Raw genomic sequence first — 55,811 nt, forward strand, 5'->3', positions numbered from 1 at the left:
GGGGCGAGGAGCACGGTCTGGCTGTTGTTGCCGGGGTTCTCGTCCTCGGTGCCCTCGTCGGGTGTCACCGTGAACGTGAGGTGGGTGTCGGCCAGCACCTTCATCGCGGTCAGGTCGAACGTCGCCGCGTTCGCGTCCTCGATGCGGCAGGTGAGGACTCCCAGCGCGAGCCGGCTGCAACGCCGCTCCAACAGGTCGAGTACGACGACCGGGTTGTCACTGGTGATCTTCAGCGTGGACGGTCCGTGACTGACCGTCGTGGTGACCTTCCAGATCGTCGACATGGCCACGCGTGTGGGGGTGACCGAAACGGTGAGGTCTGCGACCGGCGGCGGGTCGACGGGCGGCGTGGTGGGCGGTTCGGTGGGTTCTGGTGCCGGCTTCGTCGGCTCGGGCTGTGGCTTGGGCGGGCCGCTCGGCTCGGGAGCGGGGCTCGTGCTGGGCGGGGCAGTGGTGGGGACCGGTGGAGTCGTCGAGGGGACCGGGTCGGTCGGTGGGGTCGTGGGTGCCGTCGTGGGCGCCGGCGGAGTGACCACGGGCGGAGCAACCGTGCGTTGCTTCGGTGGGGCGCTGCGACGGGGAGCGGGCGAGGAGGGTGCCGGGGCGTCCGTGGTGGCCGGTGCGGCGATGTTCGGCGGCCTATCGGCCGGATCCGTGGCCGGCCCGCCCTGGTTGACCGCGACCGCGATGGAGACACCGGCAACGGCGGCGACCGCGGCCACCCCGCTCACCGCGGCGACCTGGGTGTTGGCCGCGACGAAGTCCTTGGTCCGGTCGAGGAACAGCAGCAGGAAGCCCTTGGCCGCCAGCGAGCCGGCGCCGGCGAGGTAGGCCGCGCCGGCGGTGGTGCCGAGGAGGAGTGGCGCGAGCAGTGCCCCGAGGTTGGAGTTGACCTCGGTCAGCTCGAGGTAGATCGCCATGCAGCCGCGACACTCGTCGAGATGCTTCTCGATCTTGGTGGCGTCGCGCTTGGACACACCCTGCCGGACATAGGCACCGAGGTGGTCGTGGGTCCAGCGGCACTCCGGGGCGTCGAGCTCTTCGGCGTGCGAGTTCAAGAACGCCTGGCGCAGTCCCTCGCGGGCACGGTAGGCGAGTGCCGAGACGGAGTTGGGGCTCATCCCGAGCAGCGCCGCGACGTCGGCCGGCTTCTGACCCTCGACCTCGGTGTGCCACAGCACCAGCTGCCAACGCTCCGGCAGAGACGCGAAGGCCTTCGCCGCAGCGGCGTTCTCGAAGCCCTCGACGGCGGTGTCGCGGAACGGCACCCCCGGGTCGAACGCCTCGAGGTCGTCGGTCGTGTGCAGTCGTGACCCGGCGCGAATCCGGTCGACGTGCAGTCGTCGTACGGCAGTGAGCAGGTAGGCCCGGAAGGCGACGTCGGGACCGCCTCCACCCTGGAGCACCTTGAGCACCTTGGTGAACGCGTCGGAGACGAGGTCGTCGGCGTCGCCGTGACTGGTCAGTTGGCGGGCCAGACGGCGGGCCGCCCCCACGTGACGCTCGAACAGGTGCCCGTAGGCGGACACGTCACCACCCCGGACGGCCGAGATCAGCTCGGCGTCGCCCAGCTCCTCGAGTTCGGAAAGTGTGGTGCTCACAGTGTTCCAACGATCCAGTCGGCGATTGATGACGCCATTCAGCCTAGTGCCATGTGCGCCCGGTGCCATGTGCGCGGAAAAATGGGCCGGCGGAGAAAGTTCTGGGAAAAGTTCCCGCAATTCGCGTCATGGAGCGATCTCCGGCCCGTTTCCCAGTCAGAGAACGTCGAGCATGACGAACCGAGGGGAGCTGGGCCGTGGGTTTCTTCGACACCTTGGTGCGACGAAGCAGCACGGCCGGTCCCGAGGCGAAGGGTCCACTGGACGACGGCGTGCGGCTGGGGTTGCCGCCGCAGTTCGAAGCAGTGGGGGAGGCCCTTGCCTCGGGATCAGGCTCCGCCCAGGCCTGCGAGGTGGCGGGGCGCATGCTGGCCCGCGACGGGGCGTCGCTCGACGAGGCGCTCGACCGACTGGGTCGCACCAGCATTGCCGTCACCGGCGAAGAACCGTGCTTCGACGATGTTCGCGCGTTGTCGATGGCGTGGAGCGAGTCGACCCTCGCCTATCTGCACCAACTGTCGTGCGAGGACCCGCTCACGGGTCTGGCCAGTCTGGCGCACATCCGCAGCCGCTTGTCCGAGCTGTACAGGGGACAGCTCGGACGGGGGGCGGCGGGCCTCGACGAGACACACGCACTCGTCGTGATGCAGCTGCCGGAGGGCGGATCGGGCTCCGATGCCGACCAGTTCACCGGGGCGATGAGGCTCTCCCGCCTCGGGGAGACCGCGCGGACTGTGTTCAACGGCACCGAGACGATCGGCCGCTCCGGCACCAACCGGGTCGTGGTGATCGTCGAACGGGACGCGCGGCTGGGCCGACGGGTGGCACTGGTGCGCACGTTGCTGGGGACCGCCGACCACCCGACCCGGATCTGGATCGAAGGGCTGCCGTCCACCGATGATGCGGCGGCGTCGCTGCTCGACGAGCTCTGCCGCACCTGAGGCTCGCACGCCGTCCTGTTGACGAGCGGCGAGCGGGCTCCCGCGGGTGTCTAGGCTGGTCCCCATGTGCGGTCGATATGCCTCCTCCAGAAAGCCCGAAGACCTCATCGAGGAGTTCGAGGTCGAGGAGTCGCTGGTGCCCGAGCCGCTGGAGGCCGACTACAACGTCGCGCCCACCAAAGAGGTGTACGCCGTCCTCGAGCGCCCCGCCAAGCAGGAGCGGCCCCAGCAGCGCCAGCTCCGGGTGCTCACCTGGGGGCTGATCCCCTCGTGGGCCAAGGAGCCGTCGATCGGCAACCGGATGATCAACGCCCGCATGGAGACCGTCGCCGAGAAGCCGGCGTACCGTCGTGCCTTCGCCGCGCGCCGCTGCCTGCTCCCCGCCGACGGCTACTTCGAGTGGTACCCCACGGAGCAGATGACGAAGGCGGGCAAGCCGAAGAAGCAGCCCTTCTTCATCCGCCCGCAGGACGGCGGGGTCCTGGCCATGGCGGGCCTCTACGAGATCTGGCGGGACCCGACCAAGGCGGACGACGACCCGTCCCCGTTCCGCTGGACCTGCACGGTGATCACCACCGACGCCGAGGACTCTCTGGGCCGCATCCACGACCGCATGCCCCTGATGGTGCCCGCCGACCGCTGGACCGACTGGCTCGACCCGACCAGCCGCTCGACCGACGACCTGCTCACCCTGCTCGAGCCTGCGGCGCCCGGTCGGCTCGAGGCCTACCCGGTCTCGACCCTGGTCGGCAACGTCGCCAACAACGGACCCGAGCTGATCACGCCACTGCCCGTCGAGGGCCAGTCCACCGAGGAGGGCCACTGATGGTCAACGTCGAGAAGATCCTGACCACGCCGTACGGCGACGCACGGCTGGTGTCCTCGCGCTCTCGCCATCCGGTCGCCACACTGCTGCTCAGCCATGGTGCCGGAGCCGGCATCGACACTCCCGACCTCGAGGCCCTCGCGAAGTCCCTGCCGGGCCAGGGCATCACCGTCCATCGGCTCGAGCAGCCGTGGAAGGTGGCAGGCAAGAAGGTGGCCACCGCCCCGTCCACCCTCGACGTGGCCCTTCGGGTCGCCGCCGACCACCTGCGGCTGCGAACCCCGTTGGTGCTGGGTGGGCGTTCGGCCGGGGCGCGCTCGGCGGCCCGCTCGGCCCGCGACCTCGGTGCCTCCGCGGTCCTGGCACTGTCGTTCCCGCTGCACCCGCCGGGGCGCCCCGAGAAGACCCGCGTCCACGAGCTGCAGGGCACCGGCGTTCCCACGCTGGTGATCCAGGGCGCCCGGGACCCGATGGGCAGACCGGAGGAGTTCCCGAGCGGCACCAACGTGCTCGAGGTGCCGTACGCCGACCACTCGTTGCGGGTGCCGAAGTCGGCGCCGTTGAGCGACAAGGAGGTCACCGCGATGATCGTCGAGGCCACGCTGGAGTGGATCGTGCGCGAGGTCTCCGGCCGCTGAACGACCCGGCCCGGGAATGATCGGACGGTGGGGGCTGTTGAGAAGAACGTGCTCGCCGAACTCGACCGTCCCACCTCCCCGCTAGTCTGGGAGGCGATGACTGAATCCCTGACAACGGATGTCGACATGACCGAGGTCGACATTGCGAACGAGACCGACGTCGAACGCTCGATGCGCTTCGAACGCGACGCCATGCCCTTCCTCGACCAGCTCTACTCGGCCGCGATGCGGATGACCCGCAACCCGGCCGACGCCGAAGACCTGGTCCAGGAGACCTTCGCGAAGGCGTTCTCCGCCTTCCACCAGTACAAACCGGGCACCAATCTCAAGGCGTGGCTCTACCGCATCCTGACGAACACGTTCATCAACACCTATCGCAAGAAGCAGCGCCAGCCGCAGCAGTCGATGGCCGAGGACGTCGAGGACTGGCAGCTCGCCAGGGCCGAGTCGCACTCCTCGACCGGTCTGAAGTCGGCGGAGATGGAAGCCCTCGAACACCTCCCCGACTCGCAGGTCAAGGACGCTCTCCAGCGTCTGCCCGAGGAGTTCCGCCTGGCGGTCTACCTCGCCGATGTCGAGGGGTTCCCCTACAAGGAGATCGCCGAGATCATGGAAACTCCGATCGGCACCGTCATGTCGAGGCTGCACCGCGGCCGTCGTCAGCTGCGCGACATGCTCTCGGGCTACGTCCGCGACAACTACCTGATCAAGTCCGCCCCGGAAGGTGACGAGTGATGGCCGGGCAGAACAACGCAGAGGACTGCTCAGACTTCCTCGAACGCATCGTCTACCTCATCGACAACGAGCTCGACGAAGCCGACTGCTCCGTCGTACGCCAGCACCTCGACGAGTGCGGCCCCTGCCTGGAGAAGTACGACCTCGAGCGCACCGTCAAGGCGGTCGTGGCCCGTTCGTGCTCGGAGTCCGCGCCGAAGGGTCTGCGCGACCGGGTGCTGGTGCAGCTGCGCCAGGTTCAGGTGCGCATCACCGAGGAGTAGCCGCAGGTTGCCGGCCCGATTCGCGGGCCGGGCGGTTTTCCTGCGACAATGGCCGCCGCAGATCTCCAGGAGGAAACCATGGGCAAGACCGGACGCAAGCGCCGCTCGCGCAAGAAGAAGGGCGCGAACCACGGCAAGCGCCCCAACGCCTGACTCGTCAGGCCTGCTGAACCCCCGAGCCGATTCAGATCGGCGAGGGGGTTCTGTGTTCCCACGAGTCGTTGGTTCTCGTGCGCCGACTCGTGGGTTCTTGTGTCGCGAGTTGTTGATTCTGGTACGTCGAGTCGTGGGTTCTCGACCGGCACGCGAGAATCGGTCCATGCCGAACTCTGACCTCACCGCGACTCTCTCCTTCACCATCACCGAGGACGACACCGCCCTCGCGGTCGGCTCCGGCTCGCTGCCGGTGCTCGGCACACCGCGGCTGTTGGCGTGGTGCGAGGCGGTCACCTGCGCCGCGATCGAGCCCACGCTGACCGAGGGCAGGACCTCGGTCGGCACCCGGGTCTCGCTCGAGCACCTGGCGGCCAGCAAGGTCGGAGCGCAGGTCGAGGTGGCCGCGTCCTCCTCGTACGTCGACGGACGCCTGGTGCGTTTCACGGTCTCCGCACGCGAGGGCGGCAAGCTGGTCGGCAACGGTGAGGTGACCCGGGTCGTGGTCGACACGGAGAAGTTCCTCTCCCGCCTCTGAGATTGCTCGAGGCAGCACGGAACCCCGACGCCCTCCCACCGCGTCTGTCAGATTGAGGACACGACGAGAACGGGACGGTGACGTGGGCGCTCAGGAGGAGTTCTCCGAGTACGTCGGTTCACGCTGGCCGCGACTCGTGCGTTCGGCGGTGCTGCTCGGCTGCCCAGCACACGAGGCCGAGGACGTCGTACAGACAGCACTGACGCGGTGCCTGGTGCACTGGTCGAAGGTTCGACGAGCCGACGACCGCGACGCCTACGTGCACCGGGTGCTGGTCAACACGTTCACCTCGGCGAGGCGGCGCCGGTGGACCGGCGAGCGCCCTGTCGAAGACCTGCCGGAACTCGGTGGCGCCGACGAGACGGTTGCCGTCGACGTGGCCGACGCCGTGCAACGCAGCCTGGATCGCCTGAGCCAGGACCAGCGGATCGCGGTCGTGCTGCGCTACTACGCCCACCTCGACGAGCAGCAGATGGCGACCGTGCTCGGCGTGGCGCCGGGCACCGTGAAGAGCCGGCTGTCCCGGGCGTTGAAGGTCCTGGCCGACGACCCCGACCTGAGTGAACTGCGAGGCACCTCATGAGCGAACACGACCTTCCCGACCTGCTCGACCGGGTCGCTGACCGGGTGGCACCGGGGCCGCCCCCGCTGGACGCGATGCTGGCAGGTGCGCGACACACGCGACGCCGGCGTACGACGACTGTGCTCGCCGCGGCGGCGGTGATGGCCGTCGTGGTCGGAGGCAGTGCGCTGGTGTTCAACGGCGTGGGGGAGGGTGCCAGGCCCACGCCCGGAACTGGCGCGCCGACTCCCGCCTCGATCGTCCCTGACGGCTACCGGCTGGTCGGTGCCGGCACGGCCGCGATCGCGGTGCCGGAGGAGTGGGGCACCAACCGCACGCAGTGCGGCGTACCGAAGCGCAACACGGTCGTTGTCGACCAGATCAGCATCCCGGCGTGCGGCACGACGCGGCCTCAGGACGTCCAGAGCGTCGAGATCACCGAAGGGAAACCACGGTTCGACTTCGCTCCCGACGAGACCACCGAGGTCGACGGCGAGACCGCCCAGCTGCAGACGACGCGTTGTGAGAACCAGTCCTTGGGAGGCGATGACACCCCGCGGCTGCTGTGCTCGAGGACCACGCGCTTCCCGGACCTGGGTGTCTCGTTCCGGGCAGAGTCGTCGAGCCAGCCCGAAGCTCTCGCGCGCGAGCAGGTCGAGGAGATGCTTGCGCACGTGAGGGTGCTCGACGACAAGGTCGCCGTTCCCGGCCACGAGGCGATCAGCACCACCGTGTCAGAGGGCGCCGGCCCGCTGTACGTCGAGCGACTGCGTGAAGCAGGCCTGGCGGCAGTGGTCGTCACCGAACGGCGCCCACGCATCCAGTTCGGACACATCCTCCACATCAACCCCGCGCCGGGCACGATCCTGGATCCGGGGGACGTCGTCACCGTGACCTACGTCAGGTGAAGCGCAGGCCGAACGCGATCAGCTCCACGCCCGGCATCGGCGACCAGTCGCGCTCCGGCAGTCGGGTGAACCCGAGGCGCGCGTAGAGGCGGTGGGCGTTGGCCATCTCCGCCAGCGACGAGAGCACCATCGCCCGGTCGCCGGCGGCCCGGGAGAGGTCGACACAGTGGCGGGCGAGCGCCTCGCCGACTCCGCGGCCCCGCGCTTCGGGGGCGACCGACAGCATGCGGAACTCGCCCTCGTCGGGCTCGCTGATCTCGCGCCAGACAGACCCGGCGGGGCACCAGGTGACGCTGCCGAGCAGGGTTCGGTCGTCCTCGGCGACCCACAGCTCGGCCTCCGCATGGCGGGCGGCGGCGTCACGGAGTCGCGCGACGTAGGGATCCTCAGGCCCCAGCGTGAAGTCGGCGTACGCCGTCACGGTGATCTCGCCGATCGTCGGCAGGTCGGCCGGCGTGGCCCGGCGGAGCAGCATCAGATGCCGAAGGTGTTGCGCGGGTAGGCCGCGTTCACGTCGGTGATCACGTTGACCAGGTAGGGCACGCCCGAGGCGAAGGCCCGGTCGATCGCGGTCCCGATCTGACGCGGGTCGCTGACCGTCTCCCCGGCGCCGCCGAGGGCCTTGACCACCTCGTCGTACGGCGTCCGCGGGGCAAGGTCGGCCGCGACGTCGTAGCCGTAGAGCATCTGCATCGGGCCCTTCTCGAGACCCCAGGCAGAGTTGTTGCCGCAGATCATCACGACCGGCAGGTTCTGGCGGACGAGTGAGTCGACGTCCATCAGCGAGAACCCGGCCGCGCCATCGCCCAGGAGCAGCACGACTTGCGAGGAGGGCCGAGCGATCCGGGCCGCCATCGCGGAACCGAGACCGGCGCCGAGACAGCCGTAGGGGCCGGGATCCAGCCAGCACCCGGCCTGTCTCGGCTCGACGAACTTGCCCGCGAAGCTGACGAAGTCTCCGCCGTCACCGATCACCACGGCGTCGTCGGCCAGCCGGGGGACCAGCTCTCCGTAGATGCGGGCCGGGTGGATCGGGTCGGCCTCCGCGGTGAGCAGGGCGCTGTCGCGTTCCACCGCTGCGGCCACGCCCTGCTGGAGGGTGGAGACCCACGACGACCAGTCCGGCTTGCGGACGACTTGGTCGACCGCGTTGGCCAGGGCTTCGAAGACCAGGGTCAGGTCGCCGGCAGCCGATCCGGCCAGCGCGGCGTGCCCGGAGACCTGCGCCCGGGAGTCGGCGATGTGCACCACGTCGGCGACCGGAGCGCCGTCCTTGCCCCCGAAGACTCCGTAGCCCAGGCGGAAGTCGAGGGGCGTCCCGACCACCACGACCAGGTCACTGGTGCCGAGCGCCTGACCGCGAGCCTTGGTGGCCAGCAGCGGGTGACCGCCCGGCACCACGCCACGGCCCATGCCGTTCGTGATCGTGGGTATGCCGATGGCCTCGACGAACTCGCGGGCCGCGACCTCGGCGCCGTCGGCCCAGACGTCGGTGCCGAGGACCAGCACCGGGCGCTGGGCGCGGCCCAGCAGTTCTGCGATGGCGCTGATCGCCTCCGGGTCCGGGGCCACGGGCTCGGGAAGGGTGGCGTCGGTGAAGTCGGAGGTCGCGGAGTTGAAGAACTCGTCCATCGGGACGTCGACGAAGGTCGGACCTCGGTGGGGGGATCGCGCCACCGCAAAGGCGTCATCGATGCCCGCGGCGATGTCGGCCGCGGTGTGCAGGGTGCGGGCCTGCTTGGAGACCGGTGCGAGGATCGGCGGCTGGTCCAGCTCCTGCAGACTGCCGGTGCCCCACCGGTTCGCGGGGGCGCGACCGCCGACGACGACCATCGGGGACCCGGCGAACTGGGCCTGCGCGATCGCACTCACGCCGTTGGTGACTCCGGGTCCGGCGGTCAGCACCGCCAGCCCCGGAACCCGCGTCAGCTTGCCGGTGGCCTCGGCGGCGAACGCGGCGGTCTGCTCGTGGCGTACGTCGACGATGCGCATCGGCGGGTTCGCCTTCACGGCCCCGTCGTACATGGGAAACACGTGCGCCCCGGAGAGGGTGAACATGGTCTCGACCCCGTGGGCGCGGGCGACGTGGACGGCGAGCTCTCCGCCGTGCCCGGTCAGCGATCCGTTCTCGTCAGTCATACCCAGAGGTTAGCCATCACCCAGGTGTCGGGGGTTCGACTCGCGCAGGCCGTCGATCAGCACGAGCAGCAGGTCCGAGCGCACCTCGGGTGGATCGGGCGCGAACGCGAGCTTGAGGTAGAGCGCGCGCAGGAACGCCTGGGGATTGTGCGAGGACAGATGGGGACTGCCCTCGCTGGTGGCCGCCGCCGCGTTGACCAGCCGGCGCACCCACGGCCCCAACACGGTGAGCGGCACGAGGTTGCGTCGTAGGCAGGCGGCCGTGGCGTCGGCCATGCGATCGGGCTCACCGCACACCATCGGCTCGTCGGAGGGAAGCAGCAGCCGGTCGGCGATCAGGTCCAGCAACACGGTCAGCTCGTTGACCCCGAAGTGCGGCGACCTCGCGAGGACGCCGATGGCGTCGGCTCCGTGAGCGATCGCGTGGGCCCAGCCCTTGCCTTCGACGAAGCCGCGGTGGTCCTGCTCGCGGACGTACCAGCTGGCCACGCGATCGCCCCACTGAAAGACCTTCGTGGCGGGCAGGCCAACGGCGGTTCCGCGCTCCAGGCAGGCGGCCAGGACCCGGGTCGAGAAGCTCCGACGGAACACCGTGTCGGTGCCGGACTCACCGATGCCGACGTCGAGGCCCGCGGCCATCCCGTCGCCGAGCCCGACCAACAGGTCGTCGTACACGCCGCGGTCGATCCAGGTGGTCAGCACCTCGACGGCGATCTGGTCGCGTTCGACGGGGTCGGTGCTGCCCAGCATCTCGGTCAGCTCGGCGGTGAGGTCGGCCAGGGGACGATCGGTGGGAACCTCGAGATCGTTGGTGAGCACGTGGTCCCAGATCGTTGATGCCATGCGGCCAGTCTGCCAGCCGAGCGGGCGCCACGGCCGGGCGGGAGACCTGCCCGGGCAGCCACCGGCGGAGGTGCGTCGACGAACTTCCGGTGATGCGCACTAGTCTGGCGCGGTGCCCACTCTCGACGAACTGGCCAAGGCGCACACGGACCTCGATTCCGACGACCTGGCCTGGCTGCAGCGGTTGATGGCCGACTGGCAGATCATCGCCGACCTGTCCTTCGCGGACCTGGTGCTGTGGCTGCCCGACCACGAGGGCAAGGGTTTCTGGGCCGGGGGGCAGATGCGGCCGACGACCGGGCCGACCGCACTGCTCGACGACGTGATGGGCACCTTCGTCCCGGTGAACCGGCGCCCCATGCTGGACCAGGCGCTGGCCCAGGGCCGCGTGATCCGTGAGGGAGACCCCGAGTGGCGCGATGACGTGCCGGTGCGGGTGGAGACGATCCCGGTGCGCCGTGGGGAGCACGTGATCGCGGTGGTCGCGCGCAACACCAACCTGCTGGGCGTGCGTACGCCGAGCCGTCTCGAGCTGTCCTACCTGCAGACCGCGGCGGACCTGACCCAGATGATCAGCAAGGGCCTGTTCCCGTCGGCGGGCGAGCGCAGCGACCATGCCGACACCGCTCGGGTGGGCGACGGCTTCATCCGGGTCGGGCAGACCGGCATCGTCACCTATGCCTCGCCCAATGCGCTCAGTGTCTATCGGCGACTCGGGCACACCGGTGACCTGGCCGGTCACCTGCTCACCGACCTGACGCGTGAGCTGGTCCCACCGCGCAAGCGGCTCGACGAGGAGACCCTCAGCTCAGTGCTCGGTGGCCATCTCCACAAGGACGCGGAGATCACCGGTGACGGAGTCGCCGTGATCGCGCGCAGCATCCCGCTGCGCCCGCAAGGTGAGCACATCGGTGCGCTGATCCTGCTGCGCGACGTCACGGAGCTGCGTCGCCGTGACCGTGAGCTGGTCACCAAGGACGCGACGATCCGCGAGATCCACCACCGGGTGAAGAACAACCTGCAGACGGTGGCCGCCCTGCTCCGGCTCCAGGCCCGGCGCATGGACACCCCCGACGCGAAGGCCGCGCTCGAGGAGGCGGTACGCCGGGTCGGCACGATCGCCATCGTGCACGAGACCCTCAGCCAGGCCGTTGAGGAGCACGTCGACTTCGACGAGATCGCCGACCGGCTGGGGCGCATGGTCACCGACGTCAGCGCCGTGGGGGAGACCGTCCACGTGGTGCGCACCGGAAGGTTCGGAGTGCTCACCTCGGAGATGGCCACCGCACTGGCGATGGTCGTGACCGAGCTGCTGCAGAACGCGGTCGAGCACGCCTACGTCACGGGTGACACCGGGCGGATCACCCTCGACGCGCAACGGCTGGTGGGCCGGTTGCACGTGACGGTCGAGGACGACGGTCGCGGGCTGCCCGCGGGCTTCGACCTCGACGGGGCGGTCAACCTCGGCTTGTCGATCGTGCGCACCCTGGTGGAGTCAGAGATGGCCGGCGTCCTCGAGATGGGATCCGCGCACGCGCCGCTGGAGCACGGAACGCGGGTCCAGATCGACGTGCCTGTCGACTGAGGTTTGCTCTCGGGTCAGCAGGTCCCGACACGACGGTCGGCTGGTTCGACCACCATCAGCGGATCCGCCGGGGCGGCTCCGCTAGGCAGTGCGGACGCGGGCGCGGGCGTTGCGGCGCTTGAGGGCGCGACGCTCGTCCTCACCGAGTCCACCCCAGACGCCGTGGTCCTGCCCCGCCTCGAGGGCCCACGCGAGACATTGTTCGCGCACCTCGCAGCGTCGGCACACCTGCTTGGCTTCCTCGATCTGGAGGATGGCCGGACCGGTGTTGCCGATCGGGAAGAACAACTCCGGGTCCTCGTCGAGGCACGCGGAGCGATGGCGCCAATCCATGGCGGGGGACTCCCTCTTCATCTAGCGTCGTCAACGGCCTGTGGGTCGTTGCGTAAAAGTTCTTGTGCGCGCAGGGCCATGCAGACCCTGTTCAGGGCGCACGGAACAGATTCGCAAGAACTGGACCCCGTGACAACCCCTTACCGGCGTCGCTTTCGTCACAAGTATGGTTTTTCCTCGTGAGCAGCCCTACTGAGCGAGTGATTCCGCCGCCGACAACGGTCGCGGCCAGCCTGACCGCGCTCGAAGGGCTGGCCCTGATCGCGTTCGCCGTCCTCGAGCTCTTCAACGTCTCGACCGGTCGGCTGACCATGGGGCTCAGCACGTCGTTGTTCTTCGCGGCGTACGGCGGCGTGCTGGTCTGGGCTGCCTGGTCGTTGTGGCGGGGAGCCTCGTGGGCCCGGGGCGCGATCGTCTTCTCCCAGCTGATGGCACTCGGTCTCGCCTGGAGCTTCCGAGGTGGCGAGACCACGGGCGTGGCCATCGCCCTGACGGTCGTGGCGCTGCTGGTGCTGGCAGGCACCCTGCACCCGGCCAGCCTCGACTACCTCTCCGACGAGCCGGGCGAGGCCGCCGACCAGGGGCCGGGCGACGCCCCGGAGGAGCCCTGAACGGTCAGTGCGGGTCCGCCAACGCATCGCGCAGGTGATCCAAGGTCTTGGTCAGCAGGCGCGACACGTGCATCTGACTCACACCGACCTCTGCCGCGATCTGGGACTGCGTCATGTTCTTGAAGAACCGCAGCATCAGGATGTTCTTCTCGCGCGGTGGCAGCTGCTCGAGCAACGGCTTGAGTGACTCGCGCAGCTCGACGTGCTCGAGGCCCTCGTCGTCGACGCCCATGGTGTCGAGCATGCTCAGCGCGCCGTCCTCGCTGCTGTCGCTGCCGGCGTCCAGGGAGAGCGTCGAGTAGGCGTTGCTCGACTCGATCCCCTCGATGACCTCTTCGACGGAGCAGTCGATCGCCTGGGCGATCTCGGAGGGTGTGGGGGAGCGACCCAACGACTGGTTCAGCTCGGCGGTGGCGGCGCTGATCTGCATGCGGAGTTCCTGGAGGCGCCGAGGCACCCGGATCGCCCAGCCCTTGTCGCGGAAGTGGCGCTTGATCTCGCCGATGATGGTGGGTGTCGCGTACGTCGAGAACTCGACCCCGCGCTCGGTGTCGAACCGATCGACGGCCTTGATCAGACCGATCGTGCCCACCTGGACGAGGTCCTCGAACGGTTCGCCACGGTTGCGGAACCGACGGGCGCAGTGCTCGACGAGGGGGAGGTGCAGGCGCACCAGGTCATCGCGAGCCATCGACCGCGAAGCCTCGGTCAGGCCCTCGTCGGCGACGCGGTCGAACAGTGCGGCGCTGGCCGCCTTGATCTCGGTCAGTTGCATGCGTGGAGGCGATCCCCCGATCTCGGCGCTCATGTCAGGCGTCGACTGTCGAGTTCATCGTCATGGTCACGGCGAGTGTGCCGTCGCCGGAGATCAGCTCGGCGTGCGTGGTGAGGGCGCTGAGCACCTGCCACGCGAACCCGTCCTCCTCGGGGAGCTCGGTCGTGGCGCTCGGCACCGTGACGGTGATCGTGACCTCACCGGTCTTCATGAAGAACGCGCAGGTCAGGTCGGACCCCTCGGTCGCGGAGGGGAGCACCATCGCGCAGGCCTCGCCGACCGCCATCCGGAGGTCCTCGATGTCGTCGATGGTGAAGTCGAGCCGAGCGGCCAGACTGACGGTCGTGGCGCGCAGCACGGACACGTAGGCGCTGTCTACGGGAAGTCGGAGCTCGACGTCGGGTCGCATGCGGACAACATATCGTCTGCCCCGCCCGCACGCGCGGATCCCGGCTGGACGTCGTGGCCAGCCGGCCCTCGGGTGACCGATGAGCAGTCCCTCGTCGCCATGGTCGGCCGGGACGCTGCGTTCATCTCATCAGCCAGTTCGTCGTACGGGGCGACGCACGCTCGAACCGTGGCTCCCGGGTCTGAACTGCCTGTTCACGTGAACGCGGAGCTCGGATGTGATGTCTCAGGACATCGAGGACGACGCACCTACGGAAACGTAGGTCCGTCGTCCTTCTCCGGTGTTGGTCCGAGCTTGCGGACCGTGCGACAGGTAAGTCCCTGCGGTGGGACCGATCGCCCCGCCTGGGATGTGCGGTGCCTGTCCCACTTACCTGTCGCACGGTCCGGAACCTCGATGTCCTGGCAGGGCGAACACGGACCCAGGACTCGTCAAGCCCGCCCGTGGTGGCGAAATCAGGGAAGGGTGCCGCGCTGGCGCGCGACACCCTTCCTTGGGACGGCGAAGGCCTGGTGGCTCGACCCCGTCGAGACGTCAGGCCTTCTTGGTCTCCCAGAAGATCTCGGCGATCTCGTCGATCTTGGCGAGCAGCTGGTCGGCCACCTCGGCGTCCATGGAGCCCTTGGTGCCGGTCGCGCCGGCGAGCTTGGTCGCCTCGTTGACCAGGGTGTGCAGCTGCGGGTACTTCTCGAAGTGCGGGGGCTTGAAGTAGTCGGTCCACAGCACCCACAGGTGGTGCTTGACCAGCTCGCTGCGCTGCTCCTTGATCAGAACGGCGCGGGTCCGGAAGTCGGGGTCGTCGTTGTCGGCGAGCTTGCCGATGACGGCCTTGATCGACTCGGCCTCGATGCGGGCCTGGGCGGGGTCATAGACGCCGCAGGGCAGGTCGCAGTGGGCGTGGACCTCAACGGTGGGGGCGAACAGTCGCTCAAGCATGCTTGGCGTCCTCTCCTTCGACAGGGAACGTGGTCGGTATGACTCACTGCGACACTACTCCGCATGAGGAGTCGTCGTCAGCCGGGTGTCCGCAGTCGCCTCGTCGCCCGCGGAGCACGCGGTCGCATCGGCATCGCCGTCGTCCGTGGCCGGTCGATGGAACCCGGCCTGCGGGACGGCGACCGTCTGCTGGTGCGGTACGACGCCCGCGTGCGATCCGGCGACGTGGTGGTGGCCCGCTTCGTCGACGGCACGCTTGCCGTCAAGCGCGCGCACGAGAGGCGATCCACACGCACCGGCGCCCCGGGGTGGTGGTTGCTCAGCGACAACGCCGAGCAGGGAGTCGACTCCCGACACCGCGGGGTCGTCCCGGAAGAGGCCGTGCTCGCGGTCGTGCGCTGCCGGGTGTGGCCCCCGGTTCGATGGTGATGCGCGTCTCAATTCCGAGATCCCGACGGAACGAGCATTCTTCGCACGCACGCGTTGTGACAAGATGACGAGCAGGGAGACCCCCTGGTCCGACAAGTTCCGCGAACCACCTCTGACGCGTCGAGCTGGGCCCGCCCACACCGCACTCTCTCACGAAAGTCCGTCATGCCTTCCTCTGCGAACGACAACACGGAGCACCCGTTCGCGGGCGACCCCGTCTTCGACCTGCACGTCGGCGGGAAGATGGAGATCCGCTCCCAGGTCGAGCTGGCCGGGGCCGAGGAGCTGTCGCTCGCCTACACGCCCGGTGTGGCCCGTGTCTGTGAGGCGATCGCCGAGAACCCCGAGCTGACCCGCCACTTCACCTGGGTGCCGAACACGGTGGCCGTGGTCACCGACGGCACCGCGGTCCTGGGGCTGGGAGACATCGGCCCGGCTGCCGCGATGCCCGTCATGGAGGGCAAGGCGGTGCTGTTCAAGCAGTTCGGCAACGTCGACGCCATTCCGATCTGCCTGGCCACCACCGACGTCGACGAGATCGTCGAGACCGTGGTCCGGATGGCGCCCTCGTTCGGCGGCATCAATCTCGAGGACATCTCGGCTCCGCGCTGCTTCGAGATCGAGCAGCGACTCAAGGACCGCCTCGACATCCCTGTCTTCCACGACGACCAGCACGGCACCGCCGTCGTCGCACTGGCCGCACTGAAGAACGCGCTCAAGCTCACCGGGCGCCTGGCCGAGACAACGCGCGTCGTGATCTCCGGTGCCGGCGCCGCAGGCGTCGCGGTCACCCGCATCATGCTCGAGGCCGGCATCAAGGACATCGCAGTCATCGACCGTCGGGGCGTGCTCAACTCCGAGCGCTCCGACCTCACCCAGGTCAAGCAGGACCTCGCCCGCGACACCGCCGACAACTTCGGCCGCAAGGGCAGCCTGGCCGACGTGATGGAGGGCGCAGACGTCTACATCGGTGTCTCCGGCGGCAACGTGCCCGAGGAGATCGTGGCGAAGATGGCGCCCGACGCGATCATCTTCGGCCTGGCGAACCCCACGCCCGAGGTGCACCCCGACGTCGCCCACCGGCATGCGCGCGTGGTGGCCACCGGCCGGTCGGACTACCCCAACCAGATCAACAACGTGCTGGCCTTCCCCGGCATCTTCCGGGGCGCGTTCGACGTGCATGCCCGGGCGATCACTGAGGGCATGAAGCTGGCCGCTGCCGAGGCGCTGGCCGATCTCGTCGGCGACGACCTCACCGAGGACTGCATCATCCCCTCGCCGTTCGACCCCCGGGTCGGCCCGGCCGTCGCCACAGCGGTCGCCGAGGCGGCCCGCCGCGACGGCGTCGCCCGGCTCACCAGCGACTGACCGGCAACCGACCACCCGGCCGGCAGGACTTCGCAGGTCGGTAGGCTCGCATCATGTTTGCGGTCTATGCAGAGAAGTTCTCGTCGGACGATCCGCTGAGCGGCCTGGTGGTGGGGGAGCGCCCCGACCCGACAGCCCCTGAGGGGTGGACCACGGTCACCGTCAAGGCTGCCTCGCTCAACCACCACGACCTGTGGTCGCTGCGTGGGGTGGGCCTGCGCGAGGAGTCCCTGCCGATGATCCTCGGCTGCGACGCGGCCGGGCTCGACGAGGACGGCAACGAGGTGCTCGTCCACGCGGTCGTCAGCGACCCCGACTGGACCGGGGACGAGACCTTCGACCCCAAGCGGTCGCTGCTCTCCGAGCGCCACCAGGGCACGTTCGCCGACAAGGTGATCGTGCCGAGTCGCAACGTGATCGCCAAGCCCGCCTCGATGTCGTTCGCCGAGGCAGCCTGTCTGCCGACCGCCTGGCTCACGGCGTACCGCATGCTCTTCAGCCAGGGCGGCCTCAAGGCCGGTGACAGCGTCCTGGTGCAGGGCGCCGGTGGCGGGGTGGCCACCGCGCTGATCACCCTGGCCCGCGCCGGTGGCCTCAAGGTGTTGGCCACCAGTCGCGACGAGGTCAAGCGGGCCCGTGCGCTCGAGATCGGCGCCCACGAGGTCTTCGAGTCCAACGCCCGACTTCCGATGAAGGTCGACGCGGTCATGGAGACCGTCGGCCGCGCCACCTGGTCGCACTCGATCCGGTCACTGCGTCCCGGCGGCAAGATCGTGATCAGCGGCACGACGTCGGGCCCCCAGCTCGATGACGCCGAGCTGACCCGCATCTTCTTCCTGCAGCTGAGCGTGATCGGCTCGACGATGGGCACCCGCGGCGAGCTGGCAGCGCTGACCCAGATGCTCGATGCCACCGGAACCCGCCCCCTGATCGACCGCGAGATCCCGATGACCGAGGCCCGCGAAGGGTTCGCCGCGATGGCCCAAGGAGACGTCTTCGGCAAGATCGTCCTCACCCGATGACGGTGCGGCGCCGACACCTGATCACCGGCGCCGGCTCCGGCATCGGAGCCGCAGTGGCGTCAGCGCTCGCCGAACGCGGCGACGACCTGTGGCTCCTCGCTCGCACGGCGGAGCGGGCCGGCGACCTGGCCCGCGACTTCCCACGGGCGCACGTCATGGTGGCCGATCTGGCCGATCCCGAGACCCTCGCATCCGCGTTGGTCGAGCTGCCCGACTCCCTGGACTCGGTGCTGCACATCGCCGGAGTCGTCGAGCTCGGACCCGTGGCCGGGCTCGACCTCGCCGACGTGCGCGCGCAGCTCGACGTGAACCTGGTGGCCCCGATGCTGCTGACCAAGGCATGCCTCCCAGCGTTGCGTGCTGCGCGTGGACTGACGCTCGTCGTGAACTCCTCCGCGGGCCTCACGGCGAACGCACACTGGTCGGCGTACGCCGCGTCGAAGTTCGGGGTGCGTGCCTTCGCCGATGCCCTGCGGTCCGAGGAGCAGGCGAACGGCGTCCGCGTGACCACCGTCTATCCCTCCCGCACGGCGACAGCGATGCAGGAGAAGGTGCACGAGCAGGAAGGTGCGCCCTACGACGCCGACCGCTGGATCGACCCACGCACGGCGGCCCGGACGATCCTCCACGTGCTGGACCTGCCCGAGGACGCCACGATCCCCGAGGTGACGATTCGCCCGGCCCCACGACAGGGCTGAGCGCCGAGGCTCGACACACCACTTCTTCTCCGGCAGACGAAACGGCCGGCCACCTCCCTCGCGGGACGTGGCCGGCCGTTCGTCGTTGCTGGTCTCCGGCTCAGTCCTCCGGATCGTCGAGGCGGGCAAGCCAGGTGGCGAACCGCTCGACGGGGATCTCGAACTCGGGGAACGTGTCGGTGAACTCCTGGAGTCGGTCAGCGACCCACGCCAGGGTGACCTCCTCGTCACCCCGGCGCTTCTCCAGCTCTTCGATGCCGCGATCGGTGAAGTACATGCCGCTCAGCTCACTCGAACGCAGCGTCCATCAGGTTGCGCTGCTCTTCCTGGTGGCGCTTGGCGACACCGACGGAGGGCGCGGACGACGCCCGGCGCATGACGGGCTGCACGTCGAGGCCGAGGGCCTCCCACACGTTGAGCTTGTAGTGCGGCCACGGACCCATGTTGGCGGGCTCGTCCTGGACCCAGCGGATCGTCTTGAGGTTCGGGAACTTCTTCACCTCGGCGGCGATCTGCTCGTCGGGCGTCGGGTAGAGACGCTCGACCCGGGCGATCGCGAAGCGCTCGCCGTTCTCGCGCTTGCCGCGGTCGACCATGAGGTCCCAGGTGACCCGCCCCGAGCAGAGCAGCAACGTGTCGACCTTCGACGGGTCCGCCTGGTCGTCTCCGATGAGCGGCCTGAAGGAGCCCTCGGTGAAGTCAGCGGGCTGCGAGGCGGCTTCCTTGCGCTTGAGCATCGACTTCGGCGTGAAGACCACCAGCGGGCGGTGCTCCTCCCCGAGTGAGTGGCGACGCAGCAGGTGGAAGTACGACGCGGGCGTCGACGGCTGCGCGACGACCATGGCGTCCTCGGCGCACATCGTCAGGAACCGCTCGATGCGGGCCGAGGAGTGGTCGGGGCCCTGCCCCTCATAGCCGTGCGGCAGGAGGAGTACGACGCCCGACTGCTGGCGCCACTTGGCGGCACCAGCGCTGATGAACTCGTCGATGACGGTCTGGGCGCCGTTGACGAAGTCACCGAACTGGGCCTCCCACAGCACCAGGGCATCGGGGCGGGCCACGGAGTAGCCGTACTCGAAGCCGAGCGCGGCGTACTCGGAGAGCAGCGAGTCGTAGACGTGGAAGCGCGCCTGGTCCTCGGTGAGCGTGCTCAGCGGGGTCCACTCGTCGGCGTTGGTGCGGTCGATGATGGTCGCGAACCGCTGCACGAACGTGCCGCGTCGCGAGTCCTGGCCGGCCAGGCGGACCGGGCGGCCCTCCATGAGCAACGAGCCGAACGCGAGGATCTCGCCGGTGCCCCAGTCGATGGGGCCGTCGGTGATCGCGGTGGCCCGGCGCTGCAGCTGCGGCATCACCTTCGGGTGGACGGTGAAGCCCTCCGGCGGAGTGACGTAGGCGTCGGAGATGCGCTTGAGGACGTCGGGGCTGATCTTCGTGATCGCCTCGCCGGCCGGCTTCTCCGGATAGTCGGGGACCGTGGTCCATTCCTCGGGGGCGCTCTTGGCCTCGCGCACCTCGGTGAAGACCCGCTCCAGCTGCTGCTGGTAGTCGCGCAGCACCGTCTCGGCCTCCTCGATCGTGATGTCGCCACGACCGATGAGGGACTCGGTGTAGAGCTTGCGGATCGACCGCTTCTGCTCGATCAGGTCGTACATCAACGGCTGGGTGTAGGACGGGTCGTCGCCCTCGTTGTGACCGCGACGGCGGTAGCACACCAGGTCGATGACGACGTCCTTGCGGAACGCCTGGCGGTATTCGAACGCCAGGCGCGCGACGCGGATGCAGGCCTCGGGGTCGTCGCCGTTCACGTGGAAGATCGGTGCCTGCACCATGCGGGCGACGTCGGTGCAGTAGAGCGACGACCGCGAGGAGCCGGGGGAGGTGGTGAACCCGACCTGGTTGTTGACGACCAGGTGGATCGTGCCGCCGGTGCGGTAGCCGCGCAGCTGCGACAGGTTGAGCGTCTCGGCGACCACACCCTGGCCGGCGAACGCGGCGTCACCGTGGACCAGCAACGGCAGCACGGGGTATTCGGCACCCTTGTCGAGCACGTCCTGCTTGGCGCGGGCGATGCCCTCGAGAACCGGGTCGACGGCCTCGAGGTGCGACGGGTTCGCGGCCACCGACACCTTGATCTGGTCGCCCTTGCCCGAGGTGAACTCGCCCTCGGCGCCGAGGTGGTACTTCACGTCGCCCGAGCCCTGAACCGTGCGCGGGTCGATGTTGCCTTCGAACTCACGGAAGATCTGGGAGTACTTCTTGCCGACGATGTTGGCCAGCACGTTGAGTCGGCCGCGGTGGGCCATGCCGATGCAGACCTCATCGAGTGCGGACTCGGCCGCGGCCTCGCAGACCTCGTCGATCACCGGGACGGTGGTCTCGGCGCCCTCGAGGCTGAACCGCTTCTGCCCGACGAACTTCGTCTGCAGGAAGGTCTCGAACGCCTCGGCCTGGTTGAGCTTGAGCAGGATCCGGAGCTGTTCCTCGCGGGGCGTCTTGACGTGCGGCTGCTCGACGCGCTGCTGGATCCAGCGGCGCTGCTCGGGGTCCTGGATGTGCATGTACTCGATGCCGATGGTGCGGCAGTAGGAGTCACGCAGGATGCCCAGGATCTGGCGCAGCTTCATGAACCGGCGCCCCTCACCACCGAACGAACCGGTGGCGAACTCGCGGTCGAGGTCCCACAGGGTGAGCCCGTGCGACTCGATCTCGAGGTCGGGGTGGCTGCGCTGGCGGTATTCCAGCGGGTCGGTGTCGGCCATCATGTGGCCGCGCACGCGGTAGGCGTGGATCAGCTCGAGGATGCGGGCCTGCTTGCTGATCTCGTCGTCGTGGTTGGTGGCGATGTCATTGCCCCAACGGATCGGCTCGTAGGGGATGCGCAGCGACTGGAAGATCTCGTCGTAGAAGCCCTCGTCGCCGAGCAGCAGCTGGTGTATGCGTCGCAGGAACTCACCCGACTGGGCGCCCTGGATCACCCGGTGGTCGTAGGTCGAGGTGATGGTGAGGATGCGGCTCACCGCGTTGCGGGTCAGGATCTCTTCGGAGGCACCCTGGAACTCCGGCGGGTAGTCCATCGAGCCGACACCGATGATCGCGGCCTGCCCGGCCATCAGACGCGGCACGGAGTTGTTGGTGCCGAGGCCGCCGACATTGGTCAGGCTGACCGTGGTGCCCGAGTAGTCATCCATCGCCAGCTTGTTGTCGCGGGCCTTGCGGATGATCGCCTCGTACGCCGTCCAGAAGCCGGCGAAGTCCATGGACTCGGTGGCCTTGATCGACGGGGCGACCAGCTGGCGGGTGCCGTCGGGCTTCTGCTGGTCGATGGCCAGGCCGAGGTTGATGTGGGCAGGCGTGACCATGGTCGGCTTGCCGTTGGTCTCGGTGTAGGAGTTGTTCATCTCCGGCATCGACTTGATCGCCTTGACGATCGCGTAGCCGATGAGGTGGGTGAACGAGACCTTGCCGCCGCGGGCTCGCTTGAGGTGGTTGTTGATGACGACGCGGTTGTCCCACAACAGCTTCACCGGCACGTTGCGCACCGAGGTGGCGGTGGGCACCGCGAGGGAGATGTCCATGTTCTTCGCCGTGGCGGCGGCGATGCCGCGGAGCACGGTGTGCTTCGGCTCGTCGGTCGGCTCGCTGGGCTCGCTGGGCTTGGGGTCGCGCGGCTCCGGGTTGGCGGTGCCCTTGGCGGGCTCGACCGGCTTGGCGACAGGCCGCGGCTTGGCCACCGGGGTGGGCGTCGGGGAGGACGGGGTCGTGGCAGTCGTCTGCGCTGGGCTCTGTGCGGCCGGCTCGGCCTGCGCCGGGGCACTGGTCGACGCACTGTTCTGGGCCGCCGGACCGGCGCTCGTCCGAGCCGCCGGAGTGCTGGTCGCGGGCGCGGTCGTGGAGGCCGTGGCGACGCCGTTGGAGCCGCCCTTCTCCTTGAAATAGGCAGTCCATTCCGGACCCACGCTGGCGGGGTCCTTCTGGTACTGCTCGAACATCTCGTCAACGAGCCATTCATTGGCTCCGAAGTCGATCTGTGGGTTGTTCTGAGAAGACTCAGCCACGGCTTGGTTCGCCTCTTCCGGTGCGGCATTTGCGGGGTATCGATACAAGCGTCAAGGCTAGACCCACACGGCAACAAATGCAGAAGGAGGTGGCCCTTCTCGGGCAAGGTGTTGTGAGTAACACGATGCAGGAGGTGGACGACGCATGACGATCACCCGATCACGACGTACGACGGGGGCCGCGGTGGCCCTGGTCCTGGTGCTGTTCGCCGGGGCCTGCAGCGGCGATGACGATGACGGCGACGACCCCGGGGCGGGAGCCTCGAAGAGCAGTCAGACTGCTCCGCCGGACCAGGACGCGCAGCTCGTGGCGAGGCGCGGCAAGGTCACCGGCAAGGTGGCCCCGAAGCGGGCTCGGTCGGCGGTCGGCTCGGTCGGCCGCACGGTGGATCGCTGGTTCGAGGCGGCCTGGGTCGGTGGCCGGTTCCCGCGACGCAGCATGAAGGGCGCGTGGCCCGGGTTCACCCGGGACCTGATGCGCCGCGCCCGCACCGACAAGGTGCTGACCACCAACGCCCGCTTGGCGCCACGCATCGAGGGGGTGCACGTCGTACGCCGCGTGGTGAAGGTCGACCTGCTCGGTGCGGCCAGACGGCCCGTGGGCGCGACGGCCCGCTTCCGGCTCGTCTTCGACACCGAGGGAGACGTGACCCGGAGGGTGGTGGTCACCGGTCGCCTGACGATGAGCCCGGTCAAGGGCACCTGGCGGATCTTCGCCTACGACGTGGCGCGGCAGGCCCGCGCCGTCCCCACCCCGAGGAAGGACTCGTGATGCGACGCACCATCCGCAAGGTGGCGGTGGCCGCCTGTCTGTCCCTGACCCTGCTGCTGGTTCCCGACAGCGGCGTCAGTCCGACCGACGCGACCCTGGTCAAGGTGCAGCGCGCGCAGGCGGTCGACCTCTCGCCGGACGTCATCTGGATCCTGGCGCTCGGCTCCGACGCCCGACCCGGCCAGAACGTGCTGCGCAGCCGAGCCGACGCGATCCAGTTGGTCGGCATCAACACCGACACGGGCGCCGCCACCGCGATCGGGGTGCCGCGCGACTCCTGGGTCTCGATCCCGGGGCACGGATCGAACCGCATCAATGCCGCGCTCTACTTCGGTGGCCCCCAGCTGATGGCGGAGGCCGTCAAGGGCCTGACCGGGGTCGAGGCGGACTACGTGATGGTGGCCAGCTTCATGGGACTGCGCAACATGGTCACCGCGATCGGCGGCATCACCGTGAACTCGCGCCACGCCTTCAGCGATCCCTACCTGCGACCGCAGGGCTTCAAGGTCGGCAAGCAGCACCTCGGGGGCCTGGGGGCGCTGGCGTTCTCCCGGGTGCGCAAGTCGCTGCCCCGCGGCGACTTCGACCGCTCCGCGAACCAGCAGGAGACGCTGCAGGCGATCCATCGGCGGATCAACGAGCGTGAGGACCAGCCCGGGTTCCTGGACCTCGGCACCCTGGCGGTGATGAAGCACATGGACGCGCAGGTGCCGCCGAAGGACCTCTTCCGGATCGCCCGAGCCGTGGCGGCGGTGCGCCACGACCGGATCACGCACTGCGTGGTCAACGGCGCCATCGGCAACGTGGGGGGTGCCAGCGTGGTCCTGCCGTACGTCGACCAGGCCCGCCGCTACGGCAACGACGCGCGGAAGGACGCTGTGATCTCACACTGCTGAGCCGACTGCTCAGGCATGCGGAGATGCGTGAAGGGGCGGCTCCGGATCGGAGCCGCCCCTTCAGCGTCTGTCAGGTGATGCGGTGGATCAGGTGCGACGCAGGCTGGCCTTCGCCGTACCGATGTTGACCACGACGGTCTTCTCGCCGAGGACGGTGAGACGCAGGGCCGTGACTGTGATGCCGCTCTTGGTGGTGGACTTCACCATGGTCTGGATCTTGGCCAGGCCGGCGATGTCGAGCGTCTGACTGGGGGCCGGGACCTTGTAGGCCTTGCCACCGAAGGTGATCGAGGCGACCGAGCTGCCAGCCGTGCTCTTGGCGATCTTGCCCTTGAGCGAGCGGGCCACGTTGGCTCGGGCCACGACACCCTTGATCTGCAGGGTGGAGTTGCCGAGACCGAGCTTGATGTCGGCCAGGCTGGCCTCAGTCCACGCCTTGGCACGGCCGCGGCTGAGCTGCTTGCCGTAGACGCGGGCCTGGGCGACGCCGGCCACGATGGCGTTCAGGTTGAGCAGGTTGGCACCGACCGTGGCGCTCTTGCGGACGACTCCGCGGGTGCCCTCGCAGGGCATGGACCGCTCGGAGATCGGACCCGCGGTCACGACGCCGTTGAGCACCCTGGCCTCGAGGACGCGGGCGTTGCCGGCCATCACGCCGGACGGGACGTCGTCGCTGATCGAGGCGAACGAACGGCCGATGGTCACGTTGACGTCATCACTGCCGCCGGCCTTGCCGTCGAGCCCGAAGAGCGTCACGTTCAATGCCACCGCGTTGGCGAACGCGTGGTGGGCGTACCGAGCCTGGCGGGTCTTGCCGAGACGGATCACGCCAAGTCCGGGAAGCGTGAGCTCGTTGCCGGTGGCCTTCTGGAGCTGCTTGATCAGGTCGCCCACGCCGGCGCCGACCTGGTTCAGGATGTCGTCGAGGGGGGTGCCCGTGTTGGCCGCGATGTCGACCGAGCTGAACGAAGCGCCGGTCCGGAAGCGACCGCTGACCGCACGCGCGTCGGCCGTGGTGGACAGCCCGGTGATGCTCAGGTTGAGGCCGTCGGCCGCGCCGAGCCGCACCGAGGCGACCCGGTTCGTGCTGCGCATGCCCACGGTCTTGCCGGCCTTGTAGGTGCGGCTGCGGCTGGCCACGGCACCGACCTTGAGCACGGGGCTCGGGTTGGGCACGTTGGCGCCGGCCACGCTGCGGTCGCGGACGATGCCGGTGCGTCGCGTGCAGCCGAGCCACGAGTACGCGGTGGGGGACGACTTGACGCCGGCCACACCCACGTTGGCGTAGGTTCCGTAGGCCCAGCCCTGGAACGCGTAGTTCGTCACGGTGGTGGCTGCCGCTGGTGCAGCGCTTGCGCCGGTGGGCGCCATCGACATGGCACCGACCACGGCCACGGCCGATGCGGTGGAAGCAGCGAGGAATCGCCGCAGTGAAGTCTTCAAGGTTTCTCCCCAGAACGAAAATGAGTGGTCCGAGACCGCCTGTTTTCAGCTCCCGATGAAGGTCTCGTCGATTGCAACGACAGGCGGTCCACTTCGTTACGTGGAAATCATCCCCGAATTTGGGGAGGCCCGCTGGCGAATGAGCAGATCGTCCGCTCCGTGGATTCGTCACACGCGTCCCACGGGTCACGAAGGAACGAACGACCCCGCACTGATGGCGGGGTCGTCGGACACGAAGAGAGGGGCATGGAGCGGACCGTGCGACTGGTGACTGGGACGGGAGAGGGACCGCTCAGGCGGGGTGATCGGTGCCAACGCAGGGACTTACCTGTCGAACGGTCCGTGTCCCAGGACCAGCCCCGAGACGAACAACGGACCCACGTTTGCGTAGGTCCGTCGTCCGCGATGTGCTGAGACATCACAGGGCGCCTCCGGCAGGATTCGAACCTGCGGCACCTGGTACCGGAAACCAGTGCTCTATCCCCTGAGCTACGGAGGCATGCGCCAATTCAGCGCGCTGCCGAAGACTACCGGTCGATACTCGAGTGAGGGAAACCGAGGTCCGCCGATAGGCTTGCCCGGTGACTCCCGATCAACTCTCCGCTGCTGTCGTCGCCTCTCTCACCTCGTTGGTCGACGAGGGCGCGCTCGCCCTGCCCGACGGTGTTCCCTCCGAGGTGACGATCGAGCGACCGCGGCAGAAGGGTCACGGTGACTACGCCACCAACGTCGCGCTCCAGCTGGCCAAGAAGGCCGGCACGAATCCGCGGGCCCTCGCCGAGCTCGTCGCGGCGAAGCTGTCCGCCGCCGACGGCGTCGCCGACGTCGAGATCGCCGGCCCCGGCTTCCTCAACATCACGGTCGACGCGGGCGCCCAGGGCCGGCTCGCCGCCGAGGTCGTGGCCGCCGGGTCGTCGTACGGCGCCTCGGATGCGTTCGCCGGCGAGAAGATCAACCTCGAGTTCGTCTCGGCCAACCCCACGGGACCGCTGCACCTCGGCGGCGTGCGCTGGGCGGCGGTCGGCGACGCACTCGGTCGGATCTTCACGATGACCGGCGCCGAGGTCACCCGCGAGTACTACTTCAACGACCACGGAGCCCAGCTCGACCGGTTCAGCTCCTCACTGATGGCGTGGGCGACGGGCCGGCCGGTGCCGGAGGACGGCTACGGCGGCGCATACATCGAGGAGATCGCCAAGGACGTCATGGCCAAGCGCCCCGACGTCCTCGAGTTGCCCGACGACGAGGCGCAGGAGGTCTTCCGCGCCGAGGGCGTCGAGCTGATGTTCACCGAGATCAAGCAGTCGTTGCACGACTTCGGTGTGGACTTCGACGTCTACTTCCACGAGGACAACCTGCACAAGAGCGGTGCCGTCGCGAAGGCGGTCGAGCGGCTCACCGAGCTCGGCAACACCTACGAGAAGGACAACGCACTCTGGCTCGCCACCGAGAAGTTCGGTGACGACAAGGACCGCGTGATCATCAAATCCGACGGCACCGGCGCCTACCTGTCCGGCGACCTGGCCTACTACCTCGACAAGAGGGAGCGGGGCTTCGACCGCTGCTTCATCATGCTCGGCGCCGACCACCACGGCTACGTGGGCCGGATGAACGCCATGTGCGCCGCGTTCGGCGACGAGCCGGGCAAGAACCTCGAGATCCTGATCGGCCAGATGGTCAACCTGCTCCGCGACGGCCAGCCGCTGCGAATGTCCAAGCGCGCCGGGACGGTCGTCACCATCGACGACCTGGTCGGCGCGATCGGTGTCGACGCCAGCCGCTACGCCCTGGCCCGCTACCACTCGGACTCGCCCATCGACATCGACCTCGACCTGTGGGCGAAGGCAACCAACGACAACCCGGTCTTCACCGTGCAGTACGCCCACGCACGCGTGGCCAGCCTGCTGCGCAACGCGGCCGACCTCGACGTGGTGGCGGCGTCGCACCCCGAGCTCCTGGTCCACGAGAAGGAGGGTGCGCTGCTGCGTTCCCTCGCGGAGTTCCCGCGTGTGGTCAAGGCGGCCGCCGAGCTGCGCGAACCCCACCGGGTCGCCCGCTACCTCGAGGACCTCGCCGGTGTCTACCACCGGTTCTACGACAGCTGCCGGGTGCTGCCCCGTGGCGACGAGGAGACCACTGACCTGCACCGGGCGCGGCTGCTCCTGGTCGATGCGACCCGGACCGTGCTGGCCAACGGCCTCGGTCTCCTGGGCGTCTCCGCCCCCGAGAGGATGTGATCAGGCGTGCCTACCGCCCACCCTTCCGGCTGGGCCCACGCCGACGGTGCCCTCCGGGGACCGCACTGGCTGCGTGAGCCTGCCGACCCGAACGAGCTCGTCGCCCAGCTCTGGTCCTCGACCGCGCACAAGAACGATGACGGTGCCCTGGTCGTCGGGGGAGTCGACCTGCGCGACCTCGTGGCCGAGCACGGCTCCCCGGCCTACGTCCTCGACGAGGACGACTTCCGCGGCCGGGCCCGCGCCTTCCGTGACGCGTTCTCGGCCTTCGACGTCTACTACGCCGGCAAGGCGTTCCTGTGCACGACGATCGCCTCCTGGATAGCCGAGGAGGGCCTGTGCCTCGACGTCTGCTCCAACAGTGAGCTGACCGTTGCGCTGCGCGGTGGCGTCGACCCGGCACGCATCGGCTATCACGGCAACAACAAGACCACCGCTGAGCTGCGACGTGCCGTCGAGGCCGGGGTGGGCCGCATCGTGGTCGACTCCTTCCACGAGATCGAGCGGCTGGTCGAGATCGCTGGCGCGGCCAGGGTGATGCTGCGGGTGACCGCCGGCGTGGAGGCGCACACCCACGAATACATCGCCACCGCGCACGAGGACCAGAAGTTCGGCTTCTCGATCACCTCAGGTGACGCCTTCGAGGCCGTACGCCGGGTGCTCGCCGCTCCGGGTCTCGAGCTGCTGGGCCTGCACAGTCACATCGGCAGCCAGATCTTCGACTCCTCCGGCTTCGAGGTGGCGGCCCGACGCGTGCTGGCCCTGCATGCCCGGGTCTCCGACGAGCTCTCGGTCGACCTGCCCGAGATGGATCTGGGTGGTGGCTTCGGCATCGCCTACACCACCCAGGACGACCCGTCCGACCCGGCGCAGCTGGCCACCGAGATGAGCAAGATCGTCGAACACGAGTGCAAGGCGCTCGGCATCGACGAGCCGCGGCTGTCCATCGAGCCCGGCCGCGCGATCGTCGGGCCGAGCATGTGCACGGTCTATGAGGTCGGCACGGTCAAGGAGGTCGTCCTCGACGGCCCGAAGGAGACCAAGCCGCGGCGTACGTATGTCTCGGTCGACGGGGGCATGAGCGACAACATCCGCACCGCTCTCTATGACGCCGACTACTCCTGCACCCTGGCCTCGCGCCGATCTGATGCGCCGGCGGTTCTGGCCCGAGTGGTCGGCAAGCACTGTGAAGCCGGCGACATCGTGGTCAAGGACGAGTTCCTCCCCGGCGACGTGGCCCCCGGCGACCTTGTTGCGGTGCCCGGGACCGGCGCCTACTGCCGTTCGATGGCCAGCAACTACAACCACGCGCTGCGCCCGCCGGTGATCGCTGTGCGGGACGGTGTCACGCGGGTCGTCGTACGACGCGAGACTGAGGACGACCTGCTGGCCACCGACGTGGCCGGCACGGACGACGCACGCCACACGGACGGAGCAAGCAGTTGAGTGACGGAGACAAGCGACTGAAGGTCGCTGTTCTCGGATGCGGATCAGTCGGTTCCCAGGTGGTGCGCCTGCTCACAGAGCAGGCCGACGATCTGGCCGCTCGCATCGGTGCGCCCGTCGACCTCGTCGGCGTCGCGGTACGCCGCCTGGACGCGGTGCGCGAGGTCGAGGTGCCGGAGGGGCTGTTGACCACCGACGCGCAGGGGCTGCTCGCGCGCGGCGACCTCGACCTGGTGGTCGAGGTGATCGGTGGGATCGAGCCCGCTCGCGGCCTGATCCTCACCGCACTGGAGAACGGCGCCTCGGTGATCACCGCCAACAAGGCGCTGCTCGCCGAGGACGGTCCGACCCTGTTCGAGGCAGCGGCCAAGGCCGGACGCGACCTCTACTACGAAGCGGCCGTCGCCGGCGCGATCCCGATCCTCCGGCCACTGCGTGAGTCGCTGGCCGGAGACAAGGTGACCCGGGTCCTGGGCATCGTCAACGGCACGACCAACTTCATCCTCGACAAGATGGACACCTCCGGCGCAGGCTTCGCAGAGGCCCTCGAGGAGGCCCAGGAGCTCGGCTACGCCGAGGCCGACCCGACTGCCGATGTCGAAGGTTTCGACGCCGCCGCGAAGGCCGCGATCCTGGCCAGCATCGCCTTCCACACACGCGTGACCGCCGACGACGTCTACCGCGAAGGCATCTCCGAGGTCACCGCCGCCGACGTGCAGTCGGCGCGCGAGATGAAGTGCGTGGTCAAGCTGCTGGCGATCTGCGAGTTGAAGGACGGTGCGGTCTCCGCGCGCGTGCACCCGGCGATGATCCCGGTCGCCCATCCGTTGGCTTCGGTCCGCGAGGCCTACAACGCGGTGTTCGTCGAGTCCGAGGCCGCTGGCCAGCTGATGTTCTACGGCCCCGGTGCGGGCGGTTCGCCGACGGCGTCGGCGGTGCTCGGTGACCTGGTCACAGCGGCGCGCAACCGCCTCAACGAGACCCGTGGCGCCGGCGAGTCGGCGTACGCGGATCGCGTCGTGCTGGCCATGGGCGAGACCGTCACCCGCTATCACGTTGGCATCGACGTGCAGGACCGCGCCGGCGTGCTGGCCGCGGTGGCGACGGCGTTCGCGGAGCACGGTGTCTCCATCCAGACCGTGCGTCAGGAGGGTCGCGGCGAGGACGCCCAGTTGGTCGTCGTCTCGCACCGAGCCACCGATGCCCAGCTCAGCGCCACCGTGGCGCACCTGCGCGACATGGACATGGTTCGCGACGTCACCTCTGTGATGCGCGTGGAAGGGGAGCAAGAATGACCGCGAAGCCCGGCCCCCACCAGTGGAGGGGCGTGATCGAGGAATACCGCGATCGGCTCGACATCCCCGAGGGAACCCCCGCCATCACGTTGCGTGAGGGGGGCACGCCCCTGGTGTCCTCCGAGTGGCTCTCGGGGCTCACCGGTGCGCAGGTGTGGCTCAAGGTCGAGGGCGACAACCCGACCGGCTCCTTCAAGGACCGCGGCATGACCGCGGCCATCTCCGTGGCCGCGTTCCAGGGGGCCAAGGCCGTCGTGTGCGCTTCGACCGGCAACACCTCCGCCTCCATGGCCGCCTACGCGGTGAAGGCCGGACTCAAGCCGCTGGTGCTGGTTCCGGAGGGCAAGATCGCGGCCGGCAAGATGGCCCAGGCCATCGTGCACGGCGCCCAGGTGATCATGGTCCGGGGCAACTTCGACGACTGCCTGCGGATCGCCCGTGGACTCTCGGAGAACTACCCGGTCGCCCTGGTGAACTCGGTCAACCCGGTGCGGTTGCAGGGCCAGAAGACGGCCTCGTTCGAGATCGTCGACTTCCTCGGCGAGGCCCCCGACTTCCACTTCCTGCCGGTGGGCAACGCGGGCAACATCTCCGCCTACTGGATGGGCTACAACGAGTACGTCGCCTCCGGCAACGCCACGCGCCTGCCGGTGATGCGGGGCTTCCAGGCAGAGGGGGCAGCGCCCCTGGTCACCGGCGAGCCGTTCCCGAACCCGGAGACCAAGGCCACCGCCATCCGCGTCGGCAACCCGGCCTCGTGGAAGCTGGCCGAGGCCGCCGCGGGCGAGTCCGGCGGCAGCTTCACTGCGCTCACCGACAACGAGATCCTCGCCGCCCAGCACAAGCTCGCCTCCAGCGACGGCGTGTTCGTCGAGCCGGCCTCGGCGGCCGGGGTGGCGGGCCTGCTGAAGGCACTCGAGGACGGCGAGTCCTTCACCGGCACCTCGATCGTGATCACGGTGACCGGCCACGGACTCAAGGACACCGCCACCGCCCTCGAGGGTCTCGGTGACCTGGTGGACAACATCGTCGACCCTGACGTGGAGTCGGCCGCGGCCGCTGCCGGGCTGGTCTGACGTGGCACGGTTCGTCGACGGGCCGGTCACCGTGACGGTGCCGGCCACCTCGGCCAATCTCGGGCCCGGCTTCGACTGCCTCGGGCTGGCCCTGTCCCTGCGCGACGAGCTGACCGGTGAGGTTCTCGATGCCGGACTCGTGGTCGACGTCGACGGGTCGGGTGCGGACGACGTACCCCGTGACGAGTCGCACCTGGTCGTGCGCGCCATGCGCGCCGCGTTCGCGTTGATGCACGCCGACCCGGCGGGGCTGTCGTTGCGCTGCGTCAATCGCATCCCGCACGCGCGCGGCCTCGGCTCGTCCTCGGCGGCCATCGTCGGGGGCATGGTCCTGGCACGCGCTCTGGTCGCCGGGGGCGAGCTGCTGCTCGATGACGACGCGATCTTCCGGCTGGCGGCCGAGATGGAAGGCCACCCCGACAACGTGGCGCCGGCCCTGTACGGCGGGTTCGTGATCTCGGGGCGCGACGGCAACGAGCACTTCGCTGCCCGATCGACGGTTGACCCACGCATCTCGGCGGTGGTGTTCATCCCACCGACACCGGTCTCGACCGAGGCGGCCAGGGGGCTGCTGCCGGAGGTGGTCCCGCATGCCGATGCTGCGGCGAACGCAGGTCGCGCCGCCCTGCTGGTGGCCAGTCTGGCCAGTCGGCCCGAGCTGTTGCGTCTCGCGACGCGCGACTACCTGCACCAGCAGTACCGGACACCGGCGATGCCCGAGTCCCTGGCACTGGTCGACGCGTTGCGTTCCCACGACCACCCGGCCATCGTCTCCGGTGCCGGCCCGACCGTGCTGGCCTTCACCGATGGTCCGGTGCATCCCATTGCCGGCTGGTCGACCGGTCCGGACGCCCTGCTGGCACAGTGCCCAGCCGGGTGGGAGGCGCTGCACCTGGAGATCGACGCCTCGGGGGCCGGGGTCTCGCGCTGACCCACGGGCGGCGCCGGGGCACGACGACGACCCTGACCACCACGGGGACGTGAGCGCGCTCACCGGGTGTTAGTCTGGCCGAGCGTCACGATCGTCAGGCGCTCGCACTCGACCTGGGTCCGCCCGGTGCGGTGCACATCTCTCCTCGTCTCGTCTCAGTCCGCGACCGTCACCTCGGTGTGACTGCGCGACGGATGCGGCGAGTCACACATACGAGCAGCCGCCGGCACTCGAGCCGGATCGGCACAGATACGTGGGAAGGACCTCACGTGACGGAAACCAACGAGACCACCGCTGCGACGCAGTCGGAGGCCGCCGGCACTGCGCCCAAGAAGCGCGGAGGCGGACTCAACGCGATGTTGATCGCGGACCTGAAGTCGATGGCCGGCGGGATGGGCATCAGCGGCGCCTCCTCGATGAAGAAGGCGCAGCTGGTCGAGGCGATCAAGGCGGCCCAGTCGGGCGCCCAGTCCGGCGCTACCACGCGTGGGAAGTCGGCCGCCACGTCGCCTGCCACGTCGACTCCCGAATCGGGGGCGCCGATCGATGGGGCGGCCGACCCGACGCCGGAGCAACCCCGAACCCGCACCCGCAACCGGGGCGGCTCCGGCGATGCGACGGCGAAGGCCGGCGCCGCATCCGATGAGGCCGAGCGCACCTCCGACGCCGACCAGGGCCGGCAGTCCCGGGAGCCGGAGGAGGACGCCGCTGACAGGGAAGCCGAGAGGCAGCAGGGACGACAGGACAGGCAGCAGGGGCGGCAGCAGGACCGACCGCAAGGCAATCGCCAGTCTGGCCAGCAGGACAAGCAGTCCGGTGACCAGGATCGCCCAGACCGTCAGGACAAGCAGTCAGGTCAGCAGGACCGGCAGCAAGGCAGCCGTCAGTCCGGCCAGCAGGACAACAAGCAGCAGGACAAGCAGCAGGACAACAAGGCGCAGGACAACAAGGCGCAGGGCAACCGGCAGGGCGGCCAGCAGGACAAGCAGTCGGGCCAGGACGGCGGTCAGTCCGACAAGCAGCAGCAGGGCGGCCAACACGATCGGCAGCAGGACAACCAGTCCGACAACCGCGACGACCAGGGCACGGGCCGCAACCGTCGCCGTCGCGGACGTGATCGCACCGAGCGCACCGATCGCCCGGAGCGTGGTGGCCGCAACCGGAACGAGCCGGACACCACGATTCTCGAGGACGACGTGCTCGTGCCGGCCGCGGGCATCCTGGACGTGCTCGACAACTATGCGTTCGTGCGCACCAGTGGCTACCTGCCCGGCGTCGACGACGTCTACGTCTCGCTGTCGATGGTGCGCAAGTTCGGCCTGCGGCGAGGCGACGCGATCGTCGGTCAGGTGCGTCAGCCGCGCGAGGGTGAGCGCAAGGAGAAGTTCAACCCGATGGTCCGCATCGACGCGGTCAACGGTGCCGACCCCGAGTCGGCGCGCAGCCGGGTGGAGTTCTCCAAGCTGACCCCGCTCTACCCGACGGACCGTCTGCGGATGGAGACCGTGCCGGGCAACCTGATCGGCCGCGTCATCGACATCGCCGCGCCCATCGGCAAGGGCCAGCGGGGCCTGATCGTGTCGCCGGCGAAGGCCGGCAAGACGATGATCATGAAGTCGATCGCCAACTCGATCACCACCAACAACCCCGAGTGCCACCTGATGGTGGTGCTGGTCGACGAGCGCCCCGAGGAGGTCACCGACTTCGAGCGGTCGGTCAAGGGCGAGGTCATCTCCTCGACGTTCGACCGCCCGGCGGCGGACCACACGACAGTCGCGGAACTGGCCATCGAGCGCGCCAAGCGGTTGGTCGAGCTCGGCCACGACGTCGTCCTGCTGCTCGACGGCATCACGCGTCTCGGGCGGGCCTACAACCTGTCCGCTCCGGCAAGCGGCCGGATTCTCTCCGGCGGGGTCGACTCGGCAGCGCTCTACCCGCCCAAGAAGTTCTTCGGCGCCGCACGCAACATCGAGGACGGCGGCTCCCTGACCATCCTGGCGACCGCCCTCATCGAGAGCGGCTCCAAGATGGACGAGGTGATCTTCGAGGAGTTCAAGGGCACCGGGAACATGGAGCTGCGGCTGCGCCGCGAACTGGCGGACAAGCGCATCTTCCCGGCCATTGACGCGGTCCAGTCCGGCACCCGCCGCGAGGAGATGCTGATGAGCGAGGAAGAGCTGGCCATCGTGTGGAAGCTGCGGCGCGTGCTCTCGGGACTGGACAGCCAGCAGGCGCTGGAGCTGCTCCTGGAGCGCCTGAAGAAGGCCCAGACCAACATCGAGTTCCTGATGCAGGTGCAGAAGACGACGCCAACTCCGAGTGCGACCGACTGAAGCCGCATAGGCTGCGGACATGGCGAAGATAGTGGTGGCTGATGACGACGTGGACATCCGCGAGCTCGTCGTCTTCAAGCTGAGGCAGGGCGGACACGAGGTGTCCGCGGTGGGAGACGGAGCAGCCGCCGTTGCCGCGTGCCTCGAGGAGCGCCCGGCCCTCGCCCTGCTCGACATCATGATGCCCGGCATGAGTGGTCTCGACGCAGCGCGCGCCCTGCGTCAGGATCCGGCCACGGCTCGACTGCCGATCATCCTGCTGACTGCGCGGGCCCAGGAGTCAGACGTGGAGCAAGGGTTCGCCGTCGGCGCCGACGACTACATCACCAAGCCGTTCTCACCGAGGGAGCTCGCCTCCCGCGTGGCCGCGGTGCTGGCCCGGAGCGGTGCGTGACCGTTCTTCTCGGACTGGTCGCGGCGCTGCTCGGGCTCGCGGTTGCGATGATCGTGCTCCTGGTGCTCGTGCGGGTGACCTCCGGCTGGCGCGAGGCAAGGCACGCGCGCGAGCATGCGGTCACCCGTGACACGCTGCTGACGTTCGTCCTCGGCGAGGATGACGAGGTGGACCTGGCCCGGTCCCGGCTCGCCGCCATGGCCGGTGGCGAGTGGAGCCGCACCGAGCAACAGATCTTCAGGCTCCTGCCCAAGGTGGCAGGGGAGACCCGTGCACGTCTGGTCGAGCTGGTCAGGGACCGGGGAGCAGCGCAGCGGGCGCGTCGCCTGGTCCGGAGCCCCTCGGCCGTGGTGCGTTGCCGCGGCGCTCATCGACTGGGCGCCTTGCGGGAGCCGGCCGACGTGCCGGTCCTGGTCGACCTCCTCCACGACCGTCGCTTCCTGGTCAGGAGAGTGGCCCTGCGGGGCCTCGGAAGCATCGCTGATCCGGGCGCCGTACCCGCTGTGCTGGCAACCTGCGGTGACCCGGCGCTGACCCGCGACGTGGTCTCGGCTCTCCAGCGCATGGGGGTCAGGGCAGCGCCTGCCCTTCGCACCGAACTCGAGAGCGCCCTGGCGACCGGCGACGCCGAAGACCGCACCGCCGAGATCGCGATCATCGCCCTGGGCCTCATCGGTGACGCGGGCGCTGTCGGGCTCCTGCTCCGCGCGCTCGAGACCGGGTCCGAGCCGGTCCGGGCCGAGGCGGCCACGGCGTTGGGGCTGGTCGGCGCACCCCAGGCGATCCCCGCGCTGCTCGACCGACTCGGGAGCGGTCACGACCGGGTACGCCGCGCCGCGGCTCGAGCGCTCGGCGAGATCGGCGACGCCGGGGCGGTGCCAGGTCTGTCGCAGGCACTGGAGACCTCGCCGCGGCTGACCTCGCGAGCGCTGGCCTCGGCGTTGCTCCGGCTCGGGGCTCCGGGACGCGAGGTGTTGCACCGGCACCGGTCTCCCTATGCACGCGAGGCCCTCGCCGTCGACGAGCTGAGGGCGGCTTCGCGATGAGCTGGGTCGACCTGTTCAGCACCTCGGTGCAGGCGACCGGCTGGCTCTTCATCGGCTACTCGCTGCTGATCAACTCCAGCTTCCTGCTCCTGACGGTGCTCGCGGTCGCGGACTTCGTCGGGTACCGCCGGCGTTCCGACTTCGCGGCGTACGACGAGACCTTCGGCGAGCCGTTGGCTCGTGGCGTCTCGGTGCTGATGCCCGCCTACAACGAGGAGGCGACCATCGTCGAGTCGGTGCGGGCCATGCTGGCCATGCGCTACCCGGACTTCGAGATCGTGGTCATCGACGACGGCTCCAAGGACGAGACGGTGGCCCGCCTGATCGAGGCCTTCGACCTCGCGGAGGTGCCCCTGGTGGTGGGAGACATCGTGCCGAGCGAGAGCCGGGTCCTGTCCACCCACCTCTCCCGTCAGGGCAGCAACAACCTGGTGCTGGTGACCAAGACCAACGGGGGCAAGGCCGATGCACTCAACGTCGGCATCAACCTCGCCCGCAAGGAGCTGGTCTGCATGGTCGACGCCGACTCGCTCCTCGACCCGGACTCACTGCTGCACGTCTCGCGCCCGTTCGCGGACCATCCCGACAAGGTGGTCGCGGCGGGTGGAGTGGTGCGGATCGCGAATGGTTCGACCGTGCACCGCGGCCGCGTCACCGACGTACGCATGCCACGGACCTGGCTGGCCCGGGTGCAGGTCGTGGAGTACCTCCGGGCGTTCATGATCGGTCGGGCCGGCTGGTCGGCAACCGGTGGTCTGCTGATCATCTCGGGCGCGTTCGGCATCTTCCGCAAGGACATCCTCGCCGAGGTCGGTGGCCTGGCCACCGACTGCATCGGAGAGGACGCCGAGCTGGTCGTGCGCATCTACAGGTGGATGGGCGACGTCGACTTCGACGGCAGGGTCGTCTTCGTCTCCGAGCCGGTCGCCTGGACGGAGGCGCCGGAGGACCGCCGGGTGCTGGCCAAGCAGCGCCGGCGTTGGCACCGCGGACTGGCCGAGATCCTGAGCCGTCACCGCGGCATGCTGTTGCGACCGAAGTACGGCGTGATCGGCATGGTCACCATGCCGTGGTTCGTGGTCTTCGAGCTGCTGGCGCCGTTCCTGGAGCTCTTCGGTCTCGCCTACTTCGTCGTGGTGATGGGTCTGTTGGGGCTCGAGCATCTCGGTTGGCTCGGCGGGCACGACCTGGTCGACCTGTGGCTGGTCGTGCTCCTGCTGGTGGCCTCGATCCTGTATTCCTTCTTGCTGACCCTGGTGGCGTTGCTCGCTGAGGAGATGTCCTACCGCCGCTATCGTGGGACCCGCGACCTGCTGCGGTCGGTCCGGGGAGCGGTCGAGGAGAACTTCGGCTACCGCCAGTTGACTGCCTGGTGGCGAGCCGGCGGTGCCCTCGAGGCCGCCCGGAAGTCCACTCCGGAATGGGGAGAGATGAAGCGCCGCGGGTTCGGGGACTCCACCTGATGACGGCCCGACCCACGTCGGTGACCTCGCTGGTCGCCCGCACCATCACCCCGGTCCTGGCGCTGATGCTGGTGCTGGGGATCCTCGGAGTGATCGGGGTCTATCGGACCAACCGGGCGGTGAACCGCGTCCTCGACGACGTCGCGCCCGGGATGGCCGTCAACGGTGAGTTCATGCAGCTGATGACCGATGCCGAGACCGGCGTCCGCGGGTGGGTCATCCAGGGGCGACCGGCAGCCCTGCAGCCCTACCGGGCGGCTCTCAAGAGGCTGCCCGCGGTCAGCGACGAGCTCCGCGACTACCAGGGCGTGCGACCCGAGCTTGAGGACCTGGTGGCCGAGCAACGGGCGCGGTCCGAGGAGTGGCTCGCCACCTACGCCCGGCCGCGACTCGCCAGCGGGCCCGGCCCCCGGGGATACGACGCGCGCCGGTTCGCCGAGGGTCGCCGGATCTTCGACGAGCTCCGGGCGGTCAACGCGCACATCGACTCCGTCTTCGACGACGAGGCCGAGAAGGCACGGGACACCGCCCGGCTCGCCTATCGGCGGGCGATCATCGCGATGATCGTGCTGACCCTGGGTGCTGCCTTGAGCGCCTGGTTCCTGGGCCGACGGTTCCGAATCAAGGTGCAGGGTCCGCTCGACGATCTCGAAGCGACCGTCAACCGACTCGCGGCTGGGGAGACATCGGCCAGAGCACCGGTCACCGGGCCCAGGGAGATCGCGGCCGTCGCGACCGCGTTCAACGAGCTGGCGGCCGAGAGCGAGCGTGCCCAGCGCGTCGAGGTGCAGACACGCGACCGCCTGCTCGACCTGGACCAGGCCAAGACCGACTTCGTCTCGAACGTCTCCCACGAGCTGCGCACACCGTTGACCAGCATCAAGGGCTACCTGGAGCTGCTGCGCGACGAGTGCGGCGATGGTGAGCCGGGCACCGAGCGCATGTGGGAGATCGTGGAGCGCAACGTCGGCAGGCTCGGCGTCCTGGTGGAGGACCTGTTGACCCTGGCCAACGTGGAGTCGCACCACACCACCCTCACCGAGATCGACCTGCGCGATGTCGTCGACGACGTCGCCGCCGACCTCAGGATCGCGGCGGCGAACCGGGGGATCACCATGGTCGTCGATCTGCCGCCGCGTTCGGTGCGGGTCCTCGCCGACAAGACGCAACTTCTCCGTGCGGTGCTCAACGTCGTGTCGAACGCGGTGAAGTTCTGTCGCGACGACGGTCGCGTCGACGTCGTCCTGACCACCGACGGCGAGAGCGCGAAGCTCACGGTGCGTGACACCGGCATCGGGATCCCGGCGGCCGACCTCAGCCAGCTCGGTGGCCGGTTCTTCCGGGGATCCAACGCGGTCAGGCTCGAGATCGGCGGCACCGGCCTGGGGGTTCGCATGGTGCAGACCATCTTGAACCGGCACGGCGGACGCGTCTCCTTCGACTCCGTGGAGAACGAGTACACCCTCGTCACGATGACCCTTCCCGTGCGCCACGACGGCGGATGGGACGAGGCCGGGCCCGCCCAGGGTTGAGTCGCTCCCGGTGCGCCGGAACGTTCGCGGTGGGAGGGAATAGCCCGATTGGTGCGATGGTTGTAGGCGGTGGCACAATTGTGCGCTGGTTCCGGTTCACGCTCCCACATCCGGTGGTGGCGACCCGGCGACCCTGTTAGCGAGGACACCATGCAGAAGGACATCCACCCCGAGTACGTCGACACCCAGGTGACCTGCACCTGTGGCAACTCGTTCACGACTCGCAGCACCGTCACGAGCGGCTCCATCCACTCCGACGTGTGCTCGGCCTGCCACCCGTTCTACACCGGCAAGCAGAAGATCCTCGACACCGGCGGTCGCGTCGCCCGCTTCGAGGCCCGCTACGCCAAGGCTGCTGCCGCCAAGAAGTAGCTTCTCCAAGGCGCCGGTCCCCGCAGGTCATGCGGGTGACCGGCGTCTTGCATTTGTCCCCGCACCTGCCCACCCGTTGCCGCTGAGGAGTCCGCCGTGTTCGAGGCCGTCGAGGGAATGCTCGCCGAGCACCGCGAGATCGAGGAGCGGCTGGCCGAGCCGGAGACCCACGCCGACCAACGGCTGGCCAAGACGTTGAACCAGCGCTACGCCGAGCTGTCGGCGATCGCCCGGACCTACGGCGAGTGGCTCGAGCTCGGTGACGACATCGAGGCCGCTCGAGAGCTGGCGGGGGAGGACCCCGCCTTCGCCGACGAGGCGGTCGAGCTCAGTGAACGTCGTGGTCGCGCCGAGGAGCACCTGCGCCACCTGCTGGTTCCACGTGACCCCAGCGACGCCAAGGACGCGATCCTCGAGGTGAAGTCCGGGGAGGGCGGCGAGGAGTCGGCGCTGTTCGCCGGCGACCTGCTGCGCATGTACACCCGCTACGCCGAGCAACGCGGCTGGAAGACCGAGGTGCTCGATGCGACCCCGTCCGACCTCGGCGGCTACAAGTCGGTGACTGTTGCCGTCAAGGCGAAGGGCACACCCGAGCCCGGTGAGGCGCCGTACGCCCTGCTCAAGTTCGAGGGTGGCGTGCACCGTGTCCAGCGCGTGCCGGTGACCGAGTCCCAGGGCCGCGTGCACACCTCTGCCGCCGGCGTCCTGGTGATGCCGGAGGCCGAGCAGGTCGACGTCACGATCGACGACAACGACCTGCGCATCGACGTCTTCCGCTCCAGCGGCCCCGGGGGACAGAGCGTCAACACCACGGACTCGGCGGTGCGCATCACACACCTGCCGACCGGCATCGTGGTCAGCTGTCAGAACGAGAAGTCGCAGCTGCAGAACAAGGAGTCGGCGATGCGGATCCTCCGGGCGCGCATGCTCGCCGCCGCCGAGGAGGAGGCGAACGCCGAGGCCAGCGTCGCCCGCAAGTCGCAGGTGCGCACCGTCGACCGCTCCGAGCGCATCCGCACCTACAACTTCCCGGAGAACCGCATCTCCGACCACCGCACCGGCTACAAGTCCTACAACCTCGACACCGTGCTCGACGGTGAGCTCGGGCCGGTCATCGACAGCTGCGTGCAGGCCGACCTGGCCTCGCGTCTGGAGGCACTCGACCAGTGAGCGCCGTGCGTGAGGTGCTCACCCGAGCCGCCGCCACCCTGACCGAGGCCGGCGTCGCCAGCCCGGACTTCGACGCCGCCGAGCTCCTGGCCTTCGTGCTCGGCACGACGCGCTCGATGCTGATCGTCAGTCCCCCCGAGCTCGACGGTGACCGACTGGCGGCGTACGACGACCTCGTGCGGCGCCGTGCCGAACGCGAGCCGCTGCAGCACCTGACCGGTGTGGCGGCCTTCCGCCACGTGGAGCTGGCCGTCGGGCCGGGGGTCTTCGTTCCGCGCCCTGAGACCGAGCTGCTGGCCGGGTGGGCGATCGAGCAGGCACAGCAGGTGATCTCGACAGGCTCGACCGACGGAGTGGTCGTGGTCGATCTGTGCACCGGCTCCGGGGCGATCGCGCGCGCAGTGGCCGACGAGGTGCCGGAGGCCCGGGTCCACGCCGTCGAGCTCGACGAGTCGGCTCACGGCTGGGCCGAGCGAAACCTGGCCGGCACCGGTGTCGAGCTGCGGCACGGCGACATGGCCACGGCGTACGACGACCTCGCCGGAACGGTCGACGTGGTGGTGTGCAACCCGCCGTACATTCCGCTGGAGGCCTGGGAGTCCGTCGCGCCCGAGGCACGAGACCACGACCCGCACCTCGCTCTCTTCTCCGGAGACGACGGCCTCGTGGCGATGCGGGTCCTCGAGCAACGGGCCGCACTCCTCCTGCGTGAGGGGGGAGTGGTCGGTGCCGAGCACGCCGACGTGCAGGGGGAGTCCGCACCCGCGGTCTTCGCCGCCACCGGTCGGTGGCACGAGATTCGCGATCACGTGGACCTGGCAGGTCGGGCGCGCTTCGTCACGGCGCGGCTGGCACGATAGGCCCGTGAAGTACCCGACCACCGACGACTCCGAGCGCGAGGTAGCCGTCGCGGCCGCCACCAAGGCCGTCCGCAACGGCGAGCTGGTCGTCTTTCCCACTGACACCGTCTACGGCATCGCCGCCGACGCGTTCGACGCGGACGCGGTCCGGGCGCTGTTGGCCGCCAAGGGCCGCGGCCGGGAGATGCCGCCACCGGTGCTGGTCAGCGCCGCGACCACGCTCGACGCCCTGACCAACGACGTGCCGGTCTGGGCCCGCGCCCTCGTCGACGCCTTCTGGCCCGGCCCGCTGACCGTGGTCTGCACGGAGCAGGCGTCCCTGCGCTGGGACCTCGGTGACACCCGGGGCACCGTTGCGGTGCGGATGCCCGACGACCCGCTGGCCCTGGCCGTCCTGGAGCGCAGCGGACCACTCGCGGTCAGCTCGGCCAACCTGACCGGACGACCGGCGGCGCTCGACGCCGACACGGCCGAGGAGATGCTGGGTGACCGTGTCGAGGTGATCGTCGACGGCGGCCCCTCGCGCGGTGCCGTGCCGTCGACCATCGTCGACTGCACCGGTGAGGCACCCCGACTGCTCCGCGCGGGGGCGATCAGCATCGACGCCATCGCCGAGGTGCTGGAGCCGCTCGGGGTTGCCCTCACGGAAACCGCCTGATGCGCGAGTACCTCCTCGTCTTCCTGGTCGCCGCCTCGGTGACCTACCTGCTCACCGTCATCGCCCGTGAGATCGCCCTGCGCACCGGCGCCGTGGCCAAGGTGCGCGACCGTGACATGCACGCCGTGCCGATCCCGTACTTCGGCGGGCTGGCGCTCCTGGGTGGTCTGGCCGCGGCCTACTTCGTGGCCCGGCAGCTGCCCTTCCTCTCGCTCAGCGCACCCAACGTCTTCCGCGACGCCGGCGTGGTGCTGATCGCGGGAGCCCTGATCTGTGCCGTCGGTGTGCTCGACGACCTGCTCGAGCTCGACGCCCTGACCAAGCTCGGGGGCCAGGTGCTGGCGGCCGGGTTCCTGATCGCCTTCGGCGTGCAGTACCTCTTCTTCCCGGTGCCCGGGGGTGGTCAGTTCGTGCTGGACCAGTCCCAGGCCGCCCTGCTCACGGTGCTCACCGTGGTCGCGACGGTGAACGCGGTGAACTTCGTCGACGGGTTGGACGGCCTCGCGGCCGGGGTGGTCGGCATCGGCGCGATCGGGTTCTTCGTGTTCTCCTACCAGATCGCGAACCTCAACGACCAGTCGCTCGCGGTCACCGGAGCCCTGTTGAGCGCGGCTCTGGGCGGTGCGTGTGTGGGGTTCCTCCCGCACAACTTCTATCCGGCGCGCCTGTTCATGGGTGACAGTGGCTCGATGCTTCTCGGGCTCGTGCTCTCGGCGTCGGCCCTGACCCTCTCGGGCCAGTTCTCCGCCACCGACGTGACCCGCGGGGGAGGCGGTTCGCAGGCCAGCCTGCTGCCGACGTTCCTGCCCATCATCGTGCCGCTGTCGATCCTGATCGTGCCGTTCGTGGACCTGCTGCTCGCGGTGATCCGGCGGACCCGTCGCGGCCAGATGTTCTACCAGCCGGACAAACAGCACCTGCACCACCGGATGCTCGAGATCGGCCACTCGCACCGACGTGCGGTGCTGATCATCTGGCTGTGGGCCGGCCTGATCGGCTTCGGCACCGTGATCGCCAGCCTCTACGCCAGCCCGGTCACGTGGATCGCTCTGGCCGCGTGGCTGCTGGCCACGGTGGCCCTCACGTTCGTGCTGCCCCGGGTGAGCGGCCTGGATCCGGTCGAGGCCTGAAGTCGCTCACCTCTCCGTGGTCGTGCGGCGGGCGGCAACGAGCGCACCGGGACCGATTGGCATCGTCCCCGGACCTTGTGCTACTTTTCACAAGCGTTCGAAGAGCGCTCGAAATGCAGTGATTCCCGAAGAGAAACGGCCGCCATCATGACGACCGAGTCGAAGCGCAGCACCGCCGGCAGTGGCGGCTCCGTGCTCCTCGGTGCGGCCGTGGGGGCCCTCGTGGTCGGCGTGGCCGCCAGCCTCCTCGGTGCCTTGGTCTCCGGCTCGGCAGCCGCGTACGGCGCCCTGACCGGGACCCTGATCGTGGTCCTGGTCTTCGCCGGGGGAGCGTCCCTGGTCAATCTCGTGGCCGGCATCAGCCCGCAGGCCTCCCTGATGATCGCGCTGCTCACCTACGCCCTCCAGGTCGTGATGGTCGGAGGGATCCTCTACGCGATCGAGCGTTCGGGGCTGGTCGGAGACGTGCTGTCCGCGGGCTGGCTGGCCGGCGCCGTGATCATCGGCACGCTCGGCTGGATGGTGTGCCAGATCGTCCTGAGCGCCCGTCTGCGCCTGCCGGCGTACGACCTGACGGACGCGGGTGCGCGATGAAGTTCCACGACTGCTATTGTCCGGTTCGCGATGGCTCAGCAGAAACCTCCGACCGCGCACTCCGACAACATTTCCGATCGACCACAGGGCGACCCGTGGCACGCCTTCGGATACATCGTTGCCGGCGTGTTCGTCTATGGAGCGCTCGGCTGGGGCCTGGATCGCTGGCTGGGCACCACCTTCATCGTGGCGATCGGGATCCTGCTCGGAGCAGGGTTCGGGATCTACATGACCTGGGCCAGATTCAGACCACCGTCCACCGACCAGTAGTAGCAGAGCTGCCGACACAGGAGACACCGTGAGTTCAATCGCGACGTCCGTGACACGCGCCGACGGCTTCACGCCGCCGGGCCCGGGAGACTTCAACCTCCCGCCGATCGGTCCGGACAAGACCTTCGAGTTCCTCGGCGAGCACATGTACCTCGGCGTGACCAAGCCGATGATTCAGCTGGTCCTCGTGGCCGGCCTGGTGTTCGTCTTCTTCTGGGCTGCCTCGCGCAAGCGGGCCATGGTCCCCGGCAAGCTGCAGTACATCGGTGAGGAGGGCTACGGCTTCGTCCGCAACTCGATGGGCCGCGACATCATCGGGACCAAGGACTTCCTGCCCTACGTGCCCTACCTGTTCGCGTTGTTCTTCTTCCTGTTGATCAACAACCTCCTCGCGAGCGTCCCGTTCTTCCAGTTCCCGACGTTCTCGCGTGCCGGACTGGTCTACACGCTGGCCCTGGTCAGCTGGTTCGTCTACATCGGCGCCGGTGTGAAGAAGCACGGTCTCGGCGGCTGGTTGAAGCTGACCTGCGTGCCCTCGGGTGTGAGCCCCGCGATGTACCCGCTGCTGATCCCGCTCGAGTTCATGTCGAACATCCTGGTCCGGCCGGTCACGCTGGCCCTCCGTCTGTTCTGCAACATGTTCGCCGGCCACATGCTGCTGATCCTCTTCGCACTCGGTGGGCAGTACCTCGTCACCGAGATGTCCGTCCAGTACGCCCCCGTCGGCATCCTGGCCTGGCTGCTCTTCATCGTGATCTCGTTCCTCGAGCTGCTGATCCAGTTCCTGCAGGCCTACGTCTTCGTCCTGCTGAACGCGATGTACATCCAGGGATCGCTCGCCGACGAGCACTGACGCACACCCGCACCACCGCAGACTCACCCCCAAGCCCCACTGTTTTCCAACAAGGAAATAACCGAAAGGAACAAGCCGTGCTTGCTATGGCTATCGAAGGCTCCGCGAACATGATCGGCTACGGCCTCGCCGCGATCGGCCCCGGTATCGGTATCGGTCTGATCTTCGCCGCCTACATCAACGGTGTCGCCCGTCAGCCGGAGGCCCAGAGCCGCCTGCAGACGATCGCCATCCTGGGCTTCGCGCTCGCCGAGGCGCTCGCGATCATCGGTATCGCCCTCGCGTTCGTCCTTTAGTCGACGCGTCGGCAACCAGCCTGATACAGGACACCGGAAGAAGGACCGCACATGCAGAGTCTGATCATCCTCGCCGAGGAGGGGCACGAGCTGAACCCGCTCATTCCTCACCCGATCGAGATGGTGCTGTCGCTCGTCGTCTTCGCCATCCTCTTCTTCGCCGTGAAGAAGTGGGTCGTGCCGAACTTCGAGGCGACGTTCTCCGAGCGCACCTCGGCGATCGAGGGCGGCCTCGCGGCTGCCGAGACCAAGCAGGCCGAGGCCGACGCCAAGCTCGCCGAGCTCGACCGTCAGCTCTCGGAGGCACGCCACGAAGCGGCGCGCATCCGTGAGGAGGCGCGCGAGCAGGGCGCCACGATCGTGGCCGAGATGCGGGAGCAGGCCCAGGCCGAGTCCAACCGCATCGTCGAGCACGGCAAGGCGCAGATCGAGGCCGAGCGCCAGCAGGCGGTCACCTCGCTCCGGGCCGAGGTCGGCACCCTGGCAACCGGCCTGGCCGGACGCATCGTCGGGGAGAGCCTGGACGACGACGCTCGTCAGAGCCGCGTCGTCGACCGCTTCCTCGCCGAGCTCGAGGGAGCCAGCTGATGTCACTGCGCGGAGCCTCGGCCGAAGCACTGGCCGCACTGTCGACGGAGCTGGAGAGCCTGCTCTCCGGCGGCGCCGACGCCGTCCGGGTCGGCGACGACCTGTTCACGGTGGCTCTCCTGATCCGTCAGGACGGTGCGCTGCGCCGGGTCGCCACTGACCCGTCGCTGCCCGCCGAGGCCAAGCAGGGGCTCGCCCAGGACCTCTTCGGTGGCAAGGCGAGCGACGCCGCGGTGCAGCTCGTCAAGAGCGCCGTGGGTCGTCGTTGGACCGTCAACCGTGACCTCGCCGACGCCCTCGAGCGTCTCGGTGAGACCGCGGTCGTGCGTTCCGCCGGTGACCAGGCCGGTCGCCTCAGCGACGAGCTCTTCGCCGTCGGCCAGCTGGTCAAGGACAACCCCGAGCTCCGCGACGGACTGTCCGACCCGGCTCGCTCCATCGAGGACAAGTCGGCGCTGATCGACAACCTCCTCGGCGGCAAGGTGCTCCCGGCCACGGCCACGCTGGCCAAGCAGTCGCTGGCCGGCACCTACCGCACGGTCTCGGCGGCGCTGCGCGAGTACGAGCAGGTCGCCGCCTCCGTGCACAGCCAGAGCGTGGCCGAGGTCCGCGTGGCACGAGCGCTGTCCGAGGCCGACCGCACCCGCCTGAGCGCCGCGCTGGCCAGCCAGTACGGCCGGGCGATTCACCTGAACGAGGTCATCGACCCCGACGTGATCGGCGGTCTCCGTGTGGAGATCGGCGACGACGTGATCGATGGCACCGTCTCCAGCCGGCTCAGCGACGCCGGCCGCAAGCTCGCCGGCTGATCCCAGTGCGGCACCAGATTCGAACCGAGCAGACTCAAGATAAGGAAGTGTGATGACGGAGCTTTCGATCCGTCCGGACGAGATCCGGGACGCGCTGCAGCGCTTCGTGTCGGACTACAAGCCCGACACCGCGAGCCGTGAAGAGGTCGGCACCGTGGCGGAGGCCGGCGACGGCATCGCCCGTGTCAGTGGTCTCCCATCGGTGATGGCCAACGAGCTGCTCGAGTTCGAGGACGGCACCCGTGGCCTGGCCCTCAACCTCGACACCCGCGAGATCGGCGTCGTCATCCTCGGTGACTTCGACGGCATCGAAGAGGGCCAGGTTGTCCGCCGAACCGGCGAGGTGCTCTCCGTGCCCGTCGGCGACGGCTACCTCGGCCGGGTCGTCGACCCGCTCGGCACCGCCATCGACGGTCTTGGCGACATCGAGACCACCGGCCGTCGTGCCCTCGAGCTCCAGGCGCCCGGCGTCATGGAGCGCAAGTCGGTGCACGAGCCCCTGGCCACCGGCATCAAGGCGATCGACGCCCTGACCCCGGTCGGCCGCGGCCAGCGCCAGCTGATCATCGGTGACCGCGCGACCGGCAAGACCACGATCGCCATCGACACGATCATCAACCAGAAGAAGAACTGGGAGTCCGGCGACCCGGACAAGCAGGTGCGCTGCATCTACGTCGCCATCGGTCAGAAGGGCTCGACCATCGCCTCCGTGCGTGGCGCCCTCGAAGAGGCCGGCGCGCTGGAGTACACCACCATCGTGGCGTCCCCGGCCTCCGACTCGGCCGGCTTCAAGTACCTCGCCCCCTACACCGGCTCGGCCATCGGCCAGCACTGGATGTACGAGGGCAAGCACGTCCTCATCGTGTTCGACGACCTGACCAAGCAGGCCGAGGCCTACCGCGCCGTGTCGCTGCTGCTGCGTCGCCCGCCGGGCCGCGAGGCCTACCCCGGCGACGTGTTCTACCTGCACAGCCGGCTGCTCGAGCGTTGCGCGAAGCTGTCCGACGAGATGGGCAAGGGCTCGATGACCGGTCTTCCGATCATCGAGACCAAGGCCAACGACGTCTCGGCGTTCATCCCGACCAACGTCATCTCGATCACCGACGGTCAGATCTTCCTGCAGTCCGACCTGTTCGCGGCCAACCAGCGCCCGGCCATCGACGTCGGTGTCTCGGTCTCCCGCGTGGGTGGATCGGCGATGACCAAGGCGATGAAGGCCGTCACCGGTTCGCTCAAGGTCGACCTGGCCCAGTTCCGGGCCATGGAGGCGTTCGCCATGTTCGCCTCCGACCTGGACGCCGCATCGCGTCAGCAGCTCGACCGCGGACAGCGACTGATGGCCCTGCTCAAGCAGCCTCAGTACTCGCCGTACCCGGTCGAGGAGATGACCGTGTCGCTGTGGACCGGCACCTCGGGCCGCCTCGACAAGGTGCCCACGGACGACGTCCTCCGGTTCGAGAACGAGTTCCTCGACTACCTGCGCCGCTCGCACGAGGGCATCCTTGCCGGAATCCGCGAGACGCAGAAGTTCGAGGACTCCACCGAGGACCAGCTGACCGCTGCGTACGACTCCTTCCTCGACCAGTTCGAGACCTCGGACGGCCAGTCCATCAAGGCCGGCACCGAGACGCACGAGGCCCTTGAGGACGAGGACGTCGAGCAGGAGCAGATCGTCAAGCAGAAGCGGGGCTGACCGCACGTGAACATCGATCCTCAGACGACCGGAGGTGATCTCTGATGGCACTCTCGGTGCGCGAGTACCGCGCGCGGATCAAGTCGACGGAGTCGATGAAGAAGATCACGCGCGCCATGGAGCTCATCGCTGCGTCCCGCATCATCAAGGCACAGCAGCGGGCACAGGCGGCAGCGCCGTACGCCCGTGAGCTGACCCGGGCGGTCTCGGCCGTGGCGACGTACTCCAACGTCGACCACGCCCTGACCACGGAGCCGGAGAACCCGAAGAAGGCCGCGGTCCTCATCGTCACGAGTGACCGTGGACTCGCCGGGGCCTACTCCTCGAGCGTGCTCAAGGAGGCCGAGCGCCTTCTCGAGAAGCTTCGCGGTGAGGGCAAGACGGTCGACGTCTACATCTCCGGTCGCAAGGGCGAGGCGTACTTCAAGTTCCGCCAGCGCCCGGTGGTCCAGAGCTGGACCGGCTTCTCCGACCAGCCGACGTACGACGTGGCCCATGACATCGGGGAGACGCTGATCCAGGCGTTCCTCAACGATGACGAGACCCCGGCCGCCGAAGGCGTGGCGCCCGGTGCCGACGAGGTGCACGTGGTCTACACCCGGTTCCGCTCGATGCTGGTCCAGGAGCCGATCGCGGTTCGACTGCTTCCGCTGGAGGTCGTCGAGGGCGAAGAGGCTCCCGAGGACGACGAGCTGCTGCCGCTCTACGAGTTCGAGCCGTCGCCTGCCGACGTGCTCGACTCCCTGCTCCCGCGTTACGTCCAGAGTCGGATCTTCTTCGCTCACCTCCAGGCCGCCGCTTCCGAGCTGGCCGCCCGACAGAAGGCGATGAAGGCCGCAACCGACAACGCGGACGAGCTCATCAAGAAGTACACCCGTATTGCCAACCAGGCCCGTCAGGCCGGCATCACCCAGGAAATCAGCGAGATCGTCGGTGGCGTGAACGCCCTCGCCGACGCCAACGCCGGCCAAGACTGAAGCGGAGAAGTGAGAGAAATGACTGCGACGACTACTGAGTCCACCGAGACCACTGCTGGTGGTGTCGGCCGAATCGCCCGGGTCATCGGCCCGGTCGTGGACATCGAGTTCCCGACCGACTCGATGCCCGGCATCTACAACGCGCTCACGTGCGAGTTCGAGCTGAACGGCGAGACCAAGACGATCATCCTCGAGGTCGCCCAGCACATCGGTGACGGCATGGTTCGTGCCATCTCGATGAAGCCGACCGACGGTCTGGTCCGTGGCGGCCAGATCATCGACACCGGTGAGTCCATCACCGTGCCGGTGGGCGACGCCACGCTGGGTCGGGTGTTCAACACCACCGGTGACTGCCTGAACCTCGAAGAGGGCGAGACCCTCGAGGTCAGCGAGCGCTGGGGCATCCACCGCAAGGCTCCGGCCTTCGACCAGCTCGAGTCGAAGACCCAGATGTTCGAGACCGGCATCAAGGTCATCGACCTGCTCACGCCCTACGTGACGGGCGGAAAGATCGGCCTGTTCGGTGGTGCCGGTGTCGGCAAGACCGTGCTGATCCAGGAAATGATCGCCCGTGTGGCCAAGAACCACGGTGGTGTGTCGGTGTTCGCCGGTGTGGGCGAGCGCACCCGTGAGGGCAACGACCTCATCGTCGAGATGGAAGAGGCCGGCGTCATCGGCCAGACCGCCCTCGTCTTCGGCCAGATGGACGAGCCGCCGGGCACGCGTCTCCGTGTCGCCCTGTCGGCGTTGACGATGGCGGAGTACTTCCGCGACGTGAAGAACCAGGACGTGTTGCTCTTCATCGACAACATCTTCCGGTTCACCCAGGCCGGTTCCGAGGTCTCTACGCTGCTCGGTCGCATGCCGTCCGCCGTGGGCTACCAGCCCAACCTCGCCGACGAGATGGGTCAGCTCCAGGAGCGGATCACCTCGACGCGTGGTCACTCGATCACCTCGATGCAGGCGATCTACGTGCCGGCCGACGACTACACCGACCCGGCTCCGGCGACCACCTTCGCCCACCTGGACGCGACCACCGAGCTCTCGCGTGAGATCGCCTCGCTCGGTATCTACCCGGCCGTGGACCCGCTGACCTCGACCTCGCGGATCCTCGACCCGCAGTACATCGGCGCGGACCACTACAACACCGCGGTGCGCATCAAGTCGATCCTGCAGCGCAACAAGGAGCTCCAGGACATCATCGCCATCCTCGGTGTCGACGAGCTCGGCGAAGAGGACAAGGTCATCGTGTCGAGGGCCCGCCGCATCCAGCGGTTCCTCTCGCAGAACACCTACGTCGCCAAGCAGTTCACCGGCATCGAGGGCTCCACGGTCTCCATCGGTGACACCGTCGAGGCGTTCACCAAGATTGCCGACGGCGACTACGACCACGTCGCCGAGCAGGCCTTCTTCATGTGTGGTGGCCTCGAGGACGTCGAAGCCAAGTGGGCCGAGATCCAGAAGAGCCTCTGATGTCGGAGAACACTCTCCGCGTCGAGCTCGTTGCCGCCGATCGTCTCGTGTGGTCGGGTGATGCCTCCATGGTCATCGCCCGCACCACCGAGGGCGACGTCGGCATCCTGCCCGACCACGCTCCGATGCTCTCGCTGCTCGTCGAAGGAATCGTCGACGTGACCACGGTCGAGGGCGAGACCTGGATCGCCGCAGTCGACGCCGGGTTCATCTCGATCGCCGAGAACCGGGTCTCGATCCTGGCCGAGCGTGCGGAGATGTCCCACGAGATCGACCTCGAGAAGGCGCGCGCCGACTTGGAGCGCGCCAAGTCCGCGGGGGAGCTTCTCAACGATCCCGAGGAAGCAGTGCGTCGCGCCGAGGCACGCATTCGGGCGGTCGAGAAGGCCAACTGACGCTGGCTCGGACCCTCCCGCTAGAGTGACGCCACGCGTCGCTTTGACAGGAGGGTTCGATGCCGCTGTGGCAGTGGTTGGTCGACTCGCTCGGCGTCATTCTCCTGCTCGTTGTCGTCTACGGGGTCGCCCTCGTCGTACGTCGTCGCGTGCTCTCGCGCAATGGCGGCACGTTTGAACTCAGTCACCGCGCCCGGTCTGCCAAGACCGGGCGCGGTTGGGTTCTCGGCCTCGGCCGCTACTCGGGTGAGAACCTCGAATGGTTCCGCATCTTCTCGCTCTCGCCGCGTCCCCGGTGCACCTGGTCGCGCAGCGGTCTTGCCTACGCCGGTCGGCGCGAGCCTCACGGGTCGGAGCAGATGTCGCTCTACGCCGAGCACGTCATCGTCGTCGTCGAGTCCGAGCCCGGAGCCATCGAGTTCGCGATGAGCCCCAGCTCGCTGATGGGCTTTCAGTCCTGGCTCGAGGCCGCGCCTCCCGGAGCCGATTGGAACCAGCGGCGCCCGCGTCTGTGAGGCAGGGTCCCGGTTCGGGCGCCGCCGTTGACCAGCGGACTCCTAGGCTGTCTCGGAGAGTCCAGTCATGACGAGGGAGAGGACGACCGTGGTCGGATCCACGATCGAGATCAATGGGCTGTCGAAGAGCTTCGGTGCCGTGCGCGCCGTCGACGACCTCAGCTTGACCATCCGACCGGGCGTGGTCACCGGGTTCCTGGGTCCCAACGGTGCCGGCAAGACCACCACCTTGCGGATGCTGCTCGGGTTGGTCGCCGCCGACAGCGGCAGCGCCACCATCGACGGTCGTCCCTACGCCGAGCTCGCCTCGCCGGCAGCGGTGGTCGGGGCCGCGCTCGAGGCAGCCAGCTTCCATCCCGGGCGCACCGCCCTGGACCATCTGCGCGTGCATGCGCCGATGGTCGGCGTACCCGATGCGGCCTGCTCGCGAGTGCTCGCACAGGTGGGGCTCGCCGACGCCGCCCGACGGAAGGTGGGCGGGTTCTCGCTGGGCATGAGGCAACGCCTCGGCCTGGCAACGACGCTTCTGGGCGATCCCGGCGTCCTGGTGCTCGACGAGCCCGCCAACGGGCTGGACCCGGAGGGCATCGTGTGGCTGCGCGGGTTCCTGCGACACCTGGCCCACGAGCAGGGACGAACCGTGCTGGTCTCGAGTCACGTCCTCGGCGAGGTCCAGGCCACCGTCGACGACGTCGTGGTCATCGCCCGAGGTCGACTCGTCCACGAGTCGCCTCTCTCGGACCTGGTGGCCATGGCGGCCGCCCAGGTCAGGGTGAGTACGCCGGACACCGATGGCTTCGTGCGCCTGGTCACCGAACAGGGCTGGGACTTCTCCGAGATCAGTGGAGGCCTGCTGATCTCAGGAGCCAGCCCCGCGCAGGTCGGTGCGGCCGCGCACGCGGCGCACCTGGAGCTGCACGGCCTGGCCGGCGAGGGGATGGCCCTGGAAGACGTGTTCCTGAAGCTGACCGACCCGGCACGTGCCCAGGTGCCGGCATGACCCCCGCGGTGAGGTCCGAGTGGCGCAAGGTCACCACGACGAACCTGTGGTGGGTGCTGGCGCTGGTGATGTTCGCCTACACGGCCTTCCTGGGTGCGGTGATGGGGTTCAGCCTGGCCCAGCAGCCCGAGGCCGCCACCGGGGGCATGGGCGACTCGGCGTTGAGCGGCCGCGAGGTCGCGCAGTCGGTCTACACGCTCGGCGCGTCCCTCGGCTACGTGTTCCCGCTCGTGGCCGGCGCGCTGGCGATGACCTCCGAGTTCCGGCACCAGACCATCACCCCGACACTCCTCTTCGAGCCGCGCCGCAGCGTGGTCCTGGCCGCCAAGCTGGTCGTGAACCTGGCCCTGGGTCTCGTGTACGGCGTGATCGGCACGCTCGGCGCGATCGCCGGTGGAGCACCGGTGCTGGCGGGCCTCGGCGACGGCATGCACCTCGGTGACGGGGAGGTCCTCGGCAACGTCGCGTTCTCGGTGTTGGCCCTGGCGATCTGGGCCGTGATCGGGGTGGGCCTGGGCACACTGCTGCCCAACCAGGTGGCCGCGATCGTGGTGATCCTGGCCTTCACCCAGTTCGTCGAGCCCATCCTGCGGATCGGGTTCGCCGCCGTCGACGCCCTCTCGGGACTGGCCCGGTTCTTCCCCGGTGCAGCCGCGGAGGCGCTGGTCGGTTCGTCGCTCTACAGCACGACGGGCATGCTCGACCTCCTCGGACGATGGGAAGGGGCGGCGGTGCTGCTCGCCTATGCCGTGGTCTTCGCGCTCGTCGGCCGGTTCACCACCCTGCGCCGAGACGTCACCTGACATGAGAGCCGCCACGGGCGCGGCCCCGGCGCGGACGCTGGCCGCGCGGAACGCGGTCGCGGCGGTCTTCGCGCTGAACGGCTTCTGCTTCGCCTCCTGGGTCTCCCGCATCCCCGACGTCCGGGAGCGACTGGATCTGTCGAACGGCCAGCTCGGCCTGCTGTTGCTGGCGATGTCGGCCGGCTCGGTCCTTGCGCTCCCACTCACCGGTGCGCTGATCGAGAGGTTCGGCGCCGCCGGGGTGGTGCTCTTCGGAGCCGTGCTCGACGGGCTGGGGCTGCTGCTGGTCTCCGTCGGAGCAGACGCCCTGGGCGTGACCGCGCTGGCGGCCCTGGGGCTGTTCCTCTACGGCGTCGGCACCGGCACCTGGGACGTGGCGATGAACGTCGAGGGCGCCGCGGTCGAGCACGAGCTCACGCGCACGATCATGCCGCGGTTCCACGCCGGCTTCAGCATCGGCACGGTCTTCGGTGCCCTGCTCGGGGCACTGGCGGCCGGGCTCCACGTCCCGATGGCCTGGCACCTCGGCGTGGTCGCGCTGGTTGCGGTGACGGCGGTCCTCGGTGCTGTGCGCGGCTTCCTCCCGCGGGCCCTCGAGGTCGTGGGGCAGACCGCCGGCCGGGTCTCGGCCTTCACCGCCTGGACCGAGCCGCGCACCCTGCTCATCGGCCTCATGGTGCTCGCGCTCGCCCTCACCGAAGGCACGGCGAACGACTGGCTGGCGGTGGCTCTCGTCGACGGCTACGACGTCGAGCACTGGGTGGGTGTCACCGGGTTCGCGGTCTTCGTCGCGGCGATGACCGTCGGCAGGTTCTGGGGGAGTCGCCTCATCGACCGCCACGGTCGGGTGAGCGTGCTCTGGTCGACGATGTTCGTGGCCAGCGCCGGACTGCTGCTCATCGTCTTCGGCGGGCACCCGGCCGTCGTCGTGGTCGGCATCGTGCTCTGGGGCCTCGGTGCCTCGCTCGGTTTCCCGGTCGGCATGAGCGCCGCCGCCGACGATCCACTCCGGGCCGCGGCCCGGGTCAGCGTGGTCTCCACGATCGGCTACACGGCGTTCCTTGCCGGCCCGCCGCTGCTCGGTTTCCTGGCCGAGGAGGTCGGAACGCTGCACGCCCTGCTCGTGGTCGTCGTACTCCTCGTGCCGTCCGCGTTCGTCGTCCCGGCTGCACGGGAGCACCCCGTGCGCGGACTGTCGCGTGGTCTCGGCTGACGGCCCAACCCCTCGTCCCTCGCTACGAGCGCTCCCCGCTGCTCCGATGGGCGGCTCACGCTCTCCGCTCGTCCCTCGCTACGAGCGCTCCCCGCCGGGCACCCAGAGGACGTCGCCGTTCTCCCGGTTCGCGTGCCGGGCCAGGATGAACAACAGGTCCGAGAGCCGGTTGAGGTACTTGATCGCCAAGACGTTCATGGTGTCCTCGTGCTCGGCGAAGGCCGACCAGCCTGCCCGCTCCGCCCGGCGTACGACGGTGCGCGCGACGTGGAGGTGGGCGGCGCCGGCCGTGCCGCCGTTGAGGATGAACGAGCGCAGCTTCTCCAGCGGCTCGTTGAAGGAGTCGCACCACGACTCCAGCCGGTCGATGTAGTCCTGCTCGATGCGCAACGGCGGGAACTCGGGGTTCGCCACGACCGGCGTGCAGAAGTCCGCGCCCACGTCGAAGAGGTCGTTCTGGATCGTGGTGAGAACCTGCACGACGTCGTCATCGAGACCACCCTGGGCCAGGGCCACCCCGATCACCGCGTTCGCCTCGTCGACGCTTGCGTAGGCCTCGAGTCGCAGATCGTTCTTCGTGGTGAGGCTCATGTCGCCGAGCCGGGTCTGTCCGGCGTCGCCGGTGCGCGTGTAGATGCGGGTGAGGTTGACCATGCAGCCGAGCCTAGTGGGCGACCGCCCGGGTCGCCCCCGGGGTCGCGGGGTGGTTGAAGACCGAAACCACATCCGTCACACCCGTCACATAGCGGACGTTCCGCGCGGCGTACGTTCGCACAGGGGGTCCCCAGACAATTCGGTGGAAATTCCCCGCTTCGAAGGCAACGCTATGGGTGTGTGACGCGTCATAGTCTGTGAACAGCAGTTTCGAAGGGTGGCATTCGGGTGCCACCACGGAGGAGGCGAGATG

The 55,811-nt window shown here is 68.9% G+C and carries 59 protein-coding genes and 1 tRNA gene (1 of these 60 running past the window's edge); 47 read left to right on the forward strand and 13 right to left on the reverse strand.

Translation table 11 applies throughout. The features are described 5' to 3' along the window. Positions 1-1,601: sigma-70 family RNA polymerase sigma factor (locus NJ4_RS15545; protein WP_169799274.1), on the reverse strand; the 1,601-nt coding region annotated here is incomplete at its 3' end. A gap of 197 nt (positions 1,602-1,798) precedes the next feature. Here NJ4_RS15545 and NJ4_RS15550 point away from each other — a divergent pair. The 9 genes from NJ4_RS15550 (at position 1,799) to NJ4_RS15585 (ending at position 7,165) form a co-directional block, all read left to right on the forward strand. Continuing rightward, positions 1,799-2,542: a hypothetical protein gene (locus tag NJ4_RS15550; RefSeq protein ID WP_157551163.1), complete on the forward strand. Its 744-nt coding sequence runs from the start codon at positions 1,799-1,801 to the stop codon at positions 2,540-2,542. 64 nt (positions 2,543-2,606) lie between these two features. After that, on the forward strand, positions 2,607-3,368 hold the full coding sequence (locus NJ4_RS15555) for an SOS response-associated peptidase (protein WP_067437105.1): 762 nt from the start codon (positions 2,607-2,609) through the stop codon (positions 3,366-3,368). Continuing rightward, positions 3,368-4,006, forward strand: coding sequence for an alpha/beta hydrolase family protein (locus tag NJ4_RS15560; RefSeq protein ID WP_067437108.1), 639 nt, complete (start codon positions 3,368-3,370; stop codon positions 4,004-4,006). The genes NJ4_RS15555 and NJ4_RS15560 overlap by 1 nt, the downstream gene beginning before the upstream one ends. A gap of 96 nt (positions 4,007-4,102) precedes the next feature. Continuing rightward, positions 4,103-4,741, forward strand: a complete 639-nt coding sequence (locus NJ4_RS15565; RefSeq protein ID WP_067437313.1) for a sigma-70 family RNA polymerase sigma factor — start codon at positions 4,103-4,105, stop codon at positions 4,739-4,741. Next, on the forward strand, positions 4,741-5,004 hold the full coding sequence (gene rsrA / locus NJ4_RS15570; RefSeq protein WP_067437111.1) for a mycothiol system anti-sigma-R factor: 264 nt from the start codon (positions 4,741-4,743) through the stop codon (positions 5,002-5,004). Before NJ4_RS15565 ends, rsrA begins: the two co-directional genes overlap by 1 nt. 78 nt (positions 5,005-5,082) lie before the next feature. Beyond that, positions 5,083-5,157 (forward strand): 50S ribosomal protein bL37, encoded by a 75-nt coding sequence (locus NJ4_RS27200; protein WP_396378553.1) that lies wholly within the window; start codon positions 5,083-5,085, stop codon positions 5,155-5,157. 166 nt (positions 5,158-5,323) lie between these two features. Further along, the gene (locus NJ4_RS15575) at positions 5,324-5,695 is read left to right on the forward strand and encodes a thioesterase family protein (protein ID WP_067437113.1); all 372 of its coding nucleotides are present in this window, start codon (positions 5,324-5,326) and stop codon (positions 5,693-5,695) included. Positions 5,696-5,777: 82 nt separating this feature from the next. After that, positions 5,778-6,278, forward strand: a complete 501-nt coding sequence (locus NJ4_RS15580) for a SigE family RNA polymerase sigma factor (protein WP_067437116.1) — start codon at positions 5,778-5,780, stop codon at positions 6,276-6,278. Beyond that, entirely contained in the window at positions 6,275-7,165 is an 891-nt protein-coding gene (locus tag NJ4_RS15585; RefSeq protein WP_067437118.1) for a PASTA domain-containing protein, read from the forward strand. The genes NJ4_RS15580 and NJ4_RS15585 overlap by 4 nt, the downstream gene beginning before the upstream one ends. On the opposite strand, the gene NJ4_RS15590 is transcribed toward NJ4_RS15585, so the two are convergent. The 3 genes from NJ4_RS15590 to NJ4_RS15600 are packed head-to-tail and all read right to left on the reverse strand — an operon-like array spanning position 7,158 to position 10,147. Further along, complete coding sequence (locus NJ4_RS15590; RefSeq protein ID WP_067437121.1) at positions 7,158-7,640, reverse strand: GNAT family N-acetyltransferase; 483 nt, start codon at positions 7,638-7,640, stop codon at positions 7,158-7,160. The two genes, NJ4_RS15585 and NJ4_RS15590, sit on opposite strands and share 8 nt — an antisense overlap. Further along, positions 7,640-9,304, reverse strand: coding sequence for an acetolactate synthase (locus tag NJ4_RS15595; RefSeq protein WP_067437124.1), 1,665 nt, complete (start codon positions 9,302-9,304; stop codon positions 7,640-7,642). Before NJ4_RS15595 ends, NJ4_RS15590 begins: the two co-directional genes overlap by 1 nt. Before the next feature lie 9 nt (positions 9,305-9,313). Then, entirely contained in the window at positions 9,314-10,147 is an 834-nt protein-coding gene (locus NJ4_RS15600; protein ID WP_067437127.1) for a DUF2785 domain-containing protein, read from the reverse strand. 112 nt (positions 10,148-10,259) lie between these two features. On the opposite strand from NJ4_RS15600, the gene NJ4_RS15605 reads away from it, so the two are divergent. After that, positions 10,260-11,732, forward strand: coding sequence for a sensor histidine kinase (locus tag NJ4_RS15605; RefSeq protein WP_067437130.1), 1,473 nt, complete (start codon positions 10,260-10,262; stop codon positions 11,730-11,732). A gap of 81 nt (positions 11,733-11,813) precedes the next feature. On the opposite strand, the gene NJ4_RS15610 is transcribed toward NJ4_RS15605, so the two are convergent. Further along, complete coding sequence (locus tag NJ4_RS15610; RefSeq protein ID WP_056686333.1) at positions 11,814-12,065, reverse strand: WhiB family transcriptional regulator; 252 nt, start codon at positions 12,063-12,065, stop codon at positions 11,814-11,816. A 179-nt stretch (positions 12,066-12,244) separates the two neighbouring features. Between NJ4_RS15610 and NJ4_RS15615 the strand changes: the two genes are divergently transcribed. After that, positions 12,245-12,676 (forward strand): hypothetical protein, encoded by a 432-nt coding sequence (locus NJ4_RS15615; RefSeq protein ID WP_157551164.1) that lies wholly within the window; start codon positions 12,245-12,247, stop codon positions 12,674-12,676. Positions 12,677-12,680: 4 nt separating this feature from the next. On the opposite strand, the gene NJ4_RS15620 is transcribed toward NJ4_RS15615, so the two are convergent. From NJ4_RS15620 to sodN, 3 genes are all read right to left on the reverse strand, one after another. Then, on the reverse strand, positions 12,681-13,451 hold the full coding sequence (locus NJ4_RS15620; protein ID WP_245644591.1) for an RNA polymerase sigma factor SigF: 771 nt from the start codon (positions 13,449-13,451) through the stop codon (positions 12,681-12,683). Positions 13,452-13,485: 34 nt separating this feature from the next. After that, on the reverse strand, positions 13,486-13,860 hold the full coding sequence (locus NJ4_RS15625; protein ID WP_067437140.1) for an ATP-binding protein: 375 nt from the start codon (positions 13,858-13,860) through the stop codon (positions 13,486-13,488). Between the two features lie 534 nt (positions 13,861-14,394). Beyond that, positions 14,395-14,796, reverse strand: coding sequence for a superoxide dismutase, Ni (gene sodN, locus NJ4_RS15630; protein WP_067437143.1), 402 nt, complete (start codon positions 14,794-14,796; stop codon positions 14,395-14,397). A gap of 63 nt (positions 14,797-14,859) precedes the next feature. On the opposite strand from sodN, the gene NJ4_RS15635 reads away from it, so the two are divergent. The 4 genes from NJ4_RS15635 to NJ4_RS15650 all read left to right on the forward strand — a co-directional run bounded on the left by NJ4_RS15635 (position 14,860) and on the right by NJ4_RS15650 (position 18,313). Continuing rightward, positions 14,860-15,225: a S24/S26 family peptidase gene (locus NJ4_RS15635; protein ID WP_067437146.1), complete on the forward strand. Its 366-nt coding sequence runs from the start codon at positions 14,860-14,862 to the stop codon at positions 15,223-15,225. 165 nt (positions 15,226-15,390) lie between these two features. Next, on the forward strand, positions 15,391-16,593 hold the full coding sequence (locus NJ4_RS15640) for an NAD(P)-dependent malic enzyme (protein WP_067437153.1): 1,203 nt from the start codon (positions 15,391-15,393) through the stop codon (positions 16,591-16,593). 53 nt (positions 16,594-16,646) lie between these two features. After that, positions 16,647-17,615, forward strand: coding sequence for a zinc-binding dehydrogenase (locus tag NJ4_RS15645; protein WP_067437156.1), 969 nt, complete (start codon positions 16,647-16,649; stop codon positions 17,613-17,615). Beyond that, entirely contained in the window at positions 17,612-18,313 is a 702-nt protein-coding gene (locus NJ4_RS15650) for an SDR family oxidoreductase (RefSeq protein WP_067437159.1), read from the forward strand. Before NJ4_RS15645 ends, NJ4_RS15650 begins: the two co-directional genes overlap by 4 nt. Before the next feature lie 100 nt (positions 18,314-18,413). On the opposite strand, the gene NJ4_RS26000 is transcribed toward NJ4_RS15650, so the two are convergent. Next, on the reverse strand, positions 18,414-18,590 hold the full coding sequence (locus tag NJ4_RS26000; RefSeq protein ID WP_169799275.1) for a DUF6104 family protein: 177 nt from the start codon (positions 18,588-18,590) through the stop codon (positions 18,414-18,416). Positions 18,591-18,600: 10 nt separating this feature from the next. After that, entirely contained in the window at positions 18,601-22,371 is a 3,771-nt protein-coding gene (locus NJ4_RS15655) for a multifunctional oxoglutarate decarboxylase/oxoglutarate dehydrogenase thiamine pyrophosphate-binding subunit/dihydrolipoyllysine-residue succinyltransferase subunit (RefSeq protein WP_174524612.1), read from the reverse strand. Between the two features lie 145 nt (positions 22,372-22,516). Between NJ4_RS15655 and NJ4_RS15660 the strand changes: the two genes are divergently transcribed. Then, positions 22,517-23,143, forward strand: a complete 627-nt coding sequence (locus NJ4_RS15660) for a hypothetical protein (protein ID WP_067437164.1) — start codon at positions 22,517-22,519, stop codon at positions 23,141-23,143. Continuing rightward, entirely contained in the window at positions 23,143-24,039 is an 897-nt protein-coding gene (locus NJ4_RS15665) for an LCP family protein (protein ID WP_067437167.1), read from the forward strand. Before NJ4_RS15660 ends, NJ4_RS15665 begins: the two co-directional genes overlap by 1 nt. A gap of 87 nt (positions 24,040-24,126) precedes the next feature. Here NJ4_RS15665 and NJ4_RS15670 read toward each other — a convergent pair whose 3' ends face one another. Together NJ4_RS15670 and NJ4_RS15675 are read right to left on the reverse strand one after the other, a co-directional pair. Next, positions 24,127-25,482 (reverse strand): choice-of-anchor P family protein, encoded by a 1,356-nt coding sequence (locus NJ4_RS15670; protein ID WP_067437172.1) that lies wholly within the window; start codon positions 25,480-25,482, stop codon positions 24,127-24,129. Between the two features lie 426 nt (positions 25,483-25,908). Next, a tRNA-Arg gene (locus tag NJ4_RS15675) sits at positions 25,909-25,981 on the reverse strand. Between the two features lie 82 nt (positions 25,982-26,063). On the opposite strand from NJ4_RS15675, the gene argS reads away from it, so the two are divergent. The 29 genes from argS (at position 26,064) to NJ4_RS15820 (ending at position 54,904) form a co-directional block, all read left to right on the forward strand. Further along, on the forward strand, positions 26,064-27,719 hold the full coding sequence (argS, locus tag NJ4_RS15680; RefSeq protein WP_067437174.1) for an arginine--tRNA ligase: 1,656 nt from the start codon (positions 26,064-26,066) through the stop codon (positions 27,717-27,719). A 6-nt stretch (positions 27,720-27,725) separates the two neighbouring features. Further along, positions 27,726-29,165 (forward strand): diaminopimelate decarboxylase, encoded by a 1,440-nt coding sequence (gene lysA, locus NJ4_RS15685; RefSeq protein WP_067437176.1) that lies wholly within the window; start codon positions 27,726-27,728, stop codon positions 29,163-29,165. Next, positions 29,162-30,460, forward strand: coding sequence for a homoserine dehydrogenase (locus tag NJ4_RS15690; RefSeq protein WP_067437180.1), 1,299 nt, complete (start codon positions 29,162-29,164; stop codon positions 30,458-30,460). The genes lysA and NJ4_RS15690 overlap by 4 nt, the downstream gene beginning before the upstream one ends. After that, positions 30,457-31,536, forward strand: coding sequence for a threonine synthase (gene thrC / locus NJ4_RS15695; RefSeq protein ID WP_067437183.1), 1,080 nt, complete (start codon positions 30,457-30,459; stop codon positions 31,534-31,536). The genes NJ4_RS15690 and thrC overlap by 4 nt, the downstream gene beginning before the upstream one ends. Before the next feature lies 1 nt (position 31,537). After that, on the forward strand, positions 31,538-32,467 hold the full coding sequence (thrB, locus tag NJ4_RS15700) for a homoserine kinase (protein WP_067437190.1): 930 nt from the start codon (positions 31,538-31,540) through the stop codon (positions 32,465-32,467). A 269-nt stretch (positions 32,468-32,736) separates the two neighbouring features. After that, entirely contained in the window at positions 32,737-34,800 is a 2,064-nt protein-coding gene (gene rho, locus NJ4_RS15705; protein WP_067437193.1) for a transcription termination factor Rho, read from the forward strand. A 19-nt stretch (positions 34,801-34,819) separates the two neighbouring features. Then, positions 34,820-35,194: a response regulator gene (locus NJ4_RS15710; protein ID WP_067437197.1), complete on the forward strand. Its 375-nt coding sequence runs from the start codon at positions 34,820-34,822 to the stop codon at positions 35,192-35,194. After that, on the forward strand, positions 35,191-36,240 hold the full coding sequence (locus NJ4_RS15715; RefSeq protein ID WP_067437200.1) for a HEAT repeat domain-containing protein: 1,050 nt from the start codon (positions 35,191-35,193) through the stop codon (positions 36,238-36,240). The genes NJ4_RS15710 and NJ4_RS15715 overlap by 4 nt, the downstream gene beginning before the upstream one ends. Continuing rightward, positions 36,237-37,703: a glycosyltransferase family 2 protein gene (locus NJ4_RS15720; RefSeq protein ID WP_067437202.1), complete on the forward strand. Its 1,467-nt coding sequence runs from the start codon at positions 36,237-36,239 to the stop codon at positions 37,701-37,703. Before NJ4_RS15715 ends, NJ4_RS15720 begins: the two co-directional genes overlap by 4 nt. Beyond that, positions 37,703-39,235, forward strand: coding sequence for a sensor histidine kinase (locus NJ4_RS15725; RefSeq protein WP_067437205.1), 1,533 nt, complete (start codon positions 37,703-37,705; stop codon positions 39,233-39,235). Before NJ4_RS15720 ends, NJ4_RS15725 begins: the two co-directional genes overlap by 1 nt. A gap of 150 nt (positions 39,236-39,385) precedes the next feature. Then, positions 39,386-39,607 (forward strand): 50S ribosomal protein L31, encoded by a 222-nt coding sequence (gene rpmE / locus NJ4_RS15730; RefSeq protein ID WP_067437207.1) that lies wholly within the window; start codon positions 39,386-39,388, stop codon positions 39,605-39,607. Between the two features lie 96 nt (positions 39,608-39,703). Further along, positions 39,704-40,777: a peptide chain release factor 1 gene (gene prfA / locus NJ4_RS15735; RefSeq protein WP_067437209.1), complete on the forward strand. Its 1,074-nt coding sequence runs from the start codon at positions 39,704-39,706 to the stop codon at positions 40,775-40,777. Next, on the forward strand, positions 40,774-41,637 hold the full coding sequence (gene prmC, locus NJ4_RS15740) for a peptide chain release factor N(5)-glutamine methyltransferase (RefSeq protein ID WP_082748724.1): 864 nt from the start codon (positions 40,774-40,776) through the stop codon (positions 41,635-41,637). The genes prfA and prmC overlap by 4 nt, the downstream gene beginning before the upstream one ends. Before the next feature lie 4 nt (positions 41,638-41,641). Further along, positions 41,642-42,295, forward strand: a complete 654-nt coding sequence (locus NJ4_RS15745) for an L-threonylcarbamoyladenylate synthase (protein ID WP_067437213.1) — start codon at positions 41,642-41,644, stop codon at positions 42,293-42,295. Further along, positions 42,295-43,425, forward strand: coding sequence for an MraY family glycosyltransferase (locus NJ4_RS15750; protein WP_067437216.1), 1,131 nt, complete (start codon positions 42,295-42,297; stop codon positions 43,423-43,425). The genes NJ4_RS15745 and NJ4_RS15750 overlap by 1 nt, the downstream gene beginning before the upstream one ends. Before the next feature lie 147 nt (positions 43,426-43,572). Next, positions 43,573-44,019, forward strand: coding sequence for a hypothetical protein (locus NJ4_RS15755; protein ID WP_067437218.1), 447 nt, complete (start codon positions 43,573-43,575; stop codon positions 44,017-44,019). A 30-nt stretch (positions 44,020-44,049) separates the two neighbouring features. Then, positions 44,050-44,289 (forward strand): AtpZ/AtpI family protein, encoded by a 240-nt coding sequence (locus NJ4_RS15760; RefSeq protein WP_067437221.1) that lies wholly within the window; start codon positions 44,050-44,052, stop codon positions 44,287-44,289. Positions 44,290-44,317: 28 nt separating this feature from the next. Then, positions 44,318-45,142 carry a F0F1 ATP synthase subunit A gene (atpB, locus tag NJ4_RS15765; protein WP_245644592.1) on the forward strand — a complete coding sequence of 275 codons (825 nt, stop codon included), beginning with the start codon at positions 44,318-44,320 and terminating at the stop codon, positions 45,140-45,142. A gap of 86 nt (positions 45,143-45,228) precedes the next feature. Further along, the gene (atpE, locus tag NJ4_RS15770; RefSeq protein WP_056686433.1) at positions 45,229-45,438 is read left to right on the forward strand and encodes an ATP synthase F0 subunit C; all 210 of its coding nucleotides are present in this window, start codon (positions 45,229-45,231) and stop codon (positions 45,436-45,438) included. A 51-nt stretch (positions 45,439-45,489) separates the two neighbouring features. Next, on the forward strand, positions 45,490-46,026 hold the full coding sequence (locus NJ4_RS15775) for a F0F1 ATP synthase subunit B (RefSeq protein WP_067437226.1): 537 nt from the start codon (positions 45,490-45,492) through the stop codon (positions 46,024-46,026). Continuing rightward, complete coding sequence (locus NJ4_RS15780) at positions 46,026-46,835, forward strand: F0F1 ATP synthase subunit delta (protein ID WP_067437229.1); 810 nt, start codon at positions 46,026-46,028, stop codon at positions 46,833-46,835. Before NJ4_RS15775 ends, NJ4_RS15780 begins: the two co-directional genes overlap by 1 nt. 52 nt (positions 46,836-46,887) lie before the next feature. Beyond that, complete coding sequence (gene atpA / locus NJ4_RS15785) at positions 46,888-48,528, forward strand: F0F1 ATP synthase subunit alpha (protein ID WP_067437232.1); 1,641 nt, start codon at positions 46,888-46,890, stop codon at positions 48,526-48,528. A gap of 44 nt (positions 48,529-48,572) precedes the next feature. Then, positions 48,573-49,505 (forward strand): F0F1 ATP synthase subunit gamma, encoded by a 933-nt coding sequence (locus tag NJ4_RS15790; RefSeq protein ID WP_067437235.1) that lies wholly within the window; start codon positions 48,573-48,575, stop codon positions 49,503-49,505. A gap of 18 nt (positions 49,506-49,523) precedes the next feature. Further along, positions 49,524-50,978 (forward strand): F0F1 ATP synthase subunit beta, encoded by a 1,455-nt coding sequence (gene atpD, locus NJ4_RS15795; RefSeq protein WP_067437237.1) that lies wholly within the window; start codon positions 49,524-49,526, stop codon positions 50,976-50,978. After that, the gene (locus NJ4_RS15800) at positions 50,978-51,373 is read left to right on the forward strand and encodes a F0F1 ATP synthase subunit epsilon (RefSeq protein WP_067437239.1); all 396 of its coding nucleotides are present in this window, start codon (positions 50,978-50,980) and stop codon (positions 51,371-51,373) included. The genes atpD and NJ4_RS15800 overlap by 1 nt, the downstream gene beginning before the upstream one ends. A gap of 59 nt (positions 51,374-51,432) precedes the next feature. Continuing rightward, entirely contained in the window at positions 51,433-51,888 is a 456-nt protein-coding gene (locus NJ4_RS15805; RefSeq protein ID WP_067437242.1) for a DUF2550 domain-containing protein, read from the forward strand. Positions 51,889-51,955: 67 nt separating this feature from the next. Further along, on the forward strand, positions 51,956-52,888 hold the full coding sequence (locus tag NJ4_RS15810; RefSeq protein WP_067437245.1) for an ATP-binding cassette domain-containing protein: 933 nt from the start codon (positions 51,956-51,958) through the stop codon (positions 52,886-52,888). Beyond that, positions 52,885-53,691 carry an ABC transporter permease subunit gene (locus NJ4_RS15815; protein WP_067437247.1) on the forward strand — a complete coding sequence of 269 codons (807 nt, stop codon included), beginning with the start codon at positions 52,885-52,887 and terminating at the stop codon, positions 53,689-53,691. Before NJ4_RS15810 ends, NJ4_RS15815 begins: the two co-directional genes overlap by 4 nt. A gap of 1 nt (position 53,692) precedes the next feature. Continuing rightward, complete coding sequence (locus NJ4_RS15820; RefSeq protein ID WP_067437249.1) at positions 53,693-54,904, forward strand: MFS transporter; 1,212 nt, start codon at positions 53,693-53,695, stop codon at positions 54,902-54,904. Positions 54,905-54,982: 78 nt separating this feature from the next. On the opposite strand, the gene NJ4_RS15825 is transcribed toward NJ4_RS15820, so the two are convergent. Next, on the reverse strand, positions 54,983-55,558 hold the full coding sequence (locus NJ4_RS15825) for a cob(I)yrinic acid a,c-diamide adenosyltransferase (RefSeq protein WP_067437251.1): 576 nt from the start codon (positions 55,556-55,558) through the stop codon (positions 54,983-54,985). 250 nt (positions 55,559-55,808) lie between these two features. Here NJ4_RS15825 and NJ4_RS15830 point away from each other — a divergent pair, with 250 nt between their 5' ends. Next, a protein-coding gene (locus NJ4_RS15830; RefSeq protein WP_067437252.1) for an STAS domain-containing protein crosses the window boundary here: on the forward strand, positions 55,809-55,811 show its 5' portion. Its footprint extends 306 nt past the window's final position; the window shows 3 of its 309 coding nt (coding positions 1-3); its start codon is at positions 55,809-55,811; its stop codon lies off the right edge, out of view.

It is taken from the genome of Nocardioides jensenii JCM 1364 = NBRC 14755 (genome assembly GCF_001552535.1).
GTDB classification, from domain to species: domain Bacteria; phylum Actinomycetota; class Actinomycetes; order Propionibacteriales; family Nocardioidaceae; genus Nocardioides; species Nocardioides jensenii.

Bases quoted from the DNA above. Each gene is read 5' to 3' on its own strand.
- NJ4_RS15555 (WP_067437105.1), top strand. From the start codon at position 2,607: ATGTGCGGTCGATATGCCTCCTCCAGAAAGCCCGAAGACCTCATCGAG.
- NJ4_RS15635 (WP_067437146.1), top strand. From the start codon at position 14,860: ATGAGGAGTCGTCGTCAGCCGGGTGTCCGCAGTCGCCTCGTCGCCCGC.
- NJ4_RS15640 (WP_067437153.1), top strand. From the start codon at position 15,391: ATGCCTTCCTCTGCGAACGACAACACGGAGCACCCGTTCGCGGGCGAC.
- NJ4_RS15565 (WP_067437313.1), top strand. From the start codon at position 4,103: ATGACTGAATCCCTGACAACGGATGTCGACATGACCGAGGTCGACATT.
- NJ4_RS15560 (WP_067437108.1), top strand. From the start codon at position 3,368: ATGGTCAACGTCGAGAAGATCCTGACCACGCCGTACGGCGACGCACGG.
- NJ4_RS15585 (WP_067437118.1), top strand. From the start codon at position 6,275: ATGAGCGAACACGACCTTCCCGACCTGCTCGACCGGGTCGCTGACCGG.
- NJ4_RS15590 (WP_067437121.1), bottom strand. From the start codon at position 7,640: ATGCTGCTCCGCCGGGCCACGCCGGCCGACCTGCCGACGATCGGCGAG.
- NJ4_RS15650 (WP_067437159.1), top strand. From the start codon at position 17,612: ATGACGGTGCGGCGCCGACACCTGATCACCGGCGCCGGCTCCGGCATC.
- NJ4_RS15810 (WP_067437245.1), top strand. From the start codon at position 51,956: ATGACGAGGGAGAGGACGACCGTGGTCGGATCCACGATCGAGATCAAT.
- NJ4_RS15595 (WP_067437124.1), bottom strand. From the start codon at position 9,304: ATGACTGACGAGAACGGATCGCTGACCGGGCACGGCGGAGAGCTCGCC.
- atpA (WP_067437232.1), top strand. From the start codon at position 46,888: ATGACGGAGCTTTCGATCCGTCCGGACGAGATCCGGGACGCGCTGCAG.
- rsrA (WP_067437111.1), top strand. From the start codon at position 4,741: ATGGCCGGGCAGAACAACGCAGAGGACTGCTCAGACTTCCTCGAACGC.
- NJ4_RS15620 (WP_245644591.1), bottom strand. From the start codon at position 13,451: ATGCAACTGACCGAGATCAAGGCGGCCAGCGCCGCACTGTTCGACCGC.
- NJ4_RS15800 (WP_067437239.1), top strand. From the start codon at position 50,978: ATGTCGGAGAACACTCTCCGCGTCGAGCTCGTTGCCGCCGATCGTCTC.
- NJ4_RS15790 (WP_067437235.1), top strand. From the start codon at position 48,573: ATGGCACTCTCGGTGCGCGAGTACCGCGCGCGGATCAAGTCGACGGAG.
- NJ4_RS15660 (WP_067437164.1), top strand. From the start codon at position 22,517: ATGACGATCACCCGATCACGACGTACGACGGGGGCCGCGGTGGCCCTG.
- NJ4_RS15815 (WP_067437247.1), top strand. From the start codon at position 52,885: ATGACCCCCGCGGTGAGGTCCGAGTGGCGCAAGGTCACCACGACGAAC.
- NJ4_RS15665 (WP_067437167.1), top strand. From the start codon at position 23,143: ATGCGACGCACCATCCGCAAGGTGGCGGTGGCCGCCTGTCTGTCCCTG.
- atpE (WP_056686433.1), top strand. From the start codon at position 45,229: ATGGCTATCGAAGGCTCCGCGAACATGATCGGCTACGGCCTCGCCGCG.
- NJ4_RS15750 (WP_067437216.1), top strand. From the start codon at position 42,295: ATGCGCGAGTACCTCCTCGTCTTCCTGGTCGCCGCCTCGGTGACCTAC.
- NJ4_RS15825 (WP_067437251.1), bottom strand. From the start codon at position 55,558: ATGGTCAACCTCACCCGCATCTACACGCGCACCGGCGACGCCGGACAG.
- NJ4_RS15610 (WP_056686333.1), bottom strand. From the start codon at position 12,065: ATGGATTGGCGCCATCGCTCCGCGTGCCTCGACGAGGACCCGGAGTTG.
- rpmE (WP_067437207.1), top strand. From the start codon at position 39,386: ATGCAGAAGGACATCCACCCCGAGTACGTCGACACCCAGGTGACCTGC.
- thrC (WP_067437183.1), top strand. From the start codon at position 30,457: ATGACCGCGAAGCCCGGCCCCCACCAGTGGAGGGGCGTGATCGAGGAA.
- NJ4_RS15720 (WP_067437202.1), top strand. From the start codon at position 36,237: ATGAGCTGGGTCGACCTGTTCAGCACCTCGGTGCAGGCGACCGGCTGG.
- NJ4_RS15710 (WP_067437197.1), top strand. From the start codon at position 34,820: ATGGCGAAGATAGTGGTGGCTGATGACGACGTGGACATCCGCGAGCTC.
- NJ4_RS15575 (WP_067437113.1), top strand. From the start codon at position 5,324: ATGCCGAACTCTGACCTCACCGCGACTCTCTCCTTCACCATCACCGAG.
- sodN (WP_067437143.1), bottom strand. From the start codon at position 14,796: ATGCTTGAGCGACTGTTCGCCCCCACCGTTGAGGTCCACGCCCACTGC.
- NJ4_RS15625 (WP_067437140.1), bottom strand. From the start codon at position 13,860: ATGCGACCCGACGTCGAGCTCCGACTTCCCGTAGACAGCGCCTACGTG.
- NJ4_RS15775 (WP_067437226.1), top strand. From the start codon at position 45,490: ATGCAGAGTCTGATCATCCTCGCCGAGGAGGGGCACGAGCTGAACCCG.
- NJ4_RS26000 (WP_169799275.1), bottom strand. From the start codon at position 18,590: ATGTACTTCACCGATCGCGGCATCGAAGAGCTGGAGAAGCGCCGGGGT.
- NJ4_RS15780 (WP_067437229.1), top strand. From the start codon at position 46,026: ATGTCACTGCGCGGAGCCTCGGCCGAAGCACTGGCCGCACTGTCGACG.
- NJ4_RS15755 (WP_067437218.1), top strand. From the start codon at position 43,573: ATGACGACCGAGTCGAAGCGCAGCACCGCCGGCAGTGGCGGCTCCGTG.
- NJ4_RS15725 (WP_067437205.1), top strand. From the start codon at position 37,703: ATGACGGCCCGACCCACGTCGGTGACCTCGCTGGTCGCCCGCACCATC.
- NJ4_RS15760 (WP_067437221.1), top strand. From the start codon at position 44,050: ATGGCTCAGCAGAAACCTCCGACCGCGCACTCCGACAACATTTCCGAT.
- NJ4_RS15820 (WP_067437249.1), top strand. From the start codon at position 53,693: ATGAGAGCCGCCACGGGCGCGGCCCCGGCGCGGACGCTGGCCGCGCGG.
- NJ4_RS15645 (WP_067437156.1), top strand. From the start codon at position 16,647: ATGTTTGCGGTCTATGCAGAGAAGTTCTCGTCGGACGATCCGCTGAGC.
- atpD (WP_067437237.1), top strand. From the start codon at position 49,524: ATGACTGCGACGACTACTGAGTCCACCGAGACCACTGCTGGTGGTGTC.
- NJ4_RS15805 (WP_067437242.1), top strand. From the start codon at position 51,433: ATGCCGCTGTGGCAGTGGTTGGTCGACTCGCTCGGCGTCATTCTCCTG.
- NJ4_RS15600 (WP_067437127.1), bottom strand. From the start codon at position 10,147: ATGGCATCAACGATCTGGGACCACGTGCTCACCAACGATCTCGAGGTT.